Annotated in this window: 51 protein-coding genes (1 of these 51 running past the window's edge); 21 read left to right on the top strand and 30 right to left on the bottom strand. The window is 53.8% G+C overall.

Going from position 1 to position 57,671, the window contains the following annotated elements:
* The 10 genes from B156_RS29025 to B156_RS0110265 all read left to right on the top strand — a co-directional run.
* Positions 1 to 488: T9SS type A sorting domain-containing protein (locus B156_RS29025; RefSeq protein ID WP_040585456.1), on the top strand; the 488-nt coding region annotated here is incomplete at its 5' end.
* A 700-nt stretch (positions 489 to 1,188) separates the two neighbouring features.
* Complete coding sequence (locus tag B156_RS29030; protein WP_018619595.1) at positions 1,189 to 8,487, top strand: putative Ig domain-containing protein; 7,299 nt, start codon at positions 1,189 to 1,191, stop codon at positions 8,485 to 8,487.
* A 130-nt stretch (positions 8,488 to 8,617) separates the two neighbouring features.
* Positions 8,618 to 8,758 (top strand): alpha-L-rhamnosidase-related protein, encoded by a 141-nt coding sequence (locus B156_RS32120; protein ID WP_018619596.1) that lies wholly within the window; start codon positions 8,618 to 8,620, stop codon positions 8,756 to 8,758.
* Between the two features lie 152 nt (positions 8,759 to 8,910).
* Positions 8,911 to 9,021, top strand: a complete 111-nt coding sequence (locus B156_RS32125) for an alpha-L-rhamnosidase C-terminal domain-containing protein (protein WP_245563715.1) — start codon at positions 8,911 to 8,913, stop codon at positions 9,019 to 9,021.
* A gap of 30 nt (positions 9,022 to 9,051) precedes the next feature.
* A complete protein-coding gene (locus tag B156_RS32130; protein WP_018619597.1) occupies positions 9,052 to 9,204 on the top strand; it encodes a hypothetical protein in 153 nt (50 codons plus the stop codon).
* Positions 9,205 to 9,324: 120 nt separating this feature from the next.
* On the top strand, positions 9,325 to 10,347 hold the full coding sequence (locus tag B156_RS0110235; protein ID WP_018619598.1) for a hypothetical protein: 1,023 nt from the start codon (positions 9,325 to 9,327) through the stop codon (positions 10,345 to 10,347).
* Between the two features lie 902 nt (positions 10,348 to 11,249).
* A complete protein-coding gene (locus tag B156_RS0110250) occupies positions 11,250 to 12,263 on the top strand; it encodes a methyltransferase (RefSeq protein WP_018619601.1) in 1,014 nt (337 codons plus the stop codon).
* Positions 12,264 to 12,438: 175 nt separating this feature from the next.
* Positions 12,439 to 13,110: a hemerythrin domain-containing protein gene (locus B156_RS0110255; protein ID WP_018619602.1), complete on the top strand. Its 672-nt coding sequence runs from the start codon at positions 12,439 to 12,441 to the stop codon at positions 13,108 to 13,110.
* Positions 13,111 to 13,156: 46 nt separating this feature from the next.
* On the top strand, positions 13,157 to 14,170 hold the full coding sequence (locus B156_RS0110260; RefSeq protein WP_018619603.1) for a ScyD/ScyE family protein: 1,014 nt from the start codon (positions 13,157 to 13,159) through the stop codon (positions 14,168 to 14,170).
* A gap of 234 nt (positions 14,171 to 14,404) precedes the next feature.
* Positions 14,405 to 14,779 carry a nuclear transport factor 2 family protein gene (locus B156_RS0110265; RefSeq protein ID WP_018619604.1) on the top strand — a complete coding sequence of 125 codons (375 nt, stop codon included), beginning with the start codon at positions 14,405 to 14,407 and terminating at the stop codon, positions 14,777 to 14,779.
* Positions 14,780 to 14,963: 184 nt separating this feature from the next.
* On the opposite strand, the gene B156_RS0110270 is transcribed toward B156_RS0110265, so the two are convergent.
* The 8 genes from B156_RS0110270 to B156_RS0110305 form a co-directional block, all read right to left on the bottom strand.
* Entirely contained in the window at positions 14,964 to 15,755 is a 792-nt protein-coding gene (locus B156_RS0110270; RefSeq protein ID WP_018619605.1) for a glucosamine-6-phosphate deaminase, read from the bottom strand.
* Positions 15,752 to 16,954, bottom strand: coding sequence for an N-acetylglucosamine-6-phosphate deacetylase (gene nagA / locus B156_RS0110275; RefSeq protein ID WP_018619606.1), 1,203 nt, complete (start codon positions 16,952 to 16,954; stop codon positions 15,752 to 15,754). Before nagA ends, B156_RS0110270 begins: the two co-directional genes overlap by 4 nt.
* On the bottom strand, positions 16,942 to 18,264 hold the full coding sequence (locus B156_RS0110280; RefSeq protein ID WP_018619607.1) for a sugar MFS transporter: 1,323 nt from the start codon (positions 18,262 to 18,264) through the stop codon (positions 16,942 to 16,944). The genes nagA and B156_RS0110280 overlap by 13 nt, the downstream gene beginning before the upstream one ends.
* Positions 18,265 to 18,386: 122 nt before the next feature.
* Positions 18,387 to 19,754, bottom strand: a complete 1,368-nt coding sequence (locus tag B156_RS0110285; protein WP_018619608.1) for a Gfo/Idh/MocA family protein — start codon at positions 19,752 to 19,754, stop codon at positions 18,387 to 18,389.
* 32 nt (positions 19,755 to 19,786) lie between these two features.
* On the bottom strand, positions 19,787 to 20,797 hold the full coding sequence (locus tag B156_RS0110290; protein WP_026260738.1) for a Gfo/Idh/MocA family protein: 1,011 nt from the start codon (positions 20,795 to 20,797) through the stop codon (positions 19,787 to 19,789).
* Positions 20,798 to 20,845: 48 nt separating this feature from the next.
* Complete coding sequence (locus B156_RS0110295; RefSeq protein WP_018619610.1) at positions 20,846 to 22,141, bottom strand: PQQ-dependent sugar dehydrogenase; 1,296 nt, start codon at positions 22,139 to 22,141, stop codon at positions 20,846 to 20,848.
* Positions 22,142 to 22,160: 19 nt separating this feature from the next.
* Positions 22,161 to 23,363, bottom strand: a complete 1,203-nt coding sequence (gene chrA / locus B156_RS0110300; RefSeq protein WP_018619611.1) for a chromate efflux transporter — start codon at positions 23,361 to 23,363, stop codon at positions 22,161 to 22,163.
* 96 nt (positions 23,364 to 23,459) lie between these two features.
* On the bottom strand, positions 23,460 to 24,419 hold the full coding sequence (locus B156_RS0110305) for an isopenicillin N synthase family dioxygenase (RefSeq protein ID WP_018619612.1): 960 nt from the start codon (positions 24,417 to 24,419) through the stop codon (positions 23,460 to 23,462).
* Between the two features lie 215 nt (positions 24,420 to 24,634).
* On the opposite strand from B156_RS0110305, the gene B156_RS0110310 reads away from it, so the two are divergent.
* The gene (locus B156_RS0110310) at positions 24,635 to 25,594 is read left to right on the top strand and encodes an SGNH/GDSL hydrolase family protein (protein WP_018619613.1); all 960 of its coding nucleotides are present in this window, start codon (positions 24,635 to 24,637) and stop codon (positions 25,592 to 25,594) included.
* A gap of 253 nt (positions 25,595 to 25,847) precedes the next feature.
* On the opposite strand, the gene B156_RS0110315 is transcribed toward B156_RS0110310, so the two are convergent.
* From B156_RS0110315 to B156_RS0110325, 3 genes are all read right to left on the bottom strand, one after another.
* A complete protein-coding gene (locus B156_RS0110315) occupies positions 25,848 to 26,552 on the bottom strand; it encodes a superoxide dismutase (RefSeq protein WP_018619614.1) in 705 nt (234 codons plus the stop codon).
* Positions 26,553 to 26,691: 139 nt separating this feature from the next.
* Positions 26,692 to 27,303, bottom strand: a complete 612-nt coding sequence (gene recR / locus B156_RS0110320) for a recombination mediator RecR (protein ID WP_018619615.1) — start codon at positions 27,301 to 27,303, stop codon at positions 26,692 to 26,694.
* 108 nt (positions 27,304 to 27,411) lie between these two features.
* Positions 27,412 to 27,702, bottom strand: coding sequence for an ATP-dependent Clp protease adaptor ClpS (locus tag B156_RS0110325; protein ID WP_018619616.1), 291 nt, complete (start codon positions 27,700 to 27,702; stop codon positions 27,412 to 27,414).
* A 112-nt stretch (positions 27,703 to 27,814) separates the two neighbouring features.
* Between B156_RS0110325 and B156_RS0110330 the strand changes: the two genes are divergently transcribed.
* A complete protein-coding gene (locus B156_RS0110330; RefSeq protein WP_018619617.1) occupies positions 27,815 to 29,278 on the top strand; it encodes a sodium:solute symporter in 1,464 nt (487 codons plus the stop codon).
* A gap of 50 nt (positions 29,279 to 29,328) precedes the next feature.
* Here the strand turns inward: B156_RS0110330 and B156_RS0110335 are convergent, their stop codons facing one another.
* From B156_RS0110335 to B156_RS0110345, 3 genes are all read right to left on the bottom strand, one after another.
* Positions 29,329 to 31,860: a PAS domain-containing sensor histidine kinase gene (locus tag B156_RS0110335; RefSeq protein WP_018619618.1), complete on the bottom strand. Its 2,532-nt coding sequence runs from the start codon at positions 31,858 to 31,860 to the stop codon at positions 29,329 to 29,331.
* 230 nt (positions 31,861 to 32,090) lie between these two features.
* A complete protein-coding gene (gene menB, locus B156_RS0110340; RefSeq protein ID WP_018619619.1) occupies positions 32,091 to 32,915 on the bottom strand; it encodes a 1,4-dihydroxy-2-naphthoyl-CoA synthase in 825 nt (274 codons plus the stop codon).
* Positions 32,916 to 32,979: 64 nt separating this feature from the next.
* On the bottom strand, positions 32,980 to 33,450 hold the full coding sequence (locus tag B156_RS0110345) for a DUF2452 domain-containing protein (protein ID WP_026260739.1): 471 nt from the start codon (positions 33,448 to 33,450) through the stop codon (positions 32,980 to 32,982).
* A gap of 118 nt (positions 33,451 to 33,568) precedes the next feature.
* Here B156_RS0110345 and B156_RS0110350 point away from each other — a divergent pair, with 118 nt between their 5' ends.
* The 3 genes from B156_RS0110350 to B156_RS0110360 all read left to right on the top strand — a co-directional run bounded on the left by B156_RS0110350 (position 33,569) and on the right by B156_RS0110360 (position 35,937).
* The gene (locus B156_RS0110350; RefSeq protein WP_018619621.1) at positions 33,569 to 34,036 is read left to right on the top strand and encodes a QcrA and Rieske domain-containing protein; all 468 of its coding nucleotides are present in this window, start codon (positions 33,569 to 33,571) and stop codon (positions 34,034 to 34,036) included.
* A gap of 63 nt (positions 34,037 to 34,099) precedes the next feature.
* Positions 34,100 to 35,170, top strand: coding sequence for an AMP-binding protein (locus B156_RS0110355; RefSeq protein WP_018619622.1), 1,071 nt, complete (start codon positions 34,100 to 34,102; stop codon positions 35,168 to 35,170).
* 26 nt (positions 35,171 to 35,196) lie between these two features.
* A complete protein-coding gene (locus B156_RS0110360; protein ID WP_018619623.1) occupies positions 35,197 to 35,937 on the top strand; it encodes a hypothetical protein in 741 nt (246 codons plus the stop codon).
* Here B156_RS0110360 and B156_RS0110365 read toward each other — a convergent pair.
* Entirely contained in the window at positions 35,932 to 36,576 is a 645-nt protein-coding gene (locus B156_RS0110365) for a class I SAM-dependent methyltransferase (protein ID WP_018619624.1), read from the bottom strand. The genes B156_RS0110360 and B156_RS0110365 overlap by 6 nt on opposite strands.
* Before the next feature lie 130 nt (positions 36,577 to 36,706).
* Positions 36,707 to 36,862 carry a hypothetical protein gene (locus tag B156_RS31320; RefSeq protein ID WP_018619625.1) on the bottom strand — a complete coding sequence of 52 codons (156 nt, stop codon included), beginning with the start codon at positions 36,860 to 36,862 and terminating at the stop codon, positions 36,707 to 36,709.
* A gap of 545 nt (positions 36,863 to 37,407) precedes the next feature.
* Here B156_RS31320 and B156_RS0110380 point away from each other — a divergent pair.
* Positions 37,408 to 38,034: a hypothetical protein gene (locus tag B156_RS0110380; protein WP_157626989.1), complete on the top strand. Its 627-nt coding sequence runs from the start codon at positions 37,408 to 37,410 to the stop codon at positions 38,032 to 38,034.
* 90 nt (positions 38,035 to 38,124) lie between these two features.
* Here the strand turns inward: B156_RS0110380 and B156_RS0110385 are convergent, their stop codons facing one another.
* From B156_RS0110385 to B156_RS0110425, 8 genes are all read right to left on the bottom strand, one after another.
* Positions 38,125 to 40,452 carry a glycoside hydrolase family 65 protein gene (locus B156_RS0110385; RefSeq protein WP_018619629.1) on the bottom strand — a complete coding sequence of 776 codons (2,328 nt, stop codon included), beginning with the start codon at positions 40,450 to 40,452 and terminating at the stop codon, positions 38,125 to 38,127.
* Positions 40,453 to 40,509: 57 nt separating this feature from the next.
* On the bottom strand, positions 40,510 to 41,109 hold the full coding sequence (locus tag B156_RS0110390; RefSeq protein WP_018619631.1) for a DinB family protein: 600 nt from the start codon (positions 41,107 to 41,109) through the stop codon (positions 40,510 to 40,512).
* An 11-nt stretch (positions 41,110 to 41,120) separates the two neighbouring features.
* Positions 41,121 to 41,726 (bottom strand): nucleotidyltransferase family protein, encoded by a 606-nt coding sequence (locus tag B156_RS0110395; RefSeq protein ID WP_040585459.1) that lies wholly within the window; start codon positions 41,724 to 41,726, stop codon positions 41,121 to 41,123.
* 81 nt (positions 41,727 to 41,807) lie between these two features.
* Positions 41,808 to 43,799 (bottom strand): S9 family peptidase, encoded by a 1,992-nt coding sequence (locus B156_RS0110400; protein ID WP_026260740.1) that lies wholly within the window; start codon positions 43,797 to 43,799, stop codon positions 41,808 to 41,810.
* A gap of 215 nt (positions 43,800 to 44,014) precedes the next feature.
* On the bottom strand, positions 44,015 to 44,215 hold the full coding sequence (locus tag B156_RS0110405) for a helix-turn-helix transcriptional regulator (RefSeq protein WP_018619638.1): 201 nt from the start codon (positions 44,213 to 44,215) through the stop codon (positions 44,015 to 44,017).
* Positions 44,212 to 44,685, bottom strand: a complete 474-nt coding sequence (locus B156_RS0110410; protein ID WP_018619639.1) for a hypothetical protein — start codon at positions 44,683 to 44,685, stop codon at positions 44,212 to 44,214. Before B156_RS0110410 ends, B156_RS0110405 begins: the two co-directional genes overlap by 4 nt.
* Positions 44,686 to 44,826: 141 nt before the next feature.
* Entirely contained in the window at positions 44,827 to 45,822 is a 996-nt protein-coding gene (locus tag B156_RS0110415) for a type I phosphomannose isomerase catalytic subunit (RefSeq protein ID WP_018619640.1), read from the bottom strand.
* A gap of 370 nt (positions 45,823 to 46,192) precedes the next feature.
* Positions 46,193 to 46,852: a DUF6766 family protein gene (locus tag B156_RS0110425; protein WP_018619641.1), complete on the bottom strand. Its 660-nt coding sequence runs from the start codon at positions 46,850 to 46,852 to the stop codon at positions 46,193 to 46,195.
* Positions 46,853 to 47,327: 475 nt separating this feature from the next.
* Here B156_RS0110425 and B156_RS32580 point away from each other — a divergent pair, with 475 nt between their 5' ends.
* From B156_RS32580 to B156_RS0110445, 4 genes are all read left to right on the top strand, one after another.
* Positions 47,328 to 47,468: a transposase gene (locus tag B156_RS32580; RefSeq protein WP_157626990.1), complete on the top strand. Its 141-nt coding sequence runs from the start codon at positions 47,328 to 47,330 to the stop codon at positions 47,466 to 47,468.
* Between the two features lie 403 nt (positions 47,469 to 47,871).
* Positions 47,872 to 48,924 carry a lysylphosphatidylglycerol synthase transmembrane domain-containing protein gene (locus tag B156_RS0110435; protein ID WP_018619642.1) on the top strand — a complete coding sequence of 351 codons (1,053 nt, stop codon included), beginning with the start codon at positions 47,872 to 47,874 and terminating at the stop codon, positions 48,922 to 48,924.
* An 8-nt stretch (positions 48,925 to 48,932) separates the two neighbouring features.
* Complete coding sequence (gene rfaE2, locus B156_RS0110440; RefSeq protein ID WP_018619643.1) at positions 48,933 to 49,412, top strand: D-glycero-beta-D-manno-heptose 1-phosphate adenylyltransferase; 480 nt, start codon at positions 48,933 to 48,935, stop codon at positions 49,410 to 49,412.
* Positions 49,413 to 49,563: 151 nt separating this feature from the next.
* Positions 49,564 to 50,229, top strand: coding sequence for a zinc metallopeptidase (locus tag B156_RS0110445; protein WP_018619644.1), 666 nt, complete (start codon positions 49,564 to 49,566; stop codon positions 50,227 to 50,229).
* Positions 50,230 to 50,429: 200 nt separating this feature from the next.
* On the opposite strand, the gene B156_RS0110450 is transcribed toward B156_RS0110445, so the two are convergent.
* The 4 genes from B156_RS0110450 to B156_RS0110470 all read right to left on the bottom strand — a co-directional run bounded on the left by B156_RS0110450 (position 50,430) and on the right by B156_RS0110470 (position 53,989).
* Positions 50,430 to 50,879, bottom strand: a complete 450-nt coding sequence (locus tag B156_RS0110450; RefSeq protein ID WP_018619645.1) for a response regulator — start codon at positions 50,877 to 50,879, stop codon at positions 50,430 to 50,432.
* Positions 50,880 to 50,981: 102 nt separating this feature from the next.
* Positions 50,982 to 51,293, bottom strand: coding sequence for a hypothetical protein (locus B156_RS0110455; RefSeq protein ID WP_018619646.1), 312 nt, complete (start codon positions 51,291 to 51,293; stop codon positions 50,982 to 50,984).
* Between the two features lie 427 nt (positions 51,294 to 51,720).
* A complete protein-coding gene (locus tag B156_RS0110460) occupies positions 51,721 to 53,139 on the bottom strand; it encodes a vanadium-dependent haloperoxidase (RefSeq protein ID WP_018619647.1) in 1,419 nt (472 codons plus the stop codon).
* A gap of 397 nt (positions 53,140 to 53,536) precedes the next feature.
* Entirely contained in the window at positions 53,537 to 53,989 is a 453-nt protein-coding gene (locus B156_RS0110470; protein ID WP_018619649.1) for a phage holin family protein, read from the bottom strand.
* 75 nt (positions 53,990 to 54,064) lie between these two features.
* Here B156_RS0110470 and B156_RS0110475 point away from each other — a divergent pair, with 75 nt between their 5' ends.
* A complete protein-coding gene (locus B156_RS0110475; RefSeq protein ID WP_018619651.1) occupies positions 54,065 to 54,796 on the top strand; it encodes a class I SAM-dependent methyltransferase in 732 nt (243 codons plus the stop codon).
* Positions 54,797 to 54,870: 74 nt separating this feature from the next.
* Here B156_RS0110475 and B156_RS0110480 read toward each other — a convergent pair whose 3' ends face one another.
* Together B156_RS0110480 and B156_RS0110485 are read right to left on the bottom strand one after the other, a co-directional pair.
* The gene (locus B156_RS0110480; protein ID WP_018619652.1) at positions 54,871 to 56,301 is read right to left on the bottom strand and encodes a glycoside hydrolase family 30 protein; all 1,431 of its coding nucleotides are present in this window, start codon (positions 56,299 to 56,301) and stop codon (positions 54,871 to 54,873) included.
* Between the two features lie 154 nt (positions 56,302 to 56,455).
* A protein-coding gene (locus tag B156_RS0110485) for a RagB/SusD family nutrient uptake outer membrane protein (RefSeq protein ID WP_018619653.1) crosses the window boundary here: on the bottom strand, positions 56,456 to 57,671 show its 3' portion. The gene runs 248 nt beyond the window's last position; the window shows 1,216 of its 1,464 coding nt (coding positions 249-1,464); its start codon lies beyond the right edge, outside the window — the gene reads right to left on this strand; its stop codon occupies positions 56,456 to 56,458.

Below are 57,671 nucleotides of genomic sequence, written 5' to 3' on the forward strand. Positions count from 1 at the left end.
GACTAACGTTCAGTCCCCAGTACGCGGGGCTGGATGGCAGTCCGGTCAGCTTCTCGGTGGTCAACGAGCTGCTGCCCACCACCAATCCAGGGCCGTACAGTCTGACGCTCTACACGGACAATCCGGTCATTAGGCTTCAGGCAAGGCAAAGTGGTGTATCGAGCAGTTTCAGCTACGGGTGGCTGTCGGCCTGCAACCCGGGTGCCCGTCAGGCGGCCCTTGTGGAGGTGCCCCTAAGTGTGACGGTGCTGGGCAACCCGGTGGCGGGCGAAACGGTGGCCGTGGAGGTACGGGGCGCCGAGGGACAGCCATTGCAGCTGCAACTGAGGGATGAACGGGGCCACCTGGTCAGTGAGCAGTCAGTTGGAAAGGCCGGGGTGGTGGAGCGGCAGACGCTCCGCCTGGGCCAGGTTCCGGCGGGCGTGCTGCTGCTACGGGTCAGTACGTCCACCCAAAGCCAGAGGCTCAAGCTGCTCAAAGCGGAGTAGCCCTTATCTTCGACAGAGTGGTTCACCAAAGAAGCCGCGCCCCTTTCCGGGAACGCGGCTTCTTTGGTGATTCGGAGGTTTAACCGAACGGTTTCAGGCTGAGTTATCAAGTTTTGTGTTGACCGTTTGACCCCTCCTGAAGAGCGTTGACACGTCCAATGATCCCCGCCGATAGGTGGTGCAGAGAACGTGGCTGACTGATTCTGCCTCCCTGTTTTAATCGGTCGCTCCACGTCTTCGGATACCCGGCCCTAAACAGTAGTAAGGCCTCGCCGAGTAGCGTTATTGTTGACTGACTCTGAGCCCGCCCCTGGTACCGGTGCCAGCAAGTGAGGACAGATCCCCTCAACAAAAAGAACTAATTACCTGTTTTTTTCACTCTATTGGCCACGATGCACCAAATGTGCACCTATTTGGGTGAAATCTGCACATCGGTCTGCTGGGCGTCCGCTAAACTTGCACTGGCATTCGGGACCGAAAACCCTTCCCTCTTTATCCCCTGATTTGGGACGGGTAATCTGGGATTGACCGCTGTCGAACCGTCCTCTCTTTTTAACCCGTTACCAATCTCAACATGCTTTTTTTTGTCACTACCATGACCTGCCCAGCTCAACCCGATGAGGATGGCCCCGCCAGTAACTCCTTAAAACGGTGATTTGCCATTACCTAACTACAGATTAACTCTTCGGCACGTAATTCTATGAAACCAGCTCTCCGAACGGATTTTTTCTTTACTGCGGCAGCACGGACGCTTTGCCGGACTGCTCACCAGAGCCGCCAGACCCACCCGCAGGCACTTTTCTACCACCGATTCATCAACACCAAACTTTTAAGCCGGTGTCGATTGGGTGTGGTTTGTCTGGTGATTCTGTTGGCCAGTATGGGCGCGCAAGCCCAGAACACTACCGTCACCATCTGCGCGGGTAGTGCGATTAACCTCAACAGCACAGTAAGCCCGCCCGTGGGCAGCACCCTGAGCTTCTCGATAAAGCCGCCCGCCAAAGCTATTGCTGCCGGAGACTTACATGGTTTAGCCTTATTAGTCGACGGCACGGTGGTGGGCTGGGGATTCAATGATTTTGGCCAGTTGAACGTGCCGGCCTCGGCCACCCCCGCCAAAGCCATTGCTGCCGGGTACACTAATAGTTTAGCCCTAAGAGCCGACGGCAAGGTGGTGGCCTGGGGAGATATTTCGCAGTTGCCTGTGCCGGCCTCGGCCACCCCCGCCACCGCCATTGCTGCCGGAACCGGAAGCCAACATAGTTTAGCACTGAAAGCCGACGGCACGGTGGTGGCCTGGGGAAACAATCAATATGGCCAGACGAATGTGCCGGCCTCGGCTACCCCCGCCACCGCTCTTGCCGCTAGTAGCCAACTTAGTTTAGCCCTCAAAGCCGACGGCACGGTGGTGGCCTGGGGACGTAATCTATATGGTCAGTTGAGTGTGCCGGCCTCGGCCACCCCCGCCACCGCCATTGCCGCCGGGAGCTTTTATGGTTTGGCCCTGAAAGCCAATGGGTCAGTGGTAGGCTGGGGAGATAATGTCTATGGTCAGTTGAGTGTGCCGGCATCGGCCGCTCCCGCCATCGCCATTGCCGCCGGAAGCCAACATAGTTTAGCCCTGAAAGCCAACGGCACGGTGGTGGCCTGGGGATACAATAACCATGGTCAGACGACTGTGCCGGCCTCGGCCATGCCCGCCACCGCCATTGCCGCCGGTAGAGATTATAGTTTAGCCGTGAAAGCCAACGGGTCAGTGGTAGGCTGGGGAGATAATTCCACTGGTCAGACGGCAGGCTACGATGCCCAGCCGCTGACTAGTCCGGTGGTGTCGCCCACCGCCACCCAGACCTACTACTACATTGTCCGCTCCTCCAGCGGCAGCCCCACCTACGGCACGGTCACCGTTGCGGTGAACACGGGTCCCCCACCCACCCGGTTATATGTGAGGGCCAACGCTACCGGGTCCGGCAACGGCCTGAGCTGGGCCGATGCTTTCCCTGACCTGCAACAGGCGCTGAGCCAGAGCTATAGATGTGCGCAGAACCTGACCGAAATCTGGGTGGCCGCCGGTACCTACAAACCCACTACCACTACCGACCGCACCATCAGCTTCACTCTCCAGGACGGGGTGGCCATCTATGGGGGCTTTACGGGCAATGAAACCAGCCTAAGCCAGCGGCCCACTATCAACCCCGTGGCCGGGCAGCCCTCCGGCAGCACGCTCAGCGGGGACATCGGCGCGGTGGGCAATGCGGCTGACAATACCTACCACGTCATCAACAATGCCCCAGGTCTGACCAGCACAGCCGTGCTGGACGGCTTCGTCATCACGGGCGGTAATATCTCTGAAAATCAGGCGTTTGGTGGGGGGATGCTCCATACGGAGGGCTCCCCAACAATCACTAACTGTAGCTTCCAGGGCAATTCGGCTGCCTACGGCGGAGCCGTCTACATCACCTCCGGCAGCCCTCGGCTGACCAACTGTAGCTTCCAGGGCAATTCGGCTACCTCCGGCGGGGCCATTGCGAACTTCAGCAGTGCCGTACTAATTAACTGTAACTTCCAGGGCAACACGGCCACTGCCCTTGGCGGGGCTATTTACAACGCCAACAACAGTGATGCCCGGATGATTAACTGTAGCTTCCAGGGCAATTCGGCCGTTACCAGGGGCGGGGCTGTCTATAACTCCAACAGCAACCTAACGATGAGCAACTGCGTGCTGTGGAATAACGGGGGGACGCTGGCATTTTACGATGCCACTGGTGGGGTGTCGGTTAGCTACTGCCTGCTGGAGACTGGCGTGGGGGGCTACACCAACGGGGGAAACAACCAGACGGCCACCACCTCGCCCTTTGTGAGTGCCAACGCCGTGGCCCTCAATGCCTGCGCACCCGCCATCAACCTGGGCAGCAATGCCAACTACCAGGCGGTCAATGGACCCGCCACCGATCTGGCCGGTAACCCCCGCATTTACAATGGCGTCATCGACATGGGAGCCGTCGAGTATCAGGCCGCTCCCGCTGTCAATATCTCTCCCCCCAGCGTAAACACGGCAACGGCGGGGGCACCCTTTAGCCAGTCCTTTGTGGCTTCGGGGGGCAGTGGCCCCTACAGCTATGCGCTATTCAGCGGCAGTCTGCCAACGGGCCTGAGTCTGGCTACCACAGGGGTGCTCTCGGGCACCCCAACTCAGGGCGGCAGCTTCACGCTCACCGTGCGGGGGCAGTACGCCACCGGCTGTTCGGGGGTGAGTGCGCCCTATATCCTACTGGTGCAACTCGATTCGCCTATTCGCTACGTTAAAGCGGGGGCAGCGGGCAGCGGCAGCAGTTGGGCCGATGCCAGCGGTGATCTGCAAGGCCAGATCAACCTGGCAGGTGCCCAACAGGTCTGGGTAGCCACGGGCACCTACAAACCCGGCCCGCCAAACAATACCAACCGTAGTATCAGTTTTGCTATGCGGCCCAACGTGGCCATTTACGGAGGCTTTGCGGGTACCGAAACCGACCTGAACCAACGGGTGCTGGGTAACCCACTAGCGACTATCCTCTCGGGCGATATTGGTACCGCAGGATCCAATACCGATAACAGTTACCACGTCGTCAATAACGCCACGGGCCTGACCAACTCGGCGGTGCTCGATGGCTTCCTCATTACCAGCGGCAATGCCAATGGCAGCAGCTCGCCCGACGACGGGGGCGGGGGTATGATCAACAATGGTAATGGAGCGAGCAATACCTGTAGCCCCCTGATTCGCAACTGTCTGTTTATTTACAACCGGGCCGCCAATCAGGGCGGGGCCCTCTACAACGCTGGTTACACGAGTGGCACCAGTAACCCCACCCTGATCAACTGCGCCTTTCAATCCAACTATTCCGCCAATAGGGGTGGGGCTATCTACAACGACGGGAGTATTGGGGGTAATAGTAACCCCAGCCTGATCAACTGTTCGTTTCAGGGCAATTCGGCTGCTTCAGGCGGGGCGATGTATAACATTAGCTATCAGGGGAGCAGCCGCCCCGTGCTGACCAACTGCGTGGTATGGGGTAACAGCGGGGCCAATACCTTCAACAACCAGCAGGGGGCGTTCATCACCACCAGCTATAGTCTGTTTGAGTCTTCGGTGACGGGTTACAGCCCCGGGACGGGCAACCTGACTACTACGACTACACCTTTTGTGAGCACTACTGATACCCGGCTCACCGCCTGTAGCCCCGCCATCGATGCTGGCGATAAGGCGGCTAATGGTACGTCCACCGATCTGGCAGGTAACCCTCGAACCTTCAATGGTGGCCCCATCGACATGGGCGCCTACGAGTACCAGGGTCCTCCCGGCCTTATCATCACCGTCCCCGGCGTGAGCACGGCAAGGGTTGGCGTAGCCTTTAACCAATCCTTCAGTGCTTCGGGCGGCACTAGCCCTTACAATTACAGCCTGGCCAGTGGCAATGTGCCGACGGGTTTGAGTCTGTCCAACACGGGCGTGCTGTCGGGTACGCCAACCCAGGCAGGCAGCTACACCCTCACCGTGCTGGGCCGGGATGCCACCGGCTGTTCGGGGATGAGTGCGCCCTACGCCCTGACAGTGAATGATGCCCCAGGCCCTAACCCGACACTGACCGGCCTGACCGCCAATCCGGGGGCGGTCTGTGTGGGTAGCGTAGCCACCTTTACCGCCACGGTGGGCAACGTGACGGGCAGCTACGGCTACACACTCACCAACGGACTCGGTAGCTCTCTGACGGGCAATGCCAGCGGCCCCCTGTTCAGCCAATCCATACCGGCTGCGGGTACGGGCACCCAGAACTTTACCCTCACGGTGAGCGCCAATGGCCAGTCCGCATCCAGCGAAACGACCCTGACGGTCAACCCCTTGCCGGTGGCCAGCCTGGCCAGCAACGGCCCGCTCACCTGCGCCCAAACCAGCGTGACGCTAACAGCATCGGGGGGCAGTTCCTACACCTTTGCCAATGGCAATGGCGTGCTGGGCACACCGGGTGCTTCGAATACACTAGTAGTGAATAGCCCTGGTACGTACTCGGTCACCGTAGCTTCTGCCAATGGGTGTGTTAGTAGTACCAGTACCCCGGTCAACAGTGCCACCACGGTTATCGCCCCCACGCTAACCGCCAGCCCCTCTACCACCCTGAGCTGTGCCCAGACCAGTCTGACGCTGACAGCGGGGGGCGGTAATAGCTACGCATTCAGTCCCAATGTGATGAGTCAGACCGGCAAAACGGCCCTGGTGAATGCCAGTGGCACCTACTCGGTGACGGTAACTAACACCAATACGGGCTGTTTCTCAGTCACTTCCATCACCATCAGTCAGGACAACACGGTGCCCCAGGCCAGCCTAACCAGCAGCGGGATGATTACCTGTGCGATGAGTAGCGTGACGCTGACGGCCAGCCCCAACGGCTTGAGTTACGCCTTCGCGGGGCCGGGCGTGGTGAGCCAGAACGGCAATCAGGCCATTGTGAACACGACGGGTACCTATTCGGTGACGGTGAGCAACGGGGCCACCGGCTGTTCGGCCACCGCCCAGACCACCGTTACGGGGGACCAAAGCGCGCCTACGGCAACTCTGACTAACAACGGCCCCATCACCTGCTCAATGACTAGCGTGACCCTGACCGCTTCGGGGGGCACCAGCTACCGCTTCAGCAGCGGGGCCAGCCAAATTGGGTCAAGTAATCAGGCCACCGTCACTAACGGCGGCCTTTATTCGGTCACCGTCACAAACGCCGGCAACGGGTGTTCGGCTGTGGCCAGCACCAGCGTCAGTGCCAGTACGACCCGGCCCACGGCCACCATCAGCGGCAACACGACCGTTACCAGCGGAGGCTCGACCACGCTCACCGTTTCGGGGGGCACCTCCCAGACGTGGTCTACCGGAGAAACCACTCCCAGCATCACCGTGATCGCGGGCACCTACTCGGTCACCGTCACCAACACCAGCGGTTGTAGCAGTTCCACCAGCGTAACCGTCAGCACGGTCAATTCGGCCCCGGTGGCCACGGCCAATGCCAACCAGACGGCCACCGTGGGCGTAGCGTTCTCCTACACGGTCAACGCCTTCACCGACAGTGAAACGCCCAATCAGCTGACCTACACGGCCAGCATCAGTCCGGCCAACGGCTTTAGTTTCGATCCCAACACGCGCATCATCTCGGGTACATCGTCGATGTCGGGTGTCTCGACGGTGACGGTGACGGCCACCGATCCGGGTAGTCTGTCGGCCAGTACAATGTTTACCATTACGGTGAGTCCGGCGAATACTCCGCCCCCTACGGCTACCTTCAGCATCACCGGGGTCACGACGGTCAGTTGCGAAGTGCTCTCAGCCGGTCAGCGCCGGGTCACCTTCAACCCCCGCTACGCCGGGTTGGACGGCAGTCCGGTGAGCTTTTCGGTGGTCAGCGAACTGCTGCCGACGACCAGTCCGGGGCCATACGTACTGAACCTGTACACCGACAATTCGGTCATCACCCTACAGGCACGCCAGAGCGGGGCCTCCACCAGTTTTGCCTACAACTGGCTCTCGGCCTGTAGCTCCTCGACAGCTAACACCCCACCCACGGTGGCGAGTCCCGTTCCCCCTCAGTCGGCTACGGTAGGTATCGGTTACACGCTCTCGCTGGCGAATGTGTTCACCGATGCCGAGACACCCAATCAGTTAACGCTGTCAGTGAGTGGTCTGCCCGCGGGGCTGAACTTCGTAGCTCCCTCGACCATCTCGGGTACGCCCTCGGTGAGTGGGGTAAGCAGCGTTACAGTAACGGCGACCGATCCGGGCAGCCTGTCGGCCAGCACCAGTTTCACCCTCACGGTGAACCCGGCCGCCGGTACCCCCCCACCCCCAACGGGCACCTTCAGCATCACCGGCGTAACTACAGTAAGTTGTACCACCCTGTCGGTGGGGCAACGGCAGGTGACGTTTAACCCCCGGTACGCGGGGCTGAACGGAGCACCGGTGAGCTTCTCGGTGGTCAATGAGATGGCTCCCTCCACCAACCCGGGTCCCTACACCCTGAAGCTGTACACCGACAACCCGATTATCACCCTGAATGCGGTCCAGAGTGGGGTGAGTAACAGTTTTGCCTATAACTGGCTGATCGCCTGCGGAGGCAGCAATCCACCGGCCAACACTTCACCCACGGTGGCCAACCCGGTGCCACCCCAGTCGGCCACCGTGGGTGTGGGCTACACCCTCTCCCTGGCGGGGGTGTTCACCGATGCCGAGACACCCAATCAGCTGACGCTGTCGGTGTCGGGTCTGCCAGCGGGCCTGAGCTTCACCGCCCCTGCGACCATCTCGGGTACGCCCTCTATGTCGGGCGTGAGCCAGGTGAGCGTCACGGCGACCGATCCGGGCAATCTGAGTGCGACGACCAGTTTGACTCTGACGGTGGAACCGGCTCCGGTAACCCCGCCACCGCCCACGAGTAGCTTCAGCATTACAGGGGTAACCACGGTGAGTTGCCAGGTGCTCCCGGCGGGCCAGCGCAGACTAACGTTCAGTCCGCAGTACGCGGGCCTGGATGGCAGCCCGGTCAGCTTCTCGGTGGTCAACGAGCTGCTGCCCACCACCAATCCAGGGCCGTACAGTCTGACGCTCTACACGGACAATCCAGTCATTAGGCTTCAGGCAAGGCAAAGTGGGGTATCGAGCAGTTTCAGCTACGGGTGGCTGGCGGCCTGCAACCCGGGTGCCCGTCAGGCGGCCCTTGTGGAGGTACCCCTAAGTGTGACGGTGCTGGGCAACCCGGTGGCAGGCGAAACGGTGGCCGTGGAGGTACGGGGCGCCGAGGGACAGCCATTGCAGCTGCAACTGAGGGACGAACGGGGTCACCTGGTCAGTGAGCAGTCGGTTGGAAAGGCCGGGGAAGTGGAGCGTCTGCCGCTCCACCTGGGCCGGGTTCCGGCGGGCGTGCTGCTGCTGCGGGTGAGTACATACACCCAAAGCCAGAGGCTCAAGCTGCTCAAAGTGGAGTAGCCCTTATCTTCAACAGAGTGGTTCACCAAAGAAGCCGCGCCCCTTTCCGGGAACGCGGCTTCTTTGGTGATTCGGAGGTTTAACCGAACGGTTTCTGAACCGAGGGTGTCGAGTGCCCCCTCATTCGTTGATGACCGGCTTTGTTGGTACCGCTTCCATCACTAACGCGCTGTCTGAAAACGGGAATCCAGCGGATGCGTACCGGCTGTTTCAGCAGCAGGATTATCCTTACTGGCTGTACTCGGTCGTAAACGGGGCAACCTCTATGTAGGAACGCTCGAATTTATACACGATGGAAAAGGGTTTCGAGGGTCATAACAGCATGATTTCCTTCATTATTCGTTTGGGGCCCTAGCGGCCTGGATGTAAAAACATTGGCTGGCGATTCGGCGGCAACCGGAAACGCCCACCTATAAAGAGTTCGTGCTGATACCCACACCCGATCCAACCAAACAAATGACGTTTGCCAAAGGCTATTACGATTCACTCTACGGCCGAATCAGCAGCGAATGGAAGTGGGAGGAGAGCCACTAGTCGTACAAAACCACCCTTCCGCCCAATCTAATGGCTACCCTTTACTTACTGGCAAAGCGCATCAGCCAAATCACCGAAGCGGGTAAACCAATCGACTTACGGCCGGGATTTCGTCAGGCCAATGATGAGGTTGTTATTCCCCTGGAGTCAGGATGCTATTCCTTTACGATACGTAACGAGTAAGAAAGGGGCATTATGTACGCTTTGCTCAACAGAATTTTGGCAATAGGCGCCTTCGTTTTCATATCCTCAAGTCCTTCCAGGCGTAACTTTACGGAGGATAGTTAAAACTTCGTTTGCCCTATGTCGTTTTTCCGCTCGTTTCTGTTTCGACCAACCCAAAGCTGGTGGTTTTACCTGGCTATCTTTCTGGGCCTGATTGGTATAGGGTTAAAATTCGAGATCGATTTAAACACCCATTACGGAGTTATTGGCAGTGTGGCTTCCTTTCTGGCCTTTTTTGTAGCCTTTCAAAGCTGGAAAGCCTCTGAAGATACCTCCCGCAAAACTGATCAGGCGCTCGACCAAATGCACCAGGTATTGGCCGAAACCAGTCGGCTTGCCCAGCAGAACTACGCAATTGATCAGCAGATTCGGGGTGCCGTGGCGACCATCTCCGACGCCACCCGCGAGTTGTTCCGGGGCTATCGGCAGATTCTGACCGAAGTGCGTGATTTTCTGGACGGGGCCGCCAACAGCGAGTGCATCTACATTATAACCGATACGGCCGCCATCGGGAAACTTCAGGCTGGCTACAACCCACAGCTTCAGGATGCTAAACGGGAATATAAAATCCTGACCGACCGGATTCATGACTTGCTTACTACCCGCATCCGTGACTCACGGGAGTTTTACTTCGCCAGCCTGGACCCGCACCCCGACGCACCGCACGAACCAGGCAGTAGTAGTCTGTATAGTTGTTATGTAGAGCCCGTCTGGCGCACCATTCACCCCCGTGAGCCCCTGCCTGAAGAAGTATGGCATGAACAGCAGCAGCTGCATCAGGCTTGTCTGCGCGAAATTGAGGATACCTTTACCCTGTTTTCTGATCATCATCAACAGCGCGATGCGGGTGTTCCGGTATTACACACGCTAGAAAGTCTGCCGCTGCAACTGCTTATCCGGGTCGATCTGGAGGCTAGTGAGCCGTTTAAGGCGCTGGTGATTTTTGTGGGGCAGTACAACATGAATAAGGTGACGGACGCCCGCGCCATGCTCACCGCCGACCCCGAACTGGTCCGCACGTTCATCAGCATGTTTGAGTCAATTACGGGGCTGGACATGAATAAAAACTACGCATCTTTACGAAAGCGCCTGCCCATTTAACCCACCACCTGCAAAGCCCATACACGGTGCTACCCAGAAGCGCCAGTGTGCTATTGCCGGGGCGCACGGAGGGGACGAATTGACGGGGTTACAATAGAGCCCCTGAATTGGAGTAGTGGTCAGTGGTGCTTTTGAAGGCGGGTGAGCAGCCACATCAGGGCGCGCTGCAACAAAACCCATTGGCCCACCTCTTTACGATCTGCAGTCTCCAGATATTTTATATACCGACGTTTCTCTGGACCACTGTTGGGTAGAATGTACATTTAGCTACATGAACTGTTTTCAATAACGGTTAACGACAATCAGTCGCATACGCCGGTGGATGCCCTGGGAAATGGGTTTTTAACAAAGCTTCGTTTCACGGTAGAAGAGCAACTGTATAACCCCGGGCTTTCGGCGGATACCATCTGCCAGCCGTTGGGCATGGGCCCAACTACCCTTCCCAATAAGCCAACGGCCCTGACAGGTATGTCCATCTGCCGCTACGTGTGCGCCCTGCGCTTACGAAAAGTCCGGACGCTTCTGACCACCACGACACTCAATATATGGGAGGTGGCTTACGCGGTGGTTTTGACAATCTCAAGAGGTACAGTCAGCAGTTTTTTGAAAAATTTAGCCTTTTGCCCGAAAATTATCGCCTTTTGCCCGGGGGCTGAACAATAGTGCACCTTTTCGGAACAATAGTGCACCTTTTTTAAATCGTATCCCCTTACTCTTGTGGTGTTAATGTACACCCATTTTAACCCACTCAGCGCACCCATTATGAGTCGATCGTTTAGCCACCTTTGGCCCTGCTCAACGGGTCCCCCGGTTCGCTATGAACCCAGTCATCAGCATACATCCTTAGTTTTTTTGTACGCTCACAGTTTAGCCTATTTTACTCATTTAACAAACAAACCCTTATGACACAAGAACTTCCACCTCCGGTTCAGTTGATGCAACTACTGTTTGGCTTTGCGGCATCACGTGCAATAGGTGTTTCCGCGGAACTGCGTATTGCGGACTTATTAAAAGATGGCGCAAAAACAGCGGACGAATTAGCCAGACAAACAGGCGTTGATGCCCGTTCTCTTTATCGGGTGTTACGTGCTTGTGCCAGTACTGGTGTGTATTCTGAAGACAATGAAAAAAAGTTTTCATTAACCCCACTAGCCGAACCATTGCTTAGCGATGCACCAGGGAGTTTGCGTGCTTTTGCTGAAATGATAACCTGCGATTGGCAATTTCAGACATGGGCAGAACTTCCTTATAGTGTTAAAACAGGCAAGCCCTCTTTTGACAAAGTACATGGCAAATCTTCTTTTGATTATTTCTGGAGCAATGAGAAAGCTGGAAACGTTTTTAATGATGCCATGACCAGCAACAGTGCTTTTTCAAGTGTTGCCGTGGTGAATGCTTATGACTTTTCTTCCACGTCTAAATTGGTAGATGTAGGTGGGGGGCATGGATTTTTACTGGCTTCTATCCTTGCAAAATATGGCAATGTAAAAGGAGTTTTGTTTGATACACTGGCTATTGTTGCCGAGGCAGAAAAGCGTCTAAAGGAGCATGGCGTTACAGATAGGTGCGAAACTGTAGGTGGTGATTTTTTTGAATCTGTACCCACCGGTGCTGACGCTTACATAATGAAGCATATCATCCACGACTGGAATGATGAGCAATGTATTACCCTACTTCAAAATTGCCGCAACGCTATGACCGATGGCGGAAAGGTACTGGTGGTAGAAATGGTAGTACCTGAAGGAAACGAACCATCACCCGCAAAATTCCTTGACTTACAAATGTTGCAATTTTTACCTGGGTGTGAGAGAACAGGAAAAGAGTACGCCGATTTATTTGATAAAGCAGGACTAAAATTAACCCGAATAATACCCACCATGTCTCCTTTCAGTATTATCGAAGGAGAAAGTAAATAGGGGAAAGCGACTTGATAGACTATAGCCAACTTATTATCGTCACCAGTAGAAGCTGACTCCTGCTTTTAGCCAGTCAGTAATCAGCTAAATTTTCTTATTAACCAACTAACTGACACAACGCATCGGCAATGGCACAGGGCATTGAGCGACGTAGTCAGTCAACCAGTAAAACCAGATGCAACAGCAACGCTACAACGTATTTAATCAAATTCATAAGGGGCTGCGGGGCATGCTCTATGATACGGCTATCCGCCTGCAACAAACCGATTTTTCCCAGCCACAGGCCAGCGAAGTCGTTGAGCAGTTACACCAGGTGCTCGTCTACTTCGATGAACACGCCGAAAATGAGGATCAGTTTATTCTGCCCCACATCCGCAAACATAACGCGGTGCTGATTGATGAACTGGAAAACGATCATGTCATCGATCACAACCTGACGCATACGCTCTTCGATCACATTCGGGAGTGGAAATCGACCGACTCTGCTGGCCAGCGGGAAGCCATCGGCCAACGGATTCTGGTTGCCTTCAATGAATTTATCGGCTTCAATCTCTACCACATGAACAAGGAAGAGAACGTGCTGATGGATCAGCTTTGGCAGCATTACACCGACGCCGACATTCGGCATATGGAACATGAGATCATCCAGGCTATTCCACCTCAGACGCTGATGGCCGAGAGTCGCTGGATGATGCGCTCGATCAATGATAAGGAAGTGATTAGCTGGCTGTCGGGTATCAAACAAGAGGCACCAACAGCCGTATTCGATACCTTCCTGCAACTGGCTCAGGAGGAACTGCCGACCGAGCGCCTGAAAAAGGTGTATACGGCTCTGGCACTGGCCTAATCCACATAATTAGTCTACTCTATTTTCATCCTAATCAATTTATGTCATGACCTGTAAATTCCCCGTTTTACGTTTTCTTCTGGTCGGTAGCCTGCTCTCCGGATGCCAGGACCACCGGATTACCACGCCTGTCCAACCAAACCTGACGACACTCGCTACGGGCTTAGTGGGACTAATTGGCGTTGAAACCGATGCCAGCGGCCGAATCTTCGTTACCGAACAGGGCACGGGCAAAAACGATGGCCGTGTATCGGAGGTTACGCCCGATGGCGTGGTACATCCCGTCATCACGGGCCTGTATTCGTTCACCCGGCCCGACAATGAACTCGACGCGACCGATCACCTGCTTGTTGCCAATGGGATGCTATATGTGCTGAATGCCAAAGGGCTGTACACCCTTAATCTGGCCACCTACAAGACCGGCAATGCGCCGATTCCAGCGGCTAGTCTGACGCCCGAAAATATTCAGAAGTTCGTGATCGACTATACCTTCACCGAGGACACGGGCGAGTCTCACCTCTACAATATGACACTGGGACCCGACGGGGCTCTTTACTTCGCCGATGCAGCCGCCAATGCCATTATCCGCCGGTCTGCAAGCGGGCAGCTGAGTGTGGTAACGGCCGTTCTGGGCATTGCCAACCCCAATCCGGCTGGCCCTCCGCCCGGCCCACCGTTTATTCAGTCGGTGCCTACGGGGATTGTGTATGATGGCAAACAATACGCCATCAGTACCTTGCTGGGCTTTCCCTTCCCGGCTGGCAAAGCCCTGATTTACCGGATGGACCTGACGGGCAAGCTGACGGTGTTTCAGCAAACCTTCAACAGTCTGGTCGACATCGAAAACGATGGAAATGGCAACTATCTGGCCCTCGAATTTGGCGTGTTTGGCCCAATGGGTTTCACACCTAAAACAGGCCGGTTGCTACGGGCCAAAGGCACCAGCAGTGACGTACTGCTCGACAAGTTGAACATGCCAACGGACCTGAAAGTAGCTGACAGCCATACAGCTTACCTGACCAGCATGGGCGACGGGACTTTATTGAAAATTACGTTCTAATCTTTTCTCCCGTTGGGATTGATCTTCTTCTATGGTTAATCCCAACGGGTTTATCTGTGCTCCTTTACGTAGGTTATTGCCCAACTGTCTCCCTACATGTCAACGCAATGACTCAACGATACGTATTAGAATTTTCTTTGCTTCCCGCTCTTCATGCAGAAACGTTTTTCTGAGACTTACCAATTGTACTACAGTTGCAGGCCCCCTTTAACACACATTTAATTCACAACTAAAATGGAAACACAAAATCAAGCTAACGTATGGTTATCAACGTTTTATAGCCATATAGATTCTATGGATATGGATATGTTTCTCAGTTACTGCGATGAAAATATCGTGGTCCAATTTGCGAACAATCCTGTTTCTATAGGTAAGCAACAGGTAAAATCAGATATTTCAACTTTCTGGTCAATGCTGCATAAGATGGAACACACATTTCAAAATGTATACATTGATGATAATCACCTGCTTTTAGAAGCGAATATTACTTACACATTAAAGCAAGGAAAATCAGTAGTTGTGCCATGCTTGTCGGTTATAACCCGTTCTGGAGATCTGGTAAAATCACTAAAAATATTTATTGATTTAAATCCTTTGTTTCAACAATGAAAGAAAATAGGCCCAAAACCCTTTGGAAAAAAGTAACTGTAAAGGGGTGCAATTCAACTTGTCGCTATGCCGCCATTGCGTAGTTGATGGGCTCAATCTGTTTTCCAACCAGTTCCCCCATCGCTCACTCATCCAGCACACCCGCAGATTGTCTTGCCCTAGTTTATTTGAACCCTTTCCTGACCTACCGATTTTTTAGATACAACTCGGCGCTGTCCTGATCGATAAACAGGGTCGTGTCGGGATGCAACCGCAGGCAGGTTGATGGGTATTTTTCCGAAATGGCTTCCACCAGCGTATGATAAATAGCCTGCGCCTTGTGGCGACCGGGTACCATGCAAAACAACTGGGGTGCCCGGATGAGTGCCGGAATTGTTAGGGTCAGGGCCTGCTCCGGTACCTGCTCCATCGAAGCAAAGCAACCATCATGCACCTGCTGCATCCGGCTCGTGTGGTCCAGTTGCACAGTTTTCACCAGATCGGGGTCGTTGAAATTGGCCACGTGGGGGTCGTTGAAGGCGATATGGCAGTTTTCGCCAATACCGAGGCATACCACATCCGTGGGGTATTGTTCCAGCAGAGCACTGTACCGCTGCCGTTCCGTTTCCAGATCAGGCGCGTTGCCATTGATATAAAACACGGCACCAATGGGTACCTTATCGAAAAGGCGCTGCTTCAGGTACAACCCGAAGTTCTGCGGGGCATCGGGAGATAATCCGAGGTATTCATCCATGTGAAACGCCCGGACCCGCTGCCAGTCGATGTCCGTTTCCCACACCAGCGCATCCAGAAATTCGTTCTGCGACGGGGCCGAGGCAAAGATGATGTTGACGAAGGCCTGTTGCTGGCTTAATCTCCTGATTGTGTCCCCCACGGCCCGGGCGGCCCGCTGACCTAGTTCCGGCCGGTCTTTGGCGACGTTGACCAATAGCTGATCGACCCGGAATGGCTGGTTGGCCGGAGTTGCTGACGTCATGTGGTTAACTGTTGTTTATCGGTCGTTGAATAGACTAATTTTCCGCCCATAATGGTTGAATGAATGGTTAGCTGATCGTCAAAAATAACGATATCGGCCTCTTTCCCCACGGCCAGCGTCCCCTTCCGGTTGTCGACACCCATGATGCGGGCGGGCGTAGTGCTGGCCATCCGGACGGCATCCAGCAGGGACACATCGGCTAGCTGGACCATGTTACGGACGAGCCGGTTCATGGTGGCCACACTCCCGGCAAAGGCGGTTCGGTCGGGCAATTTGGCCACGCCATCTTCCACAATCACTTGTAAGCCGTTCGTTAGTGAGCCGAGGGTACTTTCGCCTTCGGGCATCCCGGCGGCCCGCATGGCATCGGTAATCAGCGCCGTTCGGTCTGCCCCTTTTATTTTGTACACCAGCTTCAGCAACGGCGGGGGCAGGTGGACCCCATCGGCAATGATTTCGACATCCATATCCAGCAGAAACGCACTCTCCACGACACCGGCATAGCGAAAAGCGTTCCGGCGCGTCACCCCCGACATGCACGAATACAGGTGCGTTGCCAGCGAGTAACCCGCTTCGTAAGCAGCCAGTACTTCCTCATAAATAGCGTCGGTATGGGCTACGGCGGCCAGGATTCCTTTTTCCCGCAGCCGTCGGCCAAAGGGAATAGCACCGGGCAGTTCAGGAGCGGCACTCCACCGTACAATGGAACTGGAATAAGCCAGGATTTCTTCGTACTCCCGCGGGTCGGGGTTGCGGATGTACCGCGGGTCCTGCGCCCCCCGCTGACTCTGCGCCAGGTAAGGCCCTTCCAGGTGCATACCCAGGAGATTTGCCCCGCGGGGGTTGTTTCGGCGGGCCTGCTCAAAGGCATCCAGCGTCTGGAACAGGTCTTCCTTTTCGGCCGTCAGGGTGGTTGGCACCAGCGAGGTGGTGCCGTAGCGGGCGTGTAATTCGGCAATGGTCAGGAAAGCGGCTTCGGTACCATCCATGAAGTCGCAGCCCCCGCCCCCGTGCACGTGGATATCAATAAAACCGGGAGCGATGTAGCGGCCTCCCGCATCCAGTTCCGTGGCATCCGGCACGTCCACATCCCGCTCATGGACGCCCACAATGATACCATCCTGAATAACCAGGGTACCCCCCCGAATAAACCGATAGGGCGTTATGAGTGTACCGTTTGTGATTTTTAGACGCCCCATGTCCGTACTTTATGGCCTTTGATGGCGTAAAAAACTAAGTACAGGTAGCAGGGTAATAATACCCAGTAAGCCGTGCGGAGGTCGAACTGGTCGGCGAAGTATCCATAAAATAGAGGCATGATGGCGTTGCCACACAGCCCCATAATCAGGATAGAAGCACCCAGTTTGGTGAACCGCCCCAGCCCATCCAGCGCCAGCGGCCAGATACCCGCCCAGATTAATGAGTTGGCCAGCCCCAGCAGGACCACGAACCAGATGGACACGTCGGCCGCGTGATCCAGCAGGGTAACCGGGCCACTGGCAAAAATAATGAGCAGCGTGAACAGCGTACCCAGCCCGGTACAAATCCGCAGCGCATTTACCTGACTGATGAAACGGGGAATGGCGATAATACCCAGAACGTAGCCGCAAATGGTGCAGAACAGGGTGTACGACGGAAAAACTTTTGCTTCCAGCAGGTTGATCCCCATCGACCCGGCATAGCCGATAATGGTGTCAATGGCAATGACTTGTGTACCCACGTGCAAAAAGATGGCTCCGGCCCCCAGCACCAGGTGCGGAAACTGGAAGATGCTGGTTTTGGTGGCGTTGGCATTCGCCACTGACGGGCTTTCCTGTTCCGTGTTTAATTCGGGAAGTGGTGAGCGGTACACCAGATAGCCCAGCACAAAGAGAAACGTACCCAGCACGGCGTAGGGCACCATCACCCGGCGCACCAGCTCGTCCAGAGCCGCTCCCCGTTCCGAAGGCCCCATGCTGCCCAGTTGAGCAAACAAATCGGTATCGGTCGGGCGGAGGATGACGGCGGCAAACACCAGTGGCGACAAAATACCGGCGGCCTTGTTGCAGATACCCATGAGGCTGATTCGCTGGGCAGCCCGTTCCTGGGGCCCCAGAATGGTGATGTACGGATTAGCGGCCGTTTGCAGAACAGACAACCCAATGCCGATGGTAAACAAACCCAGCAGAAATACGCCATAAGTACGGGTCTGGGCCGCGGGAATGAAGATAAACGCCCCCAGCGCCATCACCCAGAAACCGATCATCATCCCTTTTTTGAACCCGACCGCTTTGAGCAGGTATGAGGCTGGTACCGACATGATGAAGTAGGCAATGTAAAAAGCAAAGGCGACCAGGTAGGCCTGAAAACTCGTCAGTTCGCAGGCTATTTTGAAATACGGAATCAGGATGGAGTTGACCCACGACACAAAGCCGAAGATAAAAAACATGACCCCAATGAGTCCGATGGATACCGTGGTATCCCGACGGGTAAGGTTACTGGCATCAATGGTTAGAGGAGTTGACTCCATAAGGGCGAAAGAGTGAATGGTTGGTAGTTTGACGTTTGTAGTTTGACGTTTGTAGTTTATGTTGTAAAGTTTTGACTGTTAGCGAATTAAATTAAACGACAAACCACAAACGTCAAACTAAGCTACACGGTGGGCTCCCAGCCTTTCTGGTAGTCCCGCTGCCAGAGCTTTTCAGCTTCCGGGTTGTTTTTGATGTGGCCGTTGGCCGGGTCGATGGTGAGCATACCGCCGGAGCGCAGGGCAATATTTCCCAGTTGCGCCAGCAACGTACTCTGATGACCACCCACAATATCGGAAGCCAGGGGGGTGCCTTTTTTAATCCCGTCGAAAAAATTCTGGATGTGAATCGCGTCCAGCGCCTGCGACGGGTCCATTTTGTTTCGGGGGTCGATGACGAGGTCGTTTTTCACGGCTTTGACCAGTTTGTTCTCTAAATCGAACACCTTGTAGGAGTTCCCCGATTCGATGAGCACTGAACCCGTTTCGCCATAAAAGATTACTCCGACGCTGGTGCCCTCCACGGTTCGGCCGTTGCAGCTTCGCCCCTCCCAGGTCATGGCCGTGTTGTTGGGAAACTCCAGACTGATTACCTGCGTGTCGGGCGTTTGCCAGTCGTCCTGGTAGCGGTAACGCCCACCGGATGAGGTAACTTTGGTGGGATAGGTTACGCCCAGTCCCCAGCGCATCAGGTCGAGCATGTGGGTACCGTTGTTGAGGGCTTCGCCGGTTCCCCAGTGCCAGAACCAGTGCCAGTTGTAATGCAGGATGTTGTCTTTGAAGGCCCGCCGGGGCGCGGGCCCCTGCCACAGGTCGTAATTCAGCCAGGACGGTACGGGTGCTTCTTTGCCGATCCCAATCGACGGCCGGTTGTTGGTGTACCAGCCCTTCACAAAATAAGGCCGACCGATGATTCCGCTCTGGACTTCCCGAATGGCCTGGGCCACATTGGGCCACGACCGGCGCTGGTTGCCCATCTGAATCACGTTCTTGTATTTCTTCGCCACCGCCACCAGCAGTTCGCCCTCGTGGGGGTTATGACTGCACGGTTTTTCGAGGTAGACGTGTTTTCCGGCTTTGGACGCGAGGATGGCGGCCGGTGCGTGCCAGTGGTCGGGGGCGGCAATAACCAGCGCATCCACGTCTTTATCTTCCAGCGCCTTCCGGAAATCGGGCTGATTTTTTGGTGTTGACTGCTGAATTTTCCCGACCGTTGCCAGGCATTTATCAGCCGCCCGACTATCCACATCCGATACGGAGATGACTTCGCAGTTGGGCTGAAGGGCGAAGTTACCGGCCAGCGCCAGGCCCCGGCTGTTAACCCCCATCATGCCTACCCGAACCTTTTCGTTGGCTCCCAGAATACGGGCGTAACTCCGGGCACTGAAGCCGGGCAGCACCCCGCCTGCCGACAGCACAGCGGTACCCGTAATCGCTTTTTTGATGAACGTCCGACGGGTATCGTCGGAGCTGGCAGACTGTAGGTTATTCATTCGAAGAGTCGTTTTCTACCGGGGTCAGGGATTTACTTTTTTGCTTTTTCGCGTACGCTGGCCAGGGTTACCAGCGCACCCCCGCGCCGTTTACTTTCGTCGGCGGCTTCCATGAACGCAAACAGCTCGATGGTTTCTTCGGGTGATACGGGCGGGGTGCCCGTTTCAAAGTAGGTAATGATTTCTTTTAATAGCGGCTCGTAGCCATTGTAGGGTCCCAGCCGGACATTGCCGGAGGTCAGGTAAACCGTTCCGCCGTAGTCGTGCTTGCCCGTTCGGGTACCCCGGAAGGTACCGATTCGCCCGTCGGCCCAGGTCCCCACAACGATGTCCGTGCCTTCCGTATGCGTCCGCACTACCGACTGGCAACCCGTTCCCATAGCGGCATAGAGCGCTTCGACACCGTGAATACCGTACCAGAACAGATCGGGGTGCGTTTTTTCCAGCACCGCCGGACTAAACGTATCGGCTCCCAGGACCTGGCTTTTATCAATGCCCGCTATGCCGGTAATGTACCGAAGGGACGAGGCCGAAAAGAGGGGAATTTTATAGTGCTCCGACGCGTCAAAAATAGCGATAACATCCCCCAGCGAAGCGGCCATGGGTTTGTCGATGAACACGCGTTTTCCGGCTTTCAATACTTGCATGACCTGCTCCCGGTGCAGCCGCCCGTCATTGGTTTCCAGCAGGACAACATCCACCTTTTTGAGCAACTCATCAATGGAATCGACGATGGTTACCCCCTGCTTTTTCACTTCCTCCGTGTAGCCCGGTATCCGTTTCGCACTGCTGTCAATATCCCGGCTGCCATACGGATAAGCCGCCACCACCCGGTAGCCTTTGTAGTCGGCACTGGCATCGGCGCTATTGAGTACCTTCACGAAAGCCGTACTGTGGGACGTATCCAGCCCAATCATACCCACCCGTTTTTCGGTCGCTGCGCGGGCACCGGCTGACCAGGCCAGCGCAGGCATACTCATCGCTACGCTTCCCAGAGCGGACTGCTGTAAAAACGTTCTTCGGGTAAACATCGGGCTATTCATACTGGGAATGGCTGGTTTGGGATTAGCGGAAAAATCCGGCAGGAATCATCATCGGCTAAGGCGCAGAATCCGGCCCTGGGCATCATCGGTAATTACGTAGATTGATCCGTCCGATGCCTGCGTGACGTAACGCATCCGCTGTTTCTGGTCGGTCAATAGCTGTTCTTCACCCACCACCCTGTTGTTTTCAATCACCAGACGGTCCAGGTGCATACCCCGCAGGGCAGCCACGAACAGATTGTTTTTCCACTCCGGGAACATACTGCCCGTATAAAACATAATGCCGCTGGGGGCAATGGATGGGTCCCAGTAATAGACTGGCTGTTCCATGCCCGTCTGCTTTGTTTTACCCCCGTTTACCGGTTCGCCACTGTATTCAATGCCGTAGGCAATGGTAGGCCACCCGTAGTCTGCTCCCGGCCGGATGATGTTCAGTTCATCACCCGCGTTGGGGCCGTGCTCCGTTTCCCAGAGGTCGCCGGTTTGCGGGTTAAAAGCCAGCCCCTGCGGGTTCCGGTGGCCCATCGACCATATTTCGGGCAGAGCGTTCGGATTGCCACTGGCCGTTGTCCTGTATGGGTTCCCGGCAGCCGCTGTTCCGTCTTTATTGATTCGGATTATTTTCCCCAGCGACGAATCGAGGGCCTGTGCTTTCTTACGGATTTCGTCGTCGAACCGCTCCCCGAAGGTAACGTACAACCGTCCCTGCGCGTCGAACAGCATCCGGGAGCCGTTGTGATTGGGACCACTGTACACAGGCGATGCGCGGTAGATAACCTGTACGTTTTCCAGTTTCGTTTCGTCGGCCGACAGGCGGGCGCGGGCTACCGAGGTAACGCTACCGCCAGCAACAGGCTCTACATAGCACCAGAAAACCTGCCGGGTAGTAGCAAAGTCAGGGTCGAGTTTAACGTCGTATAACCCACCATCCCCCTCAGCGCGAACGGCGGGAACACCGGCAATTTCGTTCCCCACTACGCCCTGCTGCGTTACAATGCGCATAGTTCCTCTTTTTTCCGTCACCAGCATCCGGCCATCAGGCAGAAACACCAGCCCCCAGGGTTGAACCAGACCGTTGGCCACGGTCGTCACGGTAAATGTCGTCGTTGATTTTATACTGCCGATCCTTGTCTGTCCCGCAAAAGTGGGTTGCTGCCCCTTCGCTATCATTGGCCGCTTTTCGACAGATGCCCCCGTTTCGGAGTGGGATGGGGCAACGGGCCGGTTCTGACCGAAAGCTGCGTAGCTGGTCAGCACAAGAACCATTGTCAGGCAGCTGATCGTGCTTCTTACACGGATAGCCAGCGGCAGAGTATTCACCAACGGGTTAGATAAAGCGTTCATTGAGCAACGTAAGTTGTTTTTATAGCACCACGCCAGCAACCAATCCAACCAAAATCAGTGCGTAGGGAGGAATTTTGGTGTACAGCAACAGGACAAGGGTAAGCAGCACAACCAAAACCGATGGCCAGTGCGGGGCCATTGGCTCAAACAGGGCGATAGCCGCTGCGGCCGTTAAACCGGTACTGGCCGCGTTGATGCCCCCCAGGGAAGCCCGTACCACGCGGTAGCGTTTGAGTTGTTCCCAAAACCGGTACACAAAGAAGATAAGGAAGGTGCCGGGCAGGAAAATACCGGCGGTAGACACTACACTGCCCCAAAACTGCCCCTGCACGCCCATGTCCCGCATGGAGAGTGCGCCGATGTACGAAGCAAAGGAGAATACCGGGCCGGGCATGGCCTGCACCAGCCCCAGCCCCGACAGAAACTCCTCGCGGGTGAGGTAATGCTTAAACGCCACAAATTCGTTGTACAGCATGGGCGTCAGCACCTGACCGCCCCCAAATACAAAACTGCCGTTCCGGTAGAAGTTCTCGAACAGCCGTACGGGTAGCAACTGCGTGTAGGCTCCCAGCAGAGCCGCCCCGATGAACACACCCAGCCACAGAAAAAAATTAGCCCACTGCACACGCAGGGGCTGTTTCTCCATCCGTTTTTGTTTCTGGTAGGTCAGAGCCGTAACCAAACCACCGGCCGCAATAACGAAGGGTGTCATAAACGGCGACCGGAACAGATAGGCCACGAGCGTGGCAGTCAGGGCCAGGGCCAGTGTTGTTTTGTCTTTGATAACTTTCTGCCCGATTCGGTACCCGGCCACCACCATAAACCCAACGGCCATGGGTTGAATGAACCGGGTAAACTGCAGCGACAACTGGTGTTTTTCCAGGTAATAAATCCCCATACCGGCAGCTGTCATGATACTTACGGCAGGCAGTACCCAGATGAACAGGGTGAGGTAAGCGAGGTTGGGGCCGCCGATTTTGAAGCCCAGCGCCGTGATCGTCTGCGTGGAGGTTGGTCCCGGCAGCACCTGCCCCAGCGCATTCAGCTCCAGCAGTTCTTCTTCGGTCAGGTAGCGTCGTTTCTGAACCAGTCGCTCAAAAAACATGGCCAGATGCACTTGCGGACCGCCGAACGTGGTAAGCGCAAGAATCAGCACATCTTTCAGAAAGATGAAGTACCGGATTCGGCGTACGGGCTGAGCAGTCGTTAAGTAGGGCAGCATTAGCAGGAGAAGGCAGGAGCGGCCAAATTATAATGAGTGGGTAGCCAGTAATTGACAGAGAGCAACAAATGACTACCCACCCCAAATGACAAAGGCCTATTTCTTTTTTAGGCCCAGCTCCATCAGTCGCTCGTCCAGAAACTCACCGGCGGTCATGTCGACATACAGTTTTGGGTGCTGGGTATCCACACAACTATCCAGGCAACTCAGGTTCATATCGGCGCGGGGGTGCATAAAAAAGGGTATCGAATACCGCGACTGGTTCATTTTCTCCCTCGGTGGGTTCACCACCTGGTGAATCGTCGATTTCAGTTTGTGGTTAGTGAGCCGGTCCAGCATATCGCCCACGTTCACCACTACCTGGTCGGGCAGGGCGGTGATGCCAATCCATTTACCATCGCGCCGGAGTACTTCCAGCCCGTCGGCCGAAGCTCCCATCAGCAGCGTAATCAGATTTATATCACCGTGGGGAGCGGCCCGGACGGCGCCGTCGGGGGTGCTGTTGGGGTCGAGGGGAAAGTAGTGCAGGGCCCGCAGGATGCTGTCGCCGTTGCGTACTTTGTCGTCGAAGTAATTTTCGGGTAGTTCAAGGTATAGCGCAATGGCTCGCAGGAGTTGTTTCCCGGCGTTTTCGAGGGTCCGGTACGCCGTTACGGTTGCATCTCCAAACTCCGGCACCTCCTCGGGCAGAATATTAGCGGGCATATCGCCTTCCGGCTCCGGCTGCCCAATGTGGTAAAACTCTTTCAAATCGGCTACTTTAAAGCCTTTGGCGGTTTCTTTGCCTTTGCCGATGTAGCCGCGCTGCCCGTTCAGTTCCGGGTGTTCGTACTGCTGCTTAACGCTGTCGGGCGATGAGAAGAAAGCCTGAGCCGATGAATATAATTTCTTCGTCAGGTCTTCCGTCAGGCCGTGGTTGCGGATAGCCACAAAGCCGATTTGATTAAAGGCCCGGCCCAGGTCCTGCACGAAACGCGCTTTCTTGTCGGGGTCGCCAGACGTAAAATCGGCCAGGTCCAGCGATGGTATTTCGTTATATAATTCCTCTGTTGCCATTGTTAACACTCAGTTTAGGCAAAAATACGAAAGATTACCCAAACGCAGCGATTAGCTTATTGCGGGAAATTTAACCGGGTGGTAAGCCTGTTATTCGGGTTCAGGGAGGGCATTTCGCTTTATTCAGTTGGGGCACTCAACTACTAGGGTGGCTATGGCGATGGGTAGATCGTGCCGGAACAGGGGCTTTCTCCAGCGAAATCAACGGTTATGTTATGGCCTTCTTTTACCGATATACTGCCTACTTACTCCTGCTTTTTTGCCTGGTGCCGTCAAGTCGACAGTGTTACGGCCAATCGCTGTTCCCCCCTACCGTTCGGCGGGTTGTATTCCTGGGCAACAGCATCACTTACGCCGGGAAGTACGTTACGGCTATTGATAGCTACTACCGATCGCACTACCCAAACCAGCCCATCGAGTTTATCAATGTTGGTCTGCCGAGCGAAACGGTTTCGGGGCTATCGGAAGACGGACATGCCGGTGGCCAATTTCCCCGACCCGACCTGCACGAGCGTCTCGACCGGGTACTGACGCAAACCAAACCAGACCTGGTTTTTGCCAGCTATGGCATGAACGACGGCATTTATATGCCGTTCGATGAAACGCGTTTCCAGAAATTCAACGATGGTATCGAGTGGCTACACAACGAAGTGGTGAAAACGGGGGCCGCTATCATTCACCTTACCCCACCGGTCTATGATGACCTGAAGGGCGGGAAACCGGGCTACGGAGCCGTCCTCGACCGGTATTCGGATTGGCTTTTGGAACAGAAAAAGGCCAGAAACTGGCAGGTAATCGATGTTCATTACCCGATGAAGCAATTCCTGGATGCGCACCGCAAAGTGGATTCGGCTTATAACATGGCGGGATTTTCCCTGGCCGACGATGGCGTTCATCCGGGTGATGTGGGGCACTGGATCATGGCCAGAACTATCTTGTCAGGGTTGGGTGCGAGCGCCATTGCTTCAGCACCGGATCTCAAGGCAGCAATGGCTTCGGTGCCAAATGCGGCTCAGCTCATCCAACTCATTGCCGAGCGGCAAACTATAATGAAAGATGCCTGGCTAACCGCCACGGGACATAAACGGCCAGGTATGAGTACAGGGTTACCGCTGGAAGAGGCCAAAGCCAAAGCGGCTGTTATTGATGCCCGAATACAAGCCCTCCTCCCTTAAGGCCCAGGCGTGTCGAAAACCCTGTCTAACCTATCCCTTCGCAAAAAATAAGAAATAATCTTTTGTCATTTCGACGCAGGAGAAATCTCAATATCACGTGCAGTCAACTTGAGATTTCTCCTGCGTCGAAATGACAAAAAGTCGATTCTAATTTGATTAGATTTTAAAGGGTCGATTAAACAGCCGAACCGGTCTGCCGACACGGGATAGTACCCCGCATTGGCAGACCGGTTCGGCTGTTTAGGTAATTCTGTTATGAAAAGTTCTTGCCGACTTTATTCCAGTCGACTACGTTCCAGAAGGCGGTAATATAGTCGGCACGTTTATTCTGGTACTTCAGGTAGTAGGCGTGTTCCCACACGTCGATACCCATGACGGGGGTTCCCTTTTTCTCAGCCAGCGCCATCATTGGGTTATCCTGATTGGGGGTCGAGACAATTTCGAGGTCGTTGCCATTTTTAATTAGCCACGCCCAGCCTGACCCAAACCGCCCCGTTGCTGCTTTGGCAAATTCGGTTTTGAAGGCATCGAACGAGCCGAACTTTTTATTGATGGCATCGGCCAGTGCTCCTTTTGGCGCACCACCAGCGTTGGGGCCCATGATGTTCCAAAAGAACGTGTGATTCCAGTGCCCACCGGCATTATTCCGAATGGCGGCCGATGTCTTGGAATCGACACTTTTAACGATTTCGTCGATGCTCATCTTCGCCATCTTTTCGTTTTCGGGCATACCCAGCGCTTTGTTCAGGTTCGTCACGTAGCCCTGATGGTGCTTGTCGTGGTGAATTTCCATCGTCATTTTATCAATGGATGGTTCGAGGGCATCGTAGGCGTAAGGCAACGGAGGCAGTGTAAAGTTGCCGTCGGCGGCAGTAGACCGAAAACTACCGAACGAACGGGTAGCTAACAGGGTGGCCGATGTGCCAAAGGCAAGTTTCAGAAATTCAGAGCGATCCATGTGTATGTTGGTTTTGGGAAGCGAAAAATCATTGACAATTGTATCGTCAGTCTACTAATGAAACGGCCTGTATGGACGAATGTTCGGTATGCAGGGAAAAGAGCTTTTTGGATCAGGCGTTTACCCGCCGTTACGAAGCCTATTCGTAGGCAATCCGGCTCAGGATACTGCGCCCGAGCGTTACTTCGTCGGCGTACTCCAGGTCACCACCAATGGGGACTCCCCGGGCAATGGTGGAAATTTTGAGGTTGAAAGGCCGGAGTCTCTTTTGCAGGTAGAACGCCGTTGTGTCTCCTTCCATAGTAGGGCTGATAGCCAGAATAATCTCCCGCACCTGTTCCCGTTCCGAACCGGCCAGCCGGGTCATGAGCGAATCAATCTGCAAATCGCTGGGGCCAACACCCTCTACCGGCGAGATGATACCCCCCAGCACATGATACAGCCCTTTGTACTGCGCCGTGTTTTCAATAGCCAGCACGTCGCGGGTATCTTCCACCACACAAATCAGCGACTGATCGCGCTTGTGACTGGCGCAAATCGTGCATATATCATTGTCGGACAGGTTGTGGCACTTCCGGCAGTATTTGACGTTGGTCCGCATAGCCGTCAGACTCCGGGCCAGTGATTCGGTTTGATCTTCGTCGCGTTTGAGGAGATGGAGCACCAGCCGGAGGGCCGTTTTCTTCCCGATACCCGGGAGTTTCGACACCTCATTGACCGCGTCTTCTATGAGTTTGGATGGGTATTCCAAGGATTCGCCTAATTAAAGAGTGAAAGAGAGAAAGAGAGAAAGAGTGCCATAACGGAAATCGGCTGACGCATCAACTTTCGTTCTTTCACTCTTTACTACTTTCGCTCTTTAGTTTAACACTTCCGCGTTGATGCCCCGGCGGCAGATTTCATTGCGCATGGGGACCAGTTCGTCCCAGGAGCCGTTTTTAACGGAACACTTGCCTTTGTAGTGAATCAGCAACGTACACTGTTCGGCCTGTTCGGGCGTGTGGGCGCAAACGTCTATCAGGGTAGCGATCACATGATCGAAGCTATTGACATCATCGTTGAACACCACCAGGTTATGAACGTCGGTCTCGACTACTTCATCCAGTACATCAACATTGGTCGACCAGTCGTTTTCTTCAAAAGGTTGCATGGAAAATAAAAGCGTGTTTACTTAGCAAATTTACGGCAAAATGGCCACTAAAAAAAGTCATTATCGCCATTATAAGAACCCCACTTGCGGCTGAAAAGTTGCCTTATTCTGCATGAACACGACTCTTGCCTTGGTGATTTTAATTGTCTATTTCGGACTGTTGATTGCTGTTTCCTTTTACACAGCCCGGGGTGCCGACACCACTACTTTTTTTACGGCCAACCGGCAATCACCCTGGTGGTTGGTTGCCTTTGGCATGATTGGCACATCGCTGTCGGGGGTCACGTTTATTTCGGTGCCGGGTGCGGTGGGCACCATCGGCTTTTCCTACTTCCAGGTCGTGCTGGGTTACATTGTAGGATACATCGTTATTGGTACCGTGCTGATGCCGCTTTATTACCGGCTCAACCTGATTTCCATTTACGGCTACCTCGAACAGCGTTTTGGGTTCTGGTCGTATAAGACGGGGGCGGGTTTCTTTATTCTGGCCCGAACCGTTGGTTCGGCCGTTCGGCTCTACGTAGCCGTTGGGGTGCTGCAATTGGCGTTGTTCAACGCCCTGGGTGTTCCATTCGAAGTGTCGGTTCTGATTACCATTGCCCTCATCTGGGTGTACACCTTTAAGGGGGGCGTTAAAACGATTATTGTAACGGATACCCTCCAGACGGTTTTTCTGGTTACGGCCGTGATACTGACCATAATCCTGATTTCGCAGCAACTGGGCCTGTCATTCAGCGGGCTGGTGCAAACGGTCAAAAACAGCCCGATGTCGCAGGTCTTTTTCTGGGATGCCAATGACCCGAAGAATTTCTTCAAGCAGTTTATTGCCGGGGCTTTTATCGCCATCGTCATGACGGGCCTTGATCAGGATCTGATGCAAAAAAACCTGACCTGTAAAAACATCGGCGAAGCCCAGAAGAATATGTTCTGGTTCACCATCACGCTGGTTTTCGTCAACTTCCTGTTTCTCTCCCTGGGGGTTCTGCTGTACGTTTTTGCCCAGCGCGAAGGCATTGCCACTCCCACCCGTACCGACGATCTGTACCCCCTACTGGCCCTGAATCATCTCGGCCTGGTGGTGGGCATCACGTTTTTGCTGGGTATCACGGCGGCTACCTACGCCAGTTCCGACTCGGCTCTGACAGCCCTGACCACCTCCTTCTGCGTCGATTTCATGAACGTGGAGAAGCGCCCCGAAGCGGAGCGGTCACGCATCAAGCAAATCGTTCACATTGGCTTTTCGGTGCTTTTTTTTATCGTCATCATCATTTTCCGGCAGCTGAACAGTAAGGAAGTCATTACGGCGGTTTTCGATATTGCGGGCTATACCTACGGGCCGCTGCTGGGGTTGTATGCCTTCGGGATGTCGAACAAACGACCGGTTACGGATTGGGTAGTACCCTTCATTTGCCTGGCCTCCCCGCTGTTAACCTACATTGTCAATGAAAATTCAGCGGCCTGGTTTGGTGGGTATAAATTCGGTTTTGAGCGGTTGCTACTCAATGGGCTGTTTACGTATGTCGGCCTCTGGGCCGTGTCGAAACCGGTAAAAGAAGCGGAACCGGTAGGAGTGTAAGTGATGGGATGGCTGGAAGCGGGTATTGTTTCGATGAACTGGTTCCGTCTCTAAACCGGCAGGTACACACTGAATGTGCTCCCCTTACCGGGTTGACTGGTGGCGGTAATTGCTCCCCCGTGGTTGGCAACCACTTTTTCGCAGATGGCCAACCCAATTCCCGTGCCGGAGTAGTGCTGCCGCCCGTGCAGTCGCTGAAAAACCTGAAAAATACGGTCTACGTATTTGGGGTCGAACCCGATACCATTGTCTGCGATGTCGATGTGGTGGTAAGCTTCTGCCCAGTGAGCGGGTTTTATGGAAGCAGGCAGCGTAGTTGACGAGACGATTTGATGGCGAATTCGTATAATCGGCGGGGTGTCCGGCCGGCGAAACTTCAGCGCATTGCTCAACAGGTTTAGAAAAAGCTGCCCTAATTGAGAGGCATCTCCGTGTATTCTGGGCATTGTTTCGATGATAACCTGCGCGTTCGTTTCGGTGATAACCAGGTCCAGATCATTCAGTATGGTGTTGATAACGTCCCGGACAAAAACCAGTTCGACGGTATCCTTCCGGTTCGCTATCCGGGAAAAAGTAAGCAGATCTTTAATCAGCGCCGACATTCGGTTGGCGGCCGATTGCATCCGCTCCAGCAAATCGGCTCCTTCGCCCAGCTGCGCTCCATACTCGTTCTGTAGTAAGTTGCCAAAGGATTGAATTTTACGCAGGGGTTCCTGCAAGTCATGCGAGGCAACGAAGGCAAACTGTTCCAGGTTTTGGTTCGACTGAATAAACAGCCGATTGGCTTCCGCCAGTTCTTCATTGGCCTGCACCAGTTCTTCGTTTGAAGCAGCCAGTTCTTCGTTACTTGTCTCCAGTTCACCCGTCCGATCCCTCACCTGCTGCTCCAGTTCGGCAGACAATGTACGGTAGCGTTCTTCACTAGCTTTGAGTTCATTCCGGGCCGTCACCTGCTCCGTTACGTCTACGGCCATTTCCATGATGGCGTACACATTACCCTCGGCATCATACAGGGGCTTATATGTATAGTCGAAATAGTACGTACCCAGCACTCCGTTTACGTTTAGGTTGGCAACGGCAGCCTTTTGCTGGTGCATTTTCCCCGTTGTAAATACATTATCCAGGATTTGCAGAAAGGGTTGCCCATTGAGTTCGGGTAATACATCGGACAGTTTCTGACCGGGCACCAATGGTCCCTTACCCCAATAAGCAAGCATTGTGGCATTGGCCACCTCTACCTGAAGCTCTCTCCCCACAAACAGGCAGGTTGCCACGGGGGCTTCTTCAATGAGTGAGCGGAATCGGCGTTCACTTTCCCGCAGGTTGTGCTCTATCTTTTTACGCTCCGTGATGTTTGGGCTAACGGTGGCCAGCCCGGTCACCTCGCCCGATGCAGGATCCGTAATCGTTACGGCATTCCACTGGAGCCAGAAAGGATGGCCGGTGCGGGCGTTTACGAAGCGAATCTCCCGCGAGAAGTGCCCTTCCTGCGGTAATTCGGCCAGGAGTTTTTCGGCCAGAGGCCAATCGTCCGGAAACACACAATCCCGGATGGTTTTCCCCACTAGCGTATCCCAGCCCAACATGGCTAGGGCCGCCGGATTGCCGTACTGCATGGATGTATCAACGGCAGCCATACCAATAAACTCCCGACTGACCTCCAGAATGTCAAGCAGCTTCTGGCGTTCTTCTTCAACTTCTTTCTGCTGGGTTACATCCTGCAGGGTACCGTTAAATTGGTAGGCTACGTTATCCTCATTAAACCACGCCCTGCCTTTGGCCCGCACCCGTCGCTCCTGCCCGGTTTGCGGATGGATGATGGTATAATCAATGTCGTACTGACCACCCGACTCGTAGGTCAATGCCCGTTGAATGGCATCCGTTACGCGCTGCCGGTCTTTTGCGGCCATGACCCGGATGGCCAGTGGCAGGTCAATTTCAGCCTCGGAGGGTAAGCCAAACCACTCTTTTAACCGCTCATTGCCAGTAAACCGATTGGTACGGGGGTTCAGGTCCCAGGAGCCCAGTTCCGTTGCTTCGATGGCAAAATGCAGTTGGTCTTTATTCTCGGCGAGTCGTTTCAGGTTAACTACCTTATCAGTCGTTTCCATGCAGGTAGTCAGCACACCTACCCGTTTACCCGCTACGTCGACAACAGGGCTGTAGCTGAACGTCCAGTAAATGTCTTCTATTTTTCCGTTGCGATAGAAAGGAATAAGCTGGTCTTCGCTCCAGGTTGTCTCTCCGCCAGACAGCACCTGATCAAGGAGTGGTTTGATTACGTCCCATATTTCCGGCCAGACATCAACGGCTGGTTTGCCAAGCGCATAGGGGTGTTTGCCTTCATTTCCCAAACTGGGGCGGTAAGCGTCGTTGTAGAAACAAAGCAACGGTTCGCCCCAGAAGAGAAACATCGGAAATCGGGAATTCAGAATAATACCGAGGGTTGTCTGCAAACTCGGGGACCAGGTATCCGGTGTGCCCAGCGCTGTTTGCGACCAGTCATACGAACGGGTTAAGTGGCCCATCTCGCCCCCACCCCTCAGGAATGCATACGTATCGGTATGTTGGCTTGGCTGCATAAGGCGAAAGATAGCGATTGATTGGCAACGAACGGATCATTCTATTTCGCTGTGATGAGGAGTATAAAACAAATGACCAACCGGAGCCGTCAGGAATTGGCCCAAAGAATACTTCGTAGGGTAAACCCCGCCACCGTACAATATGTTATGGCAATGAGTATATCAGTCAACCCAAAAGCAGATCTATCGTACGATGATCTGCTTTTGGGCATTAAGGTCGTTTTCGGAACTCAGGGAAACTTCGGAAACTTGCTGAAATCGGGCTTTCGTTTTTCCAGAAAGGCATCTTTTCCCTCTTTCGCTTCCTCCGACAGGTAGTAGAGCAGGGTAGCGTCCCCCGCCAGTTGCTGAATACCGGCCTGCCCGTCGAGTTCAGCATTAAATGATGCTTTGAGCATCCGCAGGGCAATGGGGCTTTTTTCCAGTATTTTCCGGCACCAGCCAATCGTTACCTCTTCCAGCTGATCGAGCGGGGCTACTTTATTGACCAGCCCCATATCCAGGGCTTCCTGCGCGTCGTACTGGTCGCACAGGAACCAGATTTCGCGGGCTTTCTTCTGCCCTACTATCCGCGCCAGATACGAAGCCCCAAAACCGCCATCAAACGAGCCCACTTTGGGGCCGGTCTGCCCAAAACGGGCATTATCGGCGGCAATGGTCAGGTCGCACACCACGTGCAGCACATGGCCGCCCCCGATAGCATACCCGGCCACCATGGCGATAACGGGCTTGGGTATCCGCCGGATTTGCATTTGCAGGTCCAGCACGTTCAGGCGGGGTACGCTGTCCTCGCCGATGTAGCCGCCATGCCCGCGTATTGACTGATCACCACCGGAGCAGAAGGCTTCGCCCCCTTCACCCGTCAGGATTACCACGCCGACGCGCTCATCCTGACGGGCCAGCTCCATCGCTTCCGACATTTCCTTTACGGTTTGGGGCGTAAAGGCATTGCGTTTGTGCGGGCGGTTGATGCTTATTTTGGCAATGCCTTCGTAATAACTGAACAGGATTTCCTGATATTCTTTAATCGGCTCCCAAGGGTAGTTGCTTTGCATTTTGAATGATGAATGATGAATGATGAATGATGAATTAGTCCAGCAACTCGTGCGAAATAACTCATCATTCATCATTCATCATTCCATAAGAGGTTTCGTGATAATTTACATCCCAGGTGTGGTCGGCCATCATCCGGACGGTGGCCAGGCAGCGTTCAAACGGAAATTTGCGTCCCCATTCGGTTGGGCCAACCATCGAGAGCAGGTCTGTACCATTCTTGCGCGTGTAGAAATGATACGTGTGCCCGACCACGGGTTCAAAACTCATCTGGGCGGAGTAGATGCGCTCTGAAATCTCCACCCGGTTGCGGATGGCCGTTGCCTGCTCGGCCAGTAGCTGCATTTGTTTATACAACTGGCTCAGTTGCATGTCGGTTTGCTCGCGCATGGCCGAAACGGCCCGTCCCGTTATTTTTCCTTTGTCTTCAGGACGGATAACGGCTCCCCCTGCTGTGTGCGCGTAGGCCAGCAGCCCCGGTGATTCGGCAACTTTATCCGGCGAAATGGGATTGATGAAAACTTTTGCTTCTTCCATACTTGTTAGTTGGGTAACCACCCGGTAAACGTCTTTGTTCACTGTCGTTGAATGACAAAAAATAACGCATATTTACACCCTAAAACGGCATAACGTCACAAAAGTAAACGAAACCGGTATGGAAACTACCCTCCCGTCCACCGAACATGCAGCATCACCCCGGCCTGTTTTCTTTCGCTCAGCCGGTATTGGTCTGGTTACCCTGCTTTTAATGCATCTGGCTTTTGGCTGTTCGGGGCAGTCGGGAAGTGATACAACACTGGTTCCGGTTCAGGGTATTAATTTCACGCTGAATCTGGCCGATAAAGCCAATGAGAACCTGACCGTTAAGGGCGGATACGTGGTGATGAATAATGTTATCATTGCCCAGACCAAAAGCGGTACGTTTGTGGCGGTATCCGTCAACTGCACCTTCGATAAAACAAGACTAGTATTTAAAGCCGCTGAAAATCAGTTTTATTGCCCGCTCGACCTCTCCCGATACGACACGACCGGTAACATAATTTCCGGCCCGGCTACCCTACCCCTGACCGCCTACAGAATAGAGCCAAATGCGGCAGCGGGCACGCTGGTGATTCGTAATTGATGTAGGCTGTCGACTTGTATCCCATGGCGCAGGTTGTACTCATACAGCCTGCATCCTCTCAAAATGGCTCTTTTCCTGACTCACCATACGCCCTGGCCCGCTCCCCAAACAGCCTACGAAGCGGAAGCACTGGCGTTTTGCCGATCTTGGCTAGCGGGTCAGAATACCTTTACCCTGCATACATCCGGCTCCACCGGAACGCCAAAACCCATTACTCTCACGCGGGCACAGATGCAGGCTAGTGCCCGGCTAACCGGCCAAACGCTGGGTTTAGTACCGGGTGATACAGCCCTGGTCTGTCTCAATATTCGCTACGTAGCGGGCATTATGATGCTGGTACGAGGACTGGAACTGGACCTGCCCATGACCATTATTGAACCGGAAGCCAATCCCTTCACTCACCTCACGGCTGATACCAATTCCTTTGCCTTTACTGCCCTTGTACCCTTGCAGCTACAGACCATTTTATCGGCGGGCAATGAAAGCCAAGCAGGACACTTGAACGCCATGAAGGCTATTCTGGTGGGGGGAGCGGCTACCAGTCCGGCTTTGGAACAGGCAGTACAGGGTATTACAGCGCCGGTCTACGCCACCTACGGCATGACTGAAACAGTGTCACACATTGCCCTCCGGCGGCTCAACGGCTCTACCCGAAGCGAGTGGTTTACGGCCCTCAATGGGGTTAACCTCGGTGTTGATGAGCGGGGCTGTCTGCACATCACATCGGCGGCTACCAATGGGGAGCAGATTCAAACGAACGATGTAGTTGACTTACCCGACCCCATGCACTTCCGGCTGCTGGGACGCGCCGACCGGGTCATTAATAGCGGGGGTGTAAAAATACAGCCCGAACAGGTCGAGCAGCTAATTCAGCGGGTGTTGGCGCAAAATCAGGCAAGCGGGTTGCCCCGTTTGTTTGTGGCTGGCCTGCCCGACGAGAAACTGGGGCAGCGGGTAGTGGTAGTCTGTGAACAGGTCTCCCTCTCTGATGCACAATGGACGGCCCTGCAGGCTATCATTCGAAAGGAAGCAGGCCCGTACGCCGTGCCCAGGGAATGGCTTACAGTGCCCCAATTTGCCGAAACGCCCACGGGCAAGGTTGACCAGCGAGCGATACTTGCCGGAATACGCTAACTTTGCCGTCTGCCAATTAATGCCTTATGTCTTTTCAACGTCTCCAGATTCGCTACCAGACCGCCCGATCGCTACCCGCGCCCTACGCTTATTTTTATACCCTTACGGCCCGGCCCGCGGCCAACAGCGACATACAGCTCGATCTGACCATGACGTATCCTGACCGAGACGATATCGACGAGGATGAACTAATTGCCGAAGGATTCACCCGGGAAGATGACCTCACCTGGTCGGGGCGATTACCCAAAAACTGGCTCGATACCCTGGCGAATCTCGCCCGCGCCACCCGCCTGCAACCGCTGGATGAAGAGGCAATGGGTGAAGACGATGATTTCCGGGAAATTACCCTCGAAACAAGTGGCGAAACGAAGAAACAGGGTGTTCCGAAGAACGGCGACGACTGGCAGTATGCGATGCAGGAACTGATTCAGGCCATCTACGAGCGCATGAATCGGGAACGGCCGTTTGAGTTGACTTACCTTGATAACGGGGCGGGTTCAGGTACGCTGGAACGCCGGTTAACCGCTTCCTTTGCCGACCGAACCATCCGACTTGTGCGGGTTCAAAACCAGCGGGAGCAAAGCAGCACCCTCCCCTGGTCCACCTTACAGCAGGTAATGGAACAGGTGTACGAACATGATTTTGATCCGCAGGATGCGCAGCTAAAACGGCCTTCCCGTAGCGGCCAATGGCTAAACCTGGGCACCGACGAATGGTATGACATCAGCAAACTGAAGAGCCTCACCCGGTTCCTCACCGACTTATAGACGCCACACTTCCGTGGATACCATTCCGCTAACTTGCACTTCCTGTTGATTGCGTTGCAAACCCGATTCGGCAAGGAGTCTCTGCCAGTCAGCCAGTTCTGCAGTTTCGATACCGGCCGTCAGCCGAAAAAAGCGGATCATTGTCCATAACAAAAGCTTCTGCCACCCAATTCGGGGGTTTACAAAGTCGGTAACGAACCACAAACCGTCAGGATTCAGCACCGTTTGAAGTTGGGGAATCAGGGCCGCTTGCAGGTATTCTTCGGTAAACAGGTCCAGCACAAAGGGGGTGATGATAACGTCGAACGACTCTTCCGGTTTCAGGCACGTTTCATCCCCCACCCGGAATACGACCGAACCCGCTACGTTGTGGTTAATTACCCGCTTACTGGCAAGGGCCAGCATGTTGGCAGATGCTTCCAGGTAAACGACCCGGTTTGGCTGGCAATGGGTAAGTACCTGCTGGAGTAGCCAGCCCGTTCCACCCCCCAAAATCAGTATCTGCGCGTTGGCCGGAATCTGCTTCAGAAATATGACCTGCGCCCGTCGTAACCGATGCCCAAATACTAAAAAAGCGAGGAAATCGTAAAAAGGAGCGACCCAATCGAAATTTGGTTTTCCAGCGGGCGAATGCTCCATAGGGCGGTTGTATTTCTTTCGGGAAGAATTGTTCTTTCCGGAACAAATATATCCCGAACAGCCGTCATAGTTAATTGAGGGCAAAACAGGAATCACTATTTACGCTATCATGCGCTCTTGTCGGGTCAATTCAGGCGAAGGTAAATTTCTTATAAATCGCGCTCAGTGCCACGGCATTTTCCAGTACCGTCACCGATTCGGTCAGGTTGTGAGCACTGGTATTGAGCCACAAGCCGGGCGTATCCGACCGCACATACGAGATAACCCAGGGTTTGTGCTGACTCACGAAAAGCACCTGCTGAAGAGCCGGAATCTGCTTGTACAGTTCCAGTTTCTCGCCCAGGTCATATACCTGGTTGCCGGTAGCTTCGATGAAGACTTTGATATTTCTACTGAATACCGTTCGTCCTGACTGTCGAGCAAAGCCACGAGAAGATAATTCAGACGGGAAACTAACGACTCGTGGGGTAGTGATGCCTGCGACATGGATATAATTTCACCGTTTATGTATTCAACATTGTATTCGCATTGTTCGGCAAAATCAACATACTCCTCAAAGGATGCTTTAACCCGAATGACCTCGGGGGAAAGGTTTCGTTCAGTAAGGGTTAACGGCAACAACTGGGTGGTTGTAGACATAACGGAGTCGGTTGTACAGGGTAAATCTACTGAAATAGGGGTATAAAAGACAGGCCCGCATCAGTCAATAACGATGTAAGATTAGCGTGTAAATCGACATTACCCCTAGATTTGCAGGGAAATAGTATCGACCACGATATGACACGTTTTCTATCAGGCACAGTCTTCTGCGGGCTTCTTGCCGGTTTAATTTTGACGACGATCTCCCCGACCTTTGGTCAGCGGCAGGAACTGTCGGTTTCACCAATTGGGTTCATTGAACCCAAAAATCAGTTGGTCCACTACGAACGATACGTAAACGTCCGGCACAGCCTAACCGCTTCCCTCGCCTATAACGGCAGCACACGCGGGCACGAACTGCTTATTCCGTACCGCACCGAACGGTTCACCAACGCCCGAGCAGTCATTGGCTACCGGTACTATTTTCCGGGGGTGGGCATCGGCGACGACCTAACGGTTTTTGCCTCGGCGCGGGCGGTGGTAGACTACTCATTACTAAAACTTTCTCCCAACTCCCGGCTCAACATTCCCACCGATTCATTGCGGGCGGCTGGTATTTCGCTTGCTCCCGAACTGCTGTTTGGCGGGAAGGTAACGTTAGGCAACCGAGTTACGCTGTCGGGTGCCATTGGTGCTCAATACATGGTCAAGTTATTTCAAACCAGTCAACTTACCCAGGCCCGGCCATACTGGGAATCCAGCGATTCAGAGCGGGGCGACTGGCAGAAAAACCGGCAACAAGCGGTTACGTTTCGTCAGGGCTGGTGTCCCTCCTTCCTAATCACGATGGGCATCATTCTGGGCAAACGCCCGAAGTAGCTTTGTGGGGGCACAAAATAAGGGCTAACACCGGGATGTAATGAATAACACCCGGTGTTAGCCCTTATTTCACGTTGACCACTCGATGCGCTATTTCGCTTTCACGGTCTCCGCTTTGTTACTCGCTACGGTTACTGCTTCACCAAAAAGGGTCAGGGTAATGGGCTGCTCCGAAAAGTTCTCCACCGTTACGTCCTGCTGGGTAGTGGTTACCTGTAGCATGACACCCCGGAACCGAATCTTGAACGACAGCGACTGCCAATTGTCCGGGCAATAGGGGTCAAGAATAAGGCGGGAATCCGTACCCCTGCCCCGTTCTACCCGCATACCGCCAAACCCTTTCACCACGGCCAGCCAGGTACCGGCCATACTGGTGATGTGACACCCGTCTTCGGTATCGTTGTTATAATCGTCGAGATCGAGCCGGGCGGTACGTAGGTACATCTCGTAGGCTTTTTCTTTCATACCTAACGTTGATGCCTGAATGGAATGCACGCAGGGCGACAGCGACGATTCATGCACCGTCATGGGTTCGTAGAAGTCGAAATTGCGCTTCAGGGTTTCCGTATCGAATTCATCTTCAAAGAAATACAGCCCCTGTAATACATCGGCCTGTTTGATGAAACACGACCGCAGAATCCGGTCCCACGACCAGTGCTGGTTAATGGGTCGCTGCCCTTTGGGAATATCGGACACCGGCATCAGGTCTTTATCCAGAAACCCTTCCTGTTGCAGAAAAACGCCCAGTTTCTCATCCTGCGGCAGGTACATCTTGTCAATGATATGCCCGGCGGTAGCCAGTTCCTTCTCCTCCCGGAAGTGAATCCGGTCAATCAGTTCGGCGTACCGTTCGGGGTTCAGGGCCTTCACTTTACCGACGGCTTCGGTGGTGTAGCGGAGCGTCCAGGCGGCAATGTAGCTGGTGTACCAGTTATTGTTGACGTTGTTTTCGTACTCATTCGGGCCCGTAACGCCCAGCATGACGTACTGCTCTTTCGCAGTCGACCAGTTGACCCGCTGACTCCAGAACCGACTGATGGCAATCAGCACTTCCAGTCCATACTCAACCAGATACTGCTCGTCGCCGGTGTAGCGGACGTAGTCATAAATGGCGTAGGCAATGGCTCCGTTGCGGTGAATTTCCTCGAAGGTAATTTCCCACTCGTTGTGGCACTCTTCACCGTTCATGGTTACCATCGGGTACAGCGCGGCACCGGCCCGGAAACCGAGTTTCTGGGCATTTTCGATGGCTTTACCCAATTGCTTATACCGGTAAACGAGCAGGTTTTTGGCTACTTTCTGATCGGCAGTGGCGAGGTAAAAAGGCAGGCAGTAAGCCTCGGTATCCCAGTAGGTAGAACCACCGTATTTCTCACCCGTAAAGCCTTTCGGCCCAATGTTCAATCGTTCATCCTCACCGGTATAGGTCTGGTTCAACTGGAAAATATTGAAGCGGATGCCCTGCTGCGCGGCCGAATCCCCCTCAATGACGATGTCGTTCATTTTCCACTTGTCGGCCCAGGCCTGCTTCTGCTCAAACAGCATTTTATCGAAACCCTTCCGCGAAATCCGCTGCATGTACTGATGGGCTTCTTTCATGAGCACATCCGGGTCGTAATTGAGCGACGACAGGTTTACGCCGTATTTATAAATGACGGTTTCCTGATTTTTCCGGCAGTCGAGCGAGATACGGTTAGCGACGTATTTCTCGTATTTGATAGGCTGCGACTGGAAGTCTACTCGCACGCCATCCTGCTCAATTTCCACGCACATACCGGTAGCCACGTGAAAGGCCGTTTTTCGGGTACGCAGTTCGATATACGCTTCCCCGTAGGCCGTTTCTTTCCGCACCTCGTCCCAGAAGGTTTCGTCGTAATTGGCGTCCCGGTTGCGAATGTCGCCGTTGATATAGGGCGTAACGGTAATCTTACCATCAAAATTCAGCGGTTTGATGGCGTAACGGATGGCCCCGGCCTCATCATCTACGATGGAACAAAACCGTTTGGCATTTACCTGTAACTGTTTGCCGCTTTTCAGCACGGCCACAAAGGAGCGCTCCAGGTACCCTTCCTGCATGTTGAGCACCCGCCGGAAATCGCGCACGTCGCACTGATTCAAGTCGAGGGTTTCGTATTCCACCTCAATGTCGATACCAATCCAGTTGGCGGCATTGAGCACTTTGGCGAAATACTCGGGATAGCCGTTTTTCCACCAGCCTACGCGGGTTTTATCGGGGTAATAAACCCCGGCGACGTAATTACCCAGCAGGGTTTTGCCGGAATACTTCTCTTCGAACGATCCGCGTCCGCCCAGGCGACCATTGCCCAGCGACATCAGGCTTTCGGTAATCTCATTAAAATCAGGGTGAAAGCCTTCTTCAACAATGTTCCAGGCATCTTGCTTAATGTAATGCTTCATTAAAAGTAACGAATGAATGAGTAAGTGAGTAAACGAATAAGGGGCAGGTGGTATAATTCATGAATGCGTTGAATCCGCCAAAGCAGCCCGTTCTGTTTTTGCCCGGAGGGCCTGATTCAGGTGTCTTTCGGTATGGGCTACCAGCATCCGAAACGTGTCGCCCAGCCTGATTTTAAGCCATTGGCCAAATAAACTGGCCACTTTTTCCTGATTCCAGTCGAGGTAAACAGCTTTATCCAGCAAGGTATGGAGCAGGGTTTGCAGTTCGTTGAATTGCGCCAATACTGCCTCCGGGTCTAAATCAGCCGCTGACCGGGGACGAATGATGCCCGGGGCGGGAAATTTCATTTTTACCTGAGGGTCAACTACATACAGCATCGCTTTACCCACCCAGTCGCTTTCCAGCGCCTGGTCGGTCGGCTGGGTTTGACTAAGTCCCAGGGTAGCTACTTTGTGCTGTAGGTTACGGATGTAATAGCGCTCGGCCAGGTTCAGGTGCTGCAAACACTCCACGATACTCCAGCCGGGCGATGGCCGGTTGTCGGTCGGTTTCCAGCGCAACTGCTCGTTGGAGAGGGGCAAAAACTCCCGCTCAACGGTTTGCAGGATGACCGAAAGGCGGGTTTGCAGGTCACGGGCTGTCTCAAGCTTTTTCATGGGTACTGGTTTTATTGGGACTGTATCTGTACCTGCTGAAACAACTCGATATCCCGTTTGGAATTAAGGTCGATACTACCGGCTTCAAACGGTACTTCGGCGCAGTCGCTGCGGTGACGAACGATAACCCACTGCACCCCCTTATCCCCGTCTAACTGAAGTAATTCATTAATATAGTCGCGGTAGAACAGGGCGGGAACCCCCAGTTGCGTACCGTACCGACAGGCAACGATACCAGCGCCGTTCTCCTTGCGAACGTCGACCATGTGCAGCAACAAGCCTAGTGAAACCAGGGGCTGGTCGGTGTGCAAAACCAGTACCGTTTCAATTTCTTTTTTGGTCAGGTACAGGGCAGCCAGACCCGTTTTCAGCGATGATGCCTGCCCTGTAGGCCAGTTCGGATTGTCCACCAGTGTGACGGGCAAGTCGGCAAGTTCGGGGACGATTTGGGCCCGTTCGGCTCCTAGTACCACCACCACCGGACCCCGTTGCAGAGCCAGTGCCGTTTCGGTAATCCGGCGAATCAATGACTGCCCTTTATAGGGTAATAACTGCTTGACTCCCCCGCCCATTCGCGACGAGTCGCCAGCCGCCAGTATAATCGTTCCTACGTTCAACACAACGTTTTTTGGTGAAAGACGAAGGTAGGGAAAAAGTAGGAGAAGGGTGCCGGGATAAGCGAATAGGGCATCATGAGCCTACAGCGTCTTTGCTTTTAAATACTTATCGAACCAGTTCAGGTAGCGTTCGGCGCGGTCTTTCAGGTAGCTTGGCGTGGTGATGCCATGAAACTGGCCGGGGTAAATAATCAACTGCGTGGGTACGCCCAACGACCGGAGCGCCTGGTACATCTGCTCACTACCGGCTACCGGCACGTTGAAATCCTTCTCGCTGGCCATGAACATAGTGGGGGTTTTGATACGGTCGGCTTTTAGAAACGGGTACGATAGTTTCAGCCATTTTTCCGGGTTTTTCCAGGGGGCACCCAGTTCGTTTTCGTACTGGTTCGTGTACTGGTCGATGCCGTACATAGCCAGTTGCAGGGAACTGCCCGCCCCACTGGCGGCTGCTTTGAAACGGGTATCGGTCGCGATGGTGTAGTTGGTCAGAATACCGCCGTAGCTCCAGCCGCCAATGCCCAGCCGGTCGGGGTCAGCAATGCCTTTCTCCACCACGTAATCGGCCGCGCCCAGAATATCCTGTACTTCCTTGTTACCCCAGTCGGCATAGATCGCTTTGGTGAAGTCGATGCCGCGCCCGTTGCTGCCCCGGTAATTGACGGCGACCACCGCGTAACCCCCAGCCGCCATAATCTGCCGGTACAGATCGAACGAAAACTCATCCTGCCCCACCGGTCCGCCGTGGATGAAGAAAATAGTGGGCATCCTTTTGCTGGCCGGCGCATTCGCGGGTTTGAATAACACATTCGACACGCTGGCACCATCTTTACTTTTCGAGGTAAATCCCTCTACGGTAGCCAGTTCCAGCGGAGCCAGAAAAGCATCGCTCACGTGCGTGAGTCGGCGGGGAGTGCCATTTTCGAGGGCGTATAACTCACCAGGCAGTTGAGGTTCACTGAATCCTGCCAGCCAGCTCCCGGCCGATACGGGTTCCAGATTTCCGTAGGCCCGGTTGCCACCCGCCAGTTTCGTAAATTTCCCATCGGCCAGGGTGTACTGACCAACGTAGGTTTGCCGGTCGTCGGCTACCAGTACCCCAATGAATTGTCCGTCTTTCGACCAGCGGGGATTGCGAACGGGCCGGTCCAGTGCCTTCGACAGCAGTTTCGGTTCACCCCCATCGTTCCCAACGACGGCCAGCACCGGCTGGTCGTACATCAGAAAATCGCCCGATGCCGTTGACCGCTGGTAGGCAATCTGCTTCCCATCCGGACTCCAAACGGGGTTATTGTCGGAGCCGGTCCAGGTCGTCAGTTGCTTCATGGCCGCCCCTTTTCGGGCCTCCATCACGTAAATGTCGGTGTTCTGGTTTTTGTCCGGTTCGGCCGTACGGTTACTGACAAACGCCAGCTGCTTCCCATCCTGCGACCAAACCGGGGCTGTTTCGTCGTAGTCACCGGTGGTTAGGGTATCGAGTTTTTTGGTAGCGATATCGAACGTGTACAAATGCACGGCACTGCGTTCCAGATACCCTTTCGTATCGGCCTTGAAATGGAAGCGGTCCATGACGTAGGGCTTACGTACTTTCGTTTTGGCCGAATCCGCGTAGTCGGGGTCGCGCAGCACCAGGGCTATTTTCTTCCCATCGGGTGCCCATTCGTAATCTTCGAGATCGGTTTTGAGGTCGGTCAGTTTTTTGGCTTCCCCCCCACGCCGGTCCATCAGCCAGAGTTGTCCCTTGGTGGCTCCCTGCCGCGCCGACACGAACGACAGGTATTTGCCATCGGGACTGAACCGGGGCTTCGATTCACCGTCGGGGCTGCTGGTGAGCTGCACCGTTTCCTGCCCGTCCCAGCTCACCATCCAGATATCGGCGTTGCGTTTATCCTTCGTCGTATCCACACTCGACAGCACGTAGGCCACCCACTTTCCATCCGGCGACACCTGCGGGTCAACGATGTTCTGGTACCGGTAAATGTCCTGTGGGGCGATGGGTCTTTTTTTGGCGGGTGTTTGTGCCAGGCCAACCGTACCGGTCAGCATTACTAAACCAAGGAGTATTGTTTTCATGAAAATGAAGTGAGCGCCCATTATCGGAGACGAACCAAACGACAAAATAACCGCTATTTTCGTTGGATAGGATGGCAGTAGACCGAAATTTCTTCGTTCATCGCCAGACTATCCCTCTTTTCTATCGCCCTGGCCGATATAGAAGAAAAAGAAGCAGGCTTCATTTCCCAGCTGTTTGATACGCCAATCACCTGGCCTGCTGATTCTACGGCGTCCTAATCCGTCTCTTCGAGCATGAAAAGTTGGTCTACCGGCTTTCCGAAAACCTGCGCCAGTTTCAGGGCCAGCACTGTCGACGGTACGTACCGGGCTGTTTCAATCGAATTGACTGTTTGTCGGCTTACACCGATACGGTCGGCGAGGTCGGCCTGGGATAAATTGTGCTCAGCCCGCGCTACTTTCAGTCGGTTTTTCATAGCGCCAGCAACGTTTGGCTGTTCCGGTAAAGTAGCCAGCGAAACCGGCTGATGAACACCAGCAAAACGGTGAACATGTTATAGACCATTACATTGAAAAATGCGGTATCGTACAGGGTGAGGATAGCGATGGCCAGTACGATATAGTTGGCATATACGCTCCATTGCAGGGCTTCGAGCCGAAGCTGGCCAATCATTTCATCCTCCACCTTCTCCCGCGAAAATGCAACCAACAGCAAACCGACAATAACCCCAATAGCGGCTATTTCGTCGGTAAGATTTTGGATATTGACGAGGTGTCCCGTCGACTGGCCGGAGTTGATGGTAAAGGGTTCATTTAAAAAGTTGACAACCAGCCAATTCAACTTAAAGTCAGCGTACATATTCGCTAATCCCAGGATAGCCGACGGCAGGAAAATAACCCAGCCAACAAGCCGGAATCTATGCGGAAATAACCATTTTGTTTTCATCGTATATGTAAAGTTTATTTGACACATCAAACGTAAAGCATACTCTTCACAATGTCAAGTTGATTTTACATATATTGGTAAAATTTTTGCCAGCCTGCACACTGCGCTGGCAAAAATGGGTAGGCACCACCAAAATTACGATCAGGGTACGTACGTTTCCAGCACGGTCATGTCGCCATCGGGAACCAGGGTGACGTTGTTGACAGACGCCGGAATCAGGACACACTGCCCCATCGTTAGGGGTACGCTGTATCCGCCCGGTGCCTCAACCGTGAGTGCCCCCGATACGCAGATGAGAATAACGAACGAGTCGATGTGCGTGTAGTCGTGCTCTACTTCCTGGTTGAAATTCAAAATGTTCGTCACGAAATAGTCACTCGTTACGGCATTGACGGTCTCGTTTTGGGTACGCTCATACGCCGTTTTGTACTGGTCGTAATGCTGATAGTCGATAGCGTCAACGGCCAGTTCGGTGTGCAGTTCGCGTTTCTGCCCGGTGGTGGCATCCACCCGGTCGAAGTCGTAAATCCGGTAGGTGGTATCGGACGTTTGCTGAATTTCGGCCAGCAACAGCCCCTTACCAATGTAATGGACCCGACCGGCGGGCAGAAAAAACACATCGCCGGGATGGGCTTCTTCGATGTTGAGCAGGTCCTGAATCGTGTTGTCAGCCACTGCTTTTACGTATTCCTCTTTGGTCACTTCCCGGTTGAAGCCCGCGTTGAGTTTTGCTCCTTCGTCGGCCTGCATGATGTACCACATTTCGGTTTTACCGAATCCACTTTTGCGCTTTTCGGCCAGTTCATCATCCGGGTGAACCTGGATGGACAGGTCGTCATTGGCATCGATGAACTTGACCAGCAGCGGAAACCGGTCACCATATTTTTCATAAACGTGCTGCCCAACCAGGTCGCCTTTGTACTGCTCCACCAGTTCGCGCAGTGATTTCCCAATCAGGCTGCCTTCTTTCACAACCGACACGTTGCCCTCCACATCGGATACTTCCCAGGTTTCGCCACAATTGGAAAGTGGACCATCCGGTCCGGAAGAAAAGTCTTTATCGAGAACGGTCTTTATTTTTTGACCACCCCAGATTTTATCTTTAAAAATAGGCTCGAATATCAGCGGATACAGCATAGAAAAAAGGAACCGACCGGCGGCCCGGATAATTGAAAAGATGACAGATTAGCAACAACCCATAAACCGGCAAGATAGGGCAATTGTTGGTTGATAACCTTTCTGGATCGGGCTATCGGGGCTTTTTCCTAAAACGTCAATTTGTTTTTCAACTGACCAGACTCATCCTTCGTAGTCAATGGGCGTATAGGTATACCGATTTGCGGAAGAAAGCTAACAATGCCTTTTGTATAACCCAAACTGACAATACCTGCAAAAATGCGCTGAGCGCGAACGGGTTAACTAAGCCAGAGAACGGGCTACAAAACGAATGTATTTACCGGGGGTACCTTGACAATAGTTTGGGTACTGAGTGATACGCATCGGTTGATTACTCACCCGTTTCCGAGTCGGGCGCATCAACCGGCTTGGATTCAGGCGAACCCTGCTGGCGCAGGAAAATAGATAATACCACGATGGACAGTACCGACAAAAATTCACTCTGCCAGTTTTGCAGCGATTGAAACCAGAACTCTGACGTTCCCAGAAATTGCCACAACGAGAGTACCTCCGATTTACCTTTTAGGGCCTGTTCGGTATTGTACTCCTTAACACCACCAACGGCATGCAGGAAGAAGGAAAGGCCAAAAAGTAGAAAATAAGCAAGACTAAGTGAATTCTGGTACAGTTTCAGCACCCAGCCTCCGCGCCGAACGGGCCAGGGAGCACCCTTGCGCGTTGGCGAAGGCTGCCGATCCACTTCTTCAGGCTCATACAGGCTTTTGGATTCGGAAGAGCCTTTCTGCCGGAGCGATACCGTCAGTATCACATACAGGCCCATCTGTAAAAATTCACTCTCCCAGTTTTCGAAGACCGCTTCTATACAATGGCCACTGATCAGATAAGCACTGAAAACGAGCGGAGCCCGGCCGTAGTCACTTAGCTCATTATTGAACTCATGCCAGCCCACTACAATCTGGCCCGCCAAGGTCAGCAGCGTAATCAATACAAGTAGTAAAGTAAGGCCATTTTCATACAGGAACTTCTTCATTGTCTATGGCAGGAAAATACTAGGTTGTTGGGTTGCCCGAAAGTCAGTAAAGCATAAGCCTATATCAGCTCGTACGGTAATCAACCAGTACAGTAGACAGTAAACAGGTCCGCACAGTAATTGGAACGTTTCGTTGGTGTATGTCCTAACGACAATCAACAGGAATAGTTTTTGTCCGAAAGAGGCCGGATAAACCAGCAAAAGGGTTTGGCCTTGCCCCGTCAACTATTAGTTAACGTGAGTACGGGATTAGTTATGGGAATTAGCGACAAAAACACAGGGCTTGTTATCATAAAAATGGTAGGCCACTAGGGGACGGGGACAATTAGGTATATAAAAGACAAGTTCGCAACTTTAGCCCATGAGACGTTACGAAATTACCGACCAGCAATGGGCTAAAATTAGTGAATTGCTGCCTGGGAAGGTAAGGGATGTGGGATGAAGTGGCCATGATAATCGCCTGTTTATCAATGCAGTGCTTTGGATTGGTCGGAGCGGAGCCCCCTGGCGCGATTTGCCCGAACGCTTCGGGCCCGCACCGGCGGCCCGGCTGGAACTCGGCCTACCGCCGATTCAGACGATGGGCCAAAGCGGGCATTTGGCAACAGGTTTTTGAGCGTTTGCAAGAACCCGACTTCGATTGGCTGATGATTGATTCGACCATCGTGCGGGCGCATCAGCACGCATCGGGTCAAAAAAAAATGATCCTGCCAGCGAGTGCTTAGGCCAATCGGTTGGCGGCTGGAGCACCAAAATTCACGCGGCTGTCAATGCGTTGGGTAATCCACCCGTACTCACGTTATCGTACTAAAACAGCACCGTCATGCCAGGCGTACCAATCCGGGCAGTAAAAGACCTGACCAGGGCTATTCAATCCCGGTAACGCCATTTCTGAAGGAACGGTAACCAGTGTTTACGGGAAACTGCGTTACTTTGTATCGACGTTAGGGTATGAAGTATGGCTTTACGACCCAATAATTGGTTTTCTACACGCGGCTTTCTGACCGCCTTCTGAATCGATGAATCTCAAAAATATCCTTAAGTACCTCGTTTCTCTGGCCATTGCCGGCGGACTCCTTTGGTTTACCTTCCAGCAAAGCCACCTCGACGCGGCCGATCTGTGGAAAAAAATCAGCGCGGCCGATTACCGGTGGGTGCTGCTATCGTGCCTGTTTACCATCGTGGCCCACTGGAGCCGGGCCGAACGGTGGCGTGTTCTGCTGGAACCTGTCGTACCGCAGCGACCCGATTCACTCGATACAACGGCTAGTGTGCTAACGGGATACCTGGCCAACCTGGCCCTGCCCCGCGCGGGAGAAGTAGCCCGGTGTGGCACCTTATATCGGTTGACAGGCGTACCCGTCAATGTGAGTTTTGGTACTGTGGTAGCCGAACGCCTGTTTGACCTGCTGATGCTGATACTCCTGCTGGGGGCTACGTTCGTGCTGGAGTTTGACCGGCTTAGTCAGTTTTTCATGGAGTTTCTGGGTGGAAAACTCCCCAAAGGCTCCAGCGGTTCGGGGTTGCTGCTGCTGGTCGGTGTGGTATTGCTGGGGCTGGCATTGCTGGGCTGGTTTTTGTTCAACCGGTACCGGGAAGCCCTCGGTCGGCACCCGCTTTACCAAAAAATAAGCGGCTTTACCAAAGGGTTACTGGAAGGGCTGTTGAGTGTTCGGAAAATACGGAAACCCGGACTGTTCGTGTTCCACACGTTTCTCATCTGGGGTATGTATTTCCTGATGTCCTACTGTCTGTTTTTTGCGATGCCCTCCACGGCCAATCTGGGTGCGCTGGCCGGATTGACAATTCTGGTGGTAGGATCGCTGGGGATGGCTGCGCCCACGCCGGGAGGAATTGGGTCGTTTCACCTGCTGGTGGGACAGGTAGCCATTCTGTACGGGCTAACCAGTCAGGACGGGCAGATTCTGGCCACGTTTATTCACGGCGTTTCGACCCTGATGATTATCATCCTGGGGGTATCATCCCTGCTGTTCGTCCTATTCCGACGCAATAAAAAGACGGACCTGCCCGATGTACTCGACGACCCGAAAGCAATCAGGATAGAGCAGTAATTATCGTTATGACCGAATCTAAAATTCTCACGCATGAGCAGGCTGTTCATCAGGCAAACCAGTGGCGGGCCGAGGGGCAGCAACTGGTTTTTACCAATGGCTGCTTCGACATCATTCACCTGGGCCACATCGACTACCTCGAAAAAGCCCGCCAGCTGGGTGACCGCCTGATCCTGGGCCTGAATACGGATGCCTCGGTTAGCTGTATTAAAGGCCCCAATCGCCCTGTGGTGAACGAGTACGCCCGCGCCCGACTGATGGCCGCCCTTGCCTTTGTGGATGTGGTTACGTTCTTTGGCGAACCCACTCCGCTCGAATTGATCGAGGCCATCCGGCCCGATATACTGGTGAAGGGAGACGATTATACTGTGAACACCATCGTTGGGGCCGACTTCGTACTGGGTCGGGGGGGGCGCGTCGAGACGATTGCGCTGGTGCCGGGGTATTCGACCACCAAACTCATCGAGCGAATCAAACAGAGTTACTGACTTGTCTGTTTAAATGGTGTCCGGTCTTGATAAATGGTACCTTGACCGGGATACTTTTCGCCGAAACTGTTGTTTTACTACTGACGGCCCCCTTGTACGGGTTGTTCAATTAAACCATAAACCTGACTAACATACGATGATTTGGGTAATAATGATTCTCATCTTCGGGGCCAGTGCTTTTGTAAGCTGGCGCCTGCGGAGTAAGTTTAATGAATACGCTCAGGTTGGCCTGAGCAACGGCATGAGTGGTGCCGAAATAGCCAAGATGATGCTGAACCAGAATGGCATTTATGATGTGCGGGTCGTGTCGGTAGAGGGTATGCTCACGGACCACTATAACCCGGAAGAAAAAACGGTGAACCTCAGTGCCGATGTTTATTACGGTCGCAGTGTGGCGGCCGCTGCGGTAGCCTCCCACGAGTGTGGCCACGCGGTGCAGCATCAGGTGGCTTATGCTCCGCTCAAACTGCGTTCGGCGATGGTACCGGCGCTATCATTTTCGTCCCGCTACATGCAGTGGATCCTGCTGGGTGGTATTCTGCTGTTGCAGACGACACCCATCCCGCTGGCCATTGGCGTTGGCCTGTTTGCCCTGACTACGCTGTTTTCGTTCATCACCCTGCCCGTTGAGTTCGATGCCAGCCGCCGGGCACTGGCCTGGATTCAGACCAACAACGTCGTGAATGAACGCGAATATGGGTTTGCCAAAGACGCCCTCTGGTGGGCCGCCATGACCTACGTTGTAGCCGCCCTTGGCTCGCTGGCTACGTTACTTTATTACGCCAGCCTCCTGATGGGCGGTCGCCGGAGCGACTAACCTTTCCTGTATCGCTTACCAGGCAAAAAGCCGCATCAGTCCTGATGCGGCTTTTTGCCTGACAGGGGCATCGACTGGTACGCCCAGCCTCCACTCAGCGCCCGGTACGTGCCGACCGGGCTTGCCTCTGTTCCGTTCGGGTGTCGATAAGCTCCCAACCGACTTCCATCACAGCTGGGTACCGGAAAACGGGCACTTTGCTAAGAAACACACGAATCAGCCCAATACGTACGAAGCATGACTAACCCCTCTACCCATTCTTTATACGTGGTTGGTTTGATAATGTATGAGTTAGCCGAACGGTCGAACGTATCGGTAATGTCGTTCTGGTCGCTTGAGCGACTGAGAACTACCGTTGGGATTTGCTGGTATACTGGCTGCGACTTAAGTGCTTCCAGTATCTCTAAGCCTGCTTCTGGAGTGGGTAGGTACAGATCGACCAGAATTAAGTCGGGCAGGCTTTTCTCCGGTTGCAGACAGGCAGCCAGGTAATCCTTTGCCTGACTGGCGTCTGACTGCCAAACCAGATTAGCACCGGGGAATAGCTGGACGAGGGTCCAGCGAATAATGAACCATTCATCCGCATTATCCTCGATGCTTAAGATGGTTTTCTTTCCAATTTTCGATTGATTAAGTTGCTGATAGGCCATAGCTCTCATCTCTTTTCATCGTCAATAGTAACGTCCTTTCACGCGACCTCCCTGAAGAGCCAGTGTTGATGCAGACGCTTTGTTTACGTTGCTTGGGCTGGATCAGTCGTCAAAATACTCTACTTCTTCAACCATAGGGTGGCGGGCAATGATTGGTTCGCCCCAAACGGCCCCGCAACTGTAGGTACAGATAAAATAACCGACATCATTGCGGAATATAGCCAGTACAATCTCCCCATTATCGGCCGCAGCGCCAACCGCATCGCTAACTATTCTACCCTCCCTCCGGTAGATAACCTTGTAGATCCGGGCGGCAGTTATCGCGCATCCTATACTTTGCAGCCGATCTATAATTCGGTTGTAAACGCGTTCGGTCTGGCTGGCATCAGATGCCAAAGGAAGGAAGAATTTCATGCCTTGTTAACCCCGAGACGTCAGGGTAATCATCCCGTTACTTAAACTTGTTAGGCAATGGGTCCACAACCCGCTAGCGGGTTACGCCGGACAGGGAAGGTCAACGGTCGTGTTGTCCTCTGGTTTGCCGTGGTAGCAGGGACCCCGCGTGGGTGTTTACGAAGCGATTAACTCAAACAGCTTCTGAAGATTGGATACGTAACAACCCAGAGGGAATCAAGCAGAACCCTGGCTGGCTAGTAACCGGATAGCGACCGTTTCGCGCCGGGTAAGCACACAACGGTACAACCTGACTTCAGTTTTACGGCGCCCACTTCGGTAGGCGTTTTTTAACCGGCTGTTACGTTTTTGGGGTGATAACTGGCACAGCCTTTCTGTTAAATAGCCTTCGAAAATAGAGTTTCTAAGCCAGCCCCGTTCCCGAAGGCTACTTTTCCCAACCCAGCTGGTTAATGTGTTCACCAATGTTACGCCCCTCGCGCAGCCCGGTTTCGTTATCCTGCTGGGTATGAATACCGCCCAGTATCCGCGACCAGCCCGACTCTTCGGCGGCCTCCTGGAACGAATGGAAAACCCGGGCGGGATACCCCACGTTGCGGAAGGCATCGCGGGGCCGGTTAACGTGCGCATCGTCGACAAACCGAACCGATGACCCGAACAAATCGGTCAGGACGGCGGCAGCGGCTGCCCCCTGGGTGGAGTGACCCGACGAGAAGGCCGGAAAGGGGGGTTCGGGCCAGAAGGGAATCCAGGTCCGGTCAATATTGGCCCGGATAAACGACGAGGGCCGCTCGTTGTGGTACGTATATTTAGTTTTGAAACAGCAGATAAACGCATCGGCTACGGCCATGCCCGTGCGGGCGTAAGCTTCGGCTGCCTGCGCCAGATTAGCCCTGGTCGTGGTTACCGCCAGGGTAGCTATGTAGTACGAATGACCGGGGGGTGTAAAGGTCTGGCTGGGGTCGTCGGCCCACCATAGTGCCGCTTCTTTCTCAGACTGGGTCAGGGTTCTGCTTTTGTCGTAAACGGCTTTGTACTGTTTGTAATAACCCGAGTTCAGATTAGTCGAGTAGGATTCGGGCCGGGGGGGTGGCATCCGGCTATTGGCCGGGGCAAAGGTTCGGTTGCTACCCCAGCGGGGGTGCAGTGCCCGCGCAATTGCTACCTGCCCATCGGTAGGGGCTACCCACGAGCCAGGGGTGTTGGGTAGCTGGTAATCCGTTGGGAAAGTATTCTGGTAGCTTTCGTGACCGCCGTCCTCCTTCGACCACGCGTAAATGGCCGACGCTACCGCCTGCCCAAACGCTACCGATCGCACGACGACCGCCCGATTAACGGTATCGCCATAGGCCTGCTGCATGGCGTTCTCCAGGGAGTCGACTGAGAAGCGGGCCGAAAGCGGTGCATGGCTGTAGATGTTTTTGAGCAGAAAGGCCTGCCCCGCATTGAGCGCCAGCGGCCAGTTGTACACGCTGTCGGTTTGCGGGAGTGGCAGTTTGCTGAGGCCGCTCAGTTGCCGGACCATCGACCGGTAGCCTGGCATGCCATAAACCGCTGTCTCGTACATAGTCAGGCCAATATAGCTAAACGCCCGTGAGGCATAGGTAGGTGTGTTGGCGGGTGTAGCGGCCGTAACGCGCAGGGCCATACGTCCCCACTGCACGGCCAGATCGGAAGGATAGGAAGCTACTGCCCGACCAACCGGAAAAACCGGGTCCGGGTCTGGCTCGGGCTCGGCGGGCGACTGGCAACTGTACACCAGGAAACTGGCTATAAATAGCCCAACGACACTCCGGCCAGCTTTTCTCCAGGAAGAGGACTGAACAGGTAAAGCGAAATGACGCATAGAAATTGACAGCTGTACTGTTGGCTACGACCACTGATACCGCTTAGCGGTTGTAATGAAAATAAATAATTTTTACCAAATGACGTAGTTGGGCTGATTACCGCTGACCAAGTTAGTATTACAAGCCATTGACTATCAATGAAATAATTTCAACTGAAGGGCCAAATAAATTTACCTGACTACGTAGAGAATACCATTGAACTGCCCCGCAGTGTTGGTTCAAGCCAGTAACCTGAACGATAATTATCGGCTTTGGATAGCTTGAAAAAACAACCGACCCAAAACGCACAGGGCATTTTGGGTCGGTCAGGCTGTTTTACTGCTTTCATTCGGTTTCCCTCCTGAATTGACAGGAACCTTCATTAGGCGGCACACGGCCGTCTTTTTGCAGCATACATCACATATCGGATTCTCCGTATGCTACAGCAAGCACGTATGCGGTTGTACCTGCAGACCGATCCGTTTGGCCCATCTTGATGAAAGCCTCGTACCCAGACTCCACCATTTCGGGCGTGGGTGCTGAGCGGTCGATGAGCATCCCGGCAATGGCAACAGAAACCGCGATAACCAGGGCGGGCCAGAAGCCAACGATGGTAAAACTATCCATGAACCGGTCAATCAGCTTGAGCAGCAAGGCCGTGACAATGATGCGCACAATTCCTGTCAGCAGAAAGAACGTGACCAGGTTGAGCGGAAAGCGAATGACCCAGCCAACCAGAAAGTTGAGCAAACCAAGCACCAGTGCGATAACAATGGCTGTGCCAAAGCTTTTAACGTCAATCTGGGGCAGAAAATACGCCAGACCAAAAATAACGGCGGCATCGAGCAATACATGTAGGATGAGATTCATAAACAGGGGTAAATGGTTCTTTTAGACAACTGTTTTGGGTCACGATGGTTTATACTGAATACAAACCCAATGGTCATGTCTCGTATTCTGATACTACTCATTACATTCCTGTTTATCTCCTGCCGGGGGGCTTCGCAACAGGCACCTGCCACCACCCAACCCACCGATTCATCGTCGGTGTACGAATTCACGGATGCCAGTCGGGATGGTATTGGCAAGCGGTACATGGGTCGCGAAATCGCGCATGTGATGGGTCATCTCGGCGCGTCGTGGCTCGACCGTCCGGAGCGGGAACAGGAAGAACGCACCGATTTACTATTGAAAGCTCTTGCCCTGAAACCCACCGATGTGGTAGCGGATATCGGTGCCGGAACCGGCTTTCTTACGTTTCAGATAGCCCCGAAAGTGCCGCAGGGCAAAGTCCTGGCGGTGGATATCCAACCCGAAATGATTACCTACCTGAACCAGGGAAAAACGAAACGGAAGGTGACCAATGTAACCCCCGTACTCAGCACCGAATCGGACCCGAAGCTGGATGCCAGCAGCATCAATATGGCGATTATGATTGACGCGTACCACGAATTCTCGTACCCCCGAGAAATGATGCAGCACCTGGTATCGGCTCTCAAACCGAACGGACAGATTGTATTAGTGGAGTACCGCGCCGAAGACCCGAACGTACCCATTAAAGAACTGCATAAATTAAGCGTAGCGCAGGCCACCAAAGAAATGAAAGCAGTGGGCCTTAAACTCCTGAAAAACGACGACCGGCTGCCCCAGCAACACATTATGTTTTTTGGGAAGTGAGATCTCCTGACCTTTCGAAAAAAACGGGGGTCTTACCCTTTCGTTAAAGACCCTGTCGTATCTAAGCCCAACTATCACCAGACATACGTTCCCACAGCGCCGTCTTTCAGGGTTATGCTTACCAGTTTGTTCCTGTAGCGGATGCTAAACGTTTGGGGTAACTGGCTCGTGTTCAGCACAATCAGCACGTGGCCGCCAGTGGGGGTTTTAAACGCCACATTGGGGAGTGTTTCTGTGGTGTTCGACGCAATACGAACAGACCCCGGCCGGACGAATTTTGAGGCAACCGCCACATTGTAGTAAGCCGGATTGCGCGTTACCGCATTCCCATCAATCGTGATGGCACCCAGGCATTTATCGCAACCGCCCACCGTATGCGGTTCCTGCTTCGGATCGGCCGCTAAATTCCACTCCAGAACCGTACGGCTCCAGTTACGGGTTGCCCCAATAATCAGGGTTTTTACGTGCCAGGCCAAGTCTCCTCGCAGGTTACCGGGAGCACCAATCCATTGCTCGGTAAAGTAAATATTCTTGTCCGGGTGCGCGTTGTGCACCTGCGTTAACGCGGTAATCGGCCCTGCGTATAAATGAAAGGCGGAGCCATCTACATACTTCCTGGCTTCCTTGTCATTCAGGATTGTAAGGGGGTAATCGGGCCGGTCGGCGTTATGGTCGTAAAGGAGAATCTTTGTATCAATGCCAGCCGACTTAAAGGCCGGACCTAAACTGGTTTTGATAAAGGTGGCCTGTTCCGCAGGAAGCATCAATAGACTGGGGTTATTGCCGGGATGAAGCGGTTCGTTCTGAATCGTGATGGCATCAATCCGAATGCCTTCGGCTTTCATGCCCTGAATGTATTTTACAAAATAGCGGGCATAGGCATCATAAAATTCGGGCTTTAAGCTCCCTCCTTTTGAGCTATTATTTGTTTTCATCCAGGTTGGTGGCGACCAGGGCGAACCCAGAATTTTAACGGCCGGATTAAGAATAAGAATCTGTTTCAGCACCGGAATAAGATCAGCCCGATCAGGGGCTAAACTGAATTTTGCCATGTCCAGGTCCGTCTGGCCCTGGGGCAGATCATCGTAGGAGAAAACATGATCGTCCAGATCCGACGCGCCAATGCTTACCCGTAGATAGCTAACGCCGATGTTGTTCCCGTCTATGGCAAACAACTCCCGCAGTAAGGCCGCCCGGGCGTTAGCGTCCATGCGGTTGATGAGCATTGCACTGCCACCAGTTAAGGTGTAGCCAAAGCCATCGATGGTCTGGAAGGTTTTTGCGTCATCCACATCAATGGTTGGATTACGGGTGGAGGCTGTACCGAAAGACAGCGTCGTTGGTTGCTTTTCGAACAACGCCGACCGGTCAGGATTGGTAAGCCAAACCTCCACCTGTTTCGCCCGGCCCTGACATAGACCTTGCTGTTGCGAACCTATACCTATAAACAGGCTTGCCAGCAACAACAGGTTTCTTACAGCTTTCTTTTTAAGACAGAGCTTCATGATACTGTATCAAGTAATAAAAGAAATAGAGTACAACAAAATGATAGAGACAGTTTTATGCTGTCTCTACCCAAACGAATCCCTACATTCAGCAGGCAGGAAGCGTAGCAACCTACTCCGGAACATGCTTCCTTAACGTACTGCTGTAGTTGCACTAATACCCCGGATTTTGTTGTAGCAACGAGTTATTGTTAATCTCCGTCTGCGGAAACGGGAACAGAAGGTAATTCACATCCCGGCTACCGCGCACCTGCTGAATAATATCCAACGCCGTAACCGGATGAATCTGGGTCGGATTAGCCAGCGTTTGACGGGCGTATCGGAGCAGGTCGAACCACCGCTCGCCTTCAAACGCTAACTCTAACCGCCGTTGCCGGTCAACTTCGTTACGGAATGCCTGCTGCGTAGCTACGTCCGACAAAGCCAACGCTGACAACCCCGCCCTTGCTCGAATTGTATTCAGCTTGTTGAGTGCATCCTGATTGGGCCCATTTTGCTCGTTAGACGCTTCAGCATACATCAGCATCACATCCGCTAGCCGCAGGACGTAGTAGTTATCCGGACTGTTAAATGCGTTGGGGTTGCTCCGCCATTTATAGACAAAAGGACCATTATCGTTGGCGTTGGTTGATCTGGCCATTACAAAGCTGGCATGATTGCGCCCCGCCTGGGTAACCTCACCCGTGAATCGCCACCGGCGGTCGTTGAGCGTATCGGCATAGGCCAGCAGTTCCGGGGTTGGGATGTTGAATTTGGGAAATGAATAGGTTGCCGGGGGCGATGGCAGAATTAGGTCGGGCAGAATGAAGCCCCCATCGGCGGTACCGGCAAACTGAACCTCAAAAATTGATTCTATTTTATTCTCAGGCGGAAACAGATCATTAAACGAGGGCATGAGCTGGTACAAATTGCTGGTCAGAACCTTATTGGCTGCGGTTATGGCTTCGGCCCACCGTTGCTGCGTCAGAAATACCCTGGTCTGTAGGGCATTGACTGCCGTTTTGATTACCCGCGTCCGGTTGGCCGCCTGGCTCCCGAACGTACTGGCCGTTCGCTGCTCGGCCTGCTGCAGGTCGCTGACAATCTGAGCATATACCTGCTCGACCGACGACCGGGCCATAACAACCGTACTGCTTTCTCCCGATTCTGTCGGCTCAAGCCGCAGCGGCAATCCGCCATACAGGCGCACCAGATTAAAGTAGTGCAGCGCCCGCAGGAAATAGGCTTCGCCCAGAATTTGACTGCGCCGAACGGTATCCATGGCTATGCCAGGTACGTAATTCAGTACCACATTGGCCCGGTTGATACCAATGTAGCTGGCCTGAAAAATACTTCCTACCTGCCCCGTCTGGGGTGTCCAGATGATACGT

This window comes from Spirosoma luteum DSM 19990 (assembly GCF_000374065.1).
GTDB lineage: Bacteria > Bacteroidota > Bacteroidia > Cytophagales > Spirosomataceae > Spirosoma > Spirosoma luteum.

Excerpts from the sequence above, each read along its gene's own strand:
- B156_RS0110415 (WP_018619640.1), bottom strand. The coding sequence starts at position 45,822 with ATGCTGTATCCGCTGATATTCGAGCCTATTTTTAAAGATAAAATCTGG.
- B156_RS0110460 (WP_018619647.1), bottom strand. The coding sequence starts at position 53,139 with ATGCGTCATTTCGCTTTACCTGTTCAGTCCTCTTCCTGGAGAAAAGCT.
- B156_RS0110335 (WP_018619618.1), bottom strand. The coding sequence starts at position 31,860 with ATGCAGCCAAGCCAACATACCGATACGTATGCATTCCTGAGGGGTGGG.
- B156_RS0110365 (WP_018619624.1), bottom strand. The coding sequence starts at position 36,576 with ATGGAGCATTCGCCCGCTGGAAAACCAAATTTCGATTGGGTCGCTCCT.
- B156_RS0110405 (WP_018619638.1), bottom strand. The coding sequence starts at position 44,215 with ATGAAAAACCGACTGAAAGTAGCGCGGGCTGAGCACAATTTATCCCAG.
- B156_RS0110410 (WP_018619639.1), bottom strand. The coding sequence starts at position 44,685 with ATGAAAACAAAATGGTTATTTCCGCATAGATTCCGGCTTGTTGGCTGG.
- B156_RS0110250 (WP_018619601.1), top strand. The coding sequence starts at position 11,250 with ATGACACAAGAACTTCCACCTCCGGTTCAGTTGATGCAACTACTGTTT.
- B156_RS0110385 (WP_018619629.1), bottom strand. The coding sequence starts at position 40,452 with ATGAAGCATTACATTAAGCAAGATGCCTGGAACATTGTTGAAGAAGGC.
- B156_RS0110310 (WP_018619613.1), top strand. The coding sequence starts at position 24,635 with ATGGCCTTCTTTTACCGATATACTGCCTACTTACTCCTGCTTTTTTGC.
- B156_RS0110290 (WP_026260738.1), bottom strand. The coding sequence starts at position 20,797 with ATGAATAGCCCGATGTTTACCCGAAGAACGTTTTTACAGCAGTCCGCT.
- B156_RS0110390 (WP_018619631.1), bottom strand. The coding sequence starts at position 41,109 with ATGAAAAAGCTTGAGACAGCCCGTGACCTGCAAACCCGCCTTTCGGTC.
- B156_RS0110360 (WP_018619623.1), top strand. The coding sequence starts at position 35,197 with ATGTCTTTTCAACGTCTCCAGATTCGCTACCAGACCGCCCGATCGCTA.
- B156_RS0110450 (WP_018619645.1), bottom strand. The coding sequence starts at position 50,879 with ATGGCCTATCAGCAACTTAATCAATCGAAAATTGGAAAGAAAACCATC.
- B156_RS0110445 (WP_018619644.1), top strand. The coding sequence starts at position 49,564 with ATGATTCTCATCTTCGGGGCCAGTGCTTTTGTAAGCTGGCGCCTGCGG.
- B156_RS0110255 (WP_018619602.1), top strand. The coding sequence starts at position 12,439 with ATGCAACAGCAACGCTACAACGTATTTAATCAAATTCATAAGGGGCTG.
- B156_RS0110315 (WP_018619614.1), bottom strand. The coding sequence starts at position 26,552 with ATGGATCGCTCTGAATTTCTGAAACTTGCCTTTGGCACATCGGCCACC.
- B156_RS0110350 (WP_018619621.1), top strand. The coding sequence starts at position 33,569 with ATGGAAACTACCCTCCCGTCCACCGAACATGCAGCATCACCCCGGCCT.
- B156_RS0110330 (WP_018619617.1), top strand. The coding sequence starts at position 27,815 with ATGAACACGACTCTTGCCTTGGTGATTTTAATTGTCTATTTCGGACTG.
- B156_RS0110305 (WP_018619612.1), bottom strand. The coding sequence starts at position 24,419 with ATGGCAACAGAGGAATTATATAACGAAATACCATCGCTGGACCTGGCC.
- B156_RS0110435 (WP_018619642.1), top strand. The coding sequence starts at position 47,872 with ATGAATCTCAAAAATATCCTTAAGTACCTCGTTTCTCTGGCCATTGCC.
- B156_RS0110265 (WP_018619604.1), top strand. The coding sequence starts at position 14,405 with ATGGAAACACAAAATCAAGCTAACGTATGGTTATCAACGTTTTATAGC.
- B156_RS0110475 (WP_018619651.1), top strand. The coding sequence starts at position 54,065 with ATGTCTCGTATTCTGATACTACTCATTACATTCCTGTTTATCTCCTGC.
- B156_RS0110295 (WP_018619610.1), bottom strand. The coding sequence starts at position 22,141 with ATGAACGCTTTATCTAACCCGTTGGTGAATACTCTGCCGCTGGCTATC.
- B156_RS0110355 (WP_018619622.1), top strand. The coding sequence starts at position 34,100 with ATGGCTCTTTTCCTGACTCACCATACGCCCTGGCCCGCTCCCCAAACA.
- B156_RS0110455 (WP_018619646.1), bottom strand. The coding sequence starts at position 51,293 with ATGAAATTCTTCCTTCCTTTGGCATCTGATGCCAGCCAGACCGAACGC.
- B156_RS0110480 (WP_018619652.1), bottom strand. The coding sequence starts at position 56,301 with ATGAAGCTCTGTCTTAAAAAGAAAGCTGTAAGAAACCTGTTGTTGCTG.
- B156_RS0110260 (WP_018619603.1), top strand. The coding sequence starts at position 13,157 with ATGACCTGTAAATTCCCCGTTTTACGTTTTCTTCTGGTCGGTAGCCTG.
- rfaE2 (WP_018619643.1), top strand. The coding sequence starts at position 48,933 with ATGACCGAATCTAAAATTCTCACGCATGAGCAGGCTGTTCATCAGGCA.
- B156_RS0110270 (WP_018619605.1), bottom strand. The coding sequence starts at position 15,755 with ATGACGTCAGCAACTCCGGCCAACCAGCCATTCCGGGTCGATCAGCTA.
- B156_RS0110285 (WP_018619608.1), bottom strand. The coding sequence starts at position 19,754 with ATGAATAACCTACAGTCTGCCAGCTCCGACGATACCCGTCGGACGTTC.
- chrA (WP_018619611.1), bottom strand. The coding sequence starts at position 23,363 with ATGCTGCCCTACTTAACGACTGCTCAGCCCGTACGCCGAATCCGGTAC.
- nagA (WP_018619606.1), bottom strand. The coding sequence starts at position 16,954 with ATGGGGCGTCTAAAAATCACAAACGGTACACTCATAACGCCCTATCGG.
- B156_RS0110400 (WP_026260740.1), bottom strand. The coding sequence starts at position 43,799 with ATGAAAACAATACTCCTTGGTTTAGTAATGCTGACCGGTACGGTTGGC.
- B156_RS0110470 (WP_018619649.1), bottom strand. The coding sequence starts at position 53,989 with ATGAATCTCATCCTACATGTATTGCTCGATGCCGCCGTTATTTTTGGT.
- B156_RS32120 (WP_018619596.1), top strand. The coding sequence starts at position 8,618 with ATGACCGGCTTTGTTGGTACCGCTTCCATCACTAACGCGCTGTCTGAA.
- B156_RS0110325 (WP_018619616.1), bottom strand. The coding sequence starts at position 27,702 with ATGCAACCTTTTGAAGAAAACGACTGGTCGACCAATGTTGATGTACTG.
- B156_RS32130 (WP_018619597.1), top strand. The coding sequence starts at position 9,052 with ATGGCTACCCTTTACTTACTGGCAAAGCGCATCAGCCAAATCACCGAA.
- menB (WP_018619619.1), bottom strand. The coding sequence starts at position 32,915 with ATGCAAAGCAACTACCCTTGGGAGCCGATTAAAGAATATCAGGAAATC.
- B156_RS29030 (WP_018619595.1), top strand. The coding sequence starts at position 1,189 with ATGAAACCAGCTCTCCGAACGGATTTTTTCTTTACTGCGGCAGCACGG.
- B156_RS0110425 (WP_018619641.1), bottom strand. The coding sequence starts at position 46,852 with ATGAAGAAGTTCCTGTATGAAAATGGCCTTACTTTACTACTTGTATTG.
- B156_RS0110280 (WP_018619607.1), bottom strand. The coding sequence starts at position 18,264 with ATGGAGTCAACTCCTCTAACCATTGATGCCAGTAACCTTACCCGTCGG.
- B156_RS0110345 (WP_026260739.1), bottom strand. The coding sequence starts at position 33,450 with ATGGAAGAAGCAAAAGTTTTCATCAATCCCATTTCGCCGGATAAAGTT.
- B156_RS0110235 (WP_018619598.1), top strand. The coding sequence starts at position 9,325 with ATGTCGTTTTTCCGCTCGTTTCTGTTTCGACCAACCCAAAGCTGGTGG.